This window comes from Amycolatopsis sp. A133, from assembly GCF_031082405.1.
Taxonomy (GTDB): domain Bacteria; phylum Actinomycetota; class Actinomycetes; order Mycobacteriales; family Pseudonocardiaceae; genus Amycolatopsis.
Map to the genome: position 1 here is coordinate 1 of NZ_JAVHJU010000045.1, position 57,671 is coordinate 57,671.

Consider the following 57,671-nt stretch of genomic DNA (forward strand, 5'->3'; position numbering starts at 1 on the left):
TCTCATGGCCGCGAACGTACCCGGGGACGCGCTCGTGAGTGGTAAGGCGGGTTCTAACCCGCCTTACCACTCACGACCAGCCGCGGCAGAGTGTCAGAAGCTGCGCAGGCTGGCCATCAGGCTGCGCAGCTCCACCGTCAGGTAGTTGCTGTGCGACAGCAGCGACATCAGCTGGCTCAGCGTGGTCCAGAGGTACCGGTCGTCGGGCTCGGGGGCGAAGTCGTCCTCGGCCTCGATCACCAGGTAGCGGTTCTGCGCGTGGTAGAACCGGCCGCCTTCCTCCGAGTGCACGACGTCCAGCCGCACGCGTCCGGTGGGGGCGGCCAGCGCGTAGTCGAGGTAAGGCGGGCGGTGCTCCGCCGGCGCGTCGGCGTAGTTGCCCGGCTGGCAGTGCACGGTCGCGGTCAGCTCCGCGATGTTGAGCGTGCCCGCGTCGCTGCGGGCCTGCACCAGCGCGTGCAACGTGCCGCCGATCCGCTTGACCAGCAACGCGAGCAAGCCGGACTGCCGGGGCGCCACCAGCGGCTGCGTCCACGCGGTGACCTCGCGGTTGCTGGCCTCCACCGACACCGCGACGACGTCGAAGTACTTGCCGTCGCGGTGGTCGATGACGTCGTGGCCGAGGCGCCAGCCGTCCTCGACGACCTCCTTGAGCGGCACCCGGCGCTGCACCAGCTCCTGGCGGGCGCGCACCTCGGTGAGCCAGCTGAGGATGTGCCCCGGGTCGTGGACGGCCCGGCCGCGGCCCGACAGCGAACGGTGGACCGCTTCGACGAACGAGCCGTCGCCGGTGGTCCGGTCGTCCACCCGCGCCAAGGCGGGCGGAACGCAGGAAAGGACGGTCCGGGAGTCCATGTTCACCATGTGGTCCAGCCGCAGCAGGCGCCGGATCTGGTCGAGGGTGAGCCAGCAGAAGTCTTCGTCCAGCGGCACGTCGTCGTCGGTCTCGACGACGATGTTGCGGTTGCGCTTGTGCAGGAACCACGAACCCTGCTCGGACTGCAGGCCGTCGAACAGCACCCGGCCGCGGGAGCCGGCCCGGAAGTACTCCATGTACTTCGTCGCCGCGCCGCCGTGGACCTTCATGTAGTTGCTGCGCGTGGCCTGCACCGTCGGCGAGATCTGGAGGCCGTTGATGTTCCCCGGCTCCATCTTCGCCTGCATCAGGCAGTGCGGGACCCCGTCGAACCGTTTGACGAGGATGCCGAGCACCCCGATCTCCGGCTGCACGATGATCGGCTGGGTCCACTCGCTCACCCAGGGCCGGTCGGTGCGGACGCGCAGGCCTTCGACCGAGAAGAACCGGCCGCTGGTGTGCACGAGGTTGCCCGTGTCCGGCTCGAACTCCCAGCCGGCGAGGTCCAGGAAGGGGATCCGCTCCACCCGGAAGCTGTTCGCGCGGGCACGCGCGTTGAACCAGGAGTGGAAGTCCGCCATGGACATGACCGCGTCGTCGGCCACGGCGTCGGAACGCCCGTCCCGTGCCGTGTCCTCGTGTATCGCGCTGTGGACCACGTCACTCCCTTCCTCGGCTGCGGCGAGCCTAAGTCGGGCGGGACGCGGCGGGCATCCCCCGACCTGATAGGAACCGGGTGGTCAGCGGAACGCGGGCATGACCTCGGCGGCGAAGAACTTCAGCAGCTTCTTCATCTCCTCGATCGGCATCTGCCGGGTCGAGCCGAAGTCGCACAACAGGTTGCCGTACCCCATGTCCTGAATGGACCGGATCTGCGAGATGACCCGCTCGGGGTCGCCGATCACTTCCAGCTCGTTCCAGGCGAAGTCTTCTTCGGCCGAGAGGTCCTTGAGGCGTTCCAAGTGGTACTCGTAGCCCTTCGCGGCCCCGCCGGTCTTCAGGTCGATCGGCGCGTTGCCCGCCAGGAAGACCCGGGTGCGGTCGAACGCCGCCTCGAACCGCGCCTGCTCCTCGCGCGCCCGCTCGTTGGACTCGGCGACGTACACCACGCGGCTGGCGACGAGTTCAGTGTCCCCGGCGTCGACCCCGTGGGCGGCGGCGGTTTCGTGCCAGGTCCGCGCGGCCTCGGCGATCCGCGCGAAGGGGGCGGCCGGGTCGGCCAGGATCGGCAGGCCGCGGGCGGCGTACTTCCGCACGGTCTCGGGGCTGATGGCGGCGACGTGCAGCGGCGGGTGCGGCCGCTGCACCGGCTTGGGCCACAGCGTCAGCGGGTGGGTCGTCTGCTGGTACCGGCCCTTGTACTCGAAGTCCTCCGTGGTCAGCAGGCCGAGCAGCACGTCGAGGCACTCGTCGAACCGGTCGCGGGACTCGGCGAGGTCGAGCCCGAAGTTCTCGAACTCGATGCTCTGGTAACCGCGGCCGATGCCGAGCTCGAGCCGTCCGCCCGAGAGCAGGTCCACCATCGCGGCCTCCTCGGCCACGTGGATCGGGTTGCGCAGCGGCAGCACCACGATCCCGGTGCCGAGCCGGAGCCGTTCGGTGCGGGCCGCCAGGTGGGCGAGCATGGTGAGCGTGTTCGGCACGGTGCCGAAGTCGTGGAAGTGGTGCTCGGCCATCCACACGCCGTCGAAGCCGAGCTCCTCCAGGAGCTCGACGAGCTCGACGTGGTAGCTGTAGACCTCCGGCGCGCTCATCCCGGCGAACTGGTGGAAGAGGTGGAAGGTGGAGAACTTCATCGGGCGGTGGGCCACGGGCGTGCTCCCTTCGTCGCGGTGTCCTACTTCCCGTGCAGGAGATCGATGACCGGGGCGAGCGCTTCGAGGTTGTGCTCCAGCACGGTGAAGTAGCTGATCCCGTAACGCTCCCGGTGGGTTTCGAGCTGTTCGGCGATCTGCGCGGCCGTACCGATGAGCACGGTCGGCAGTTCGGCGAGCTGCTCCACCGTGCGCTCGGGCATCCGCCGGTGCACCGCTTCCAGCCCGGCCCGGCGATCGTCGGTGACGTCGACGCAGTGGGCGAAGACGTTCAGCTCGACCTGCGCCACCCGGGGACCGAGCGCGGCCTTGGCGAACTCGACCCGCTCGGTGAGCTCGGCGGCGTCGGCCAGCAGCATCTTGTGCGAGGCGGCGGCGCCGATGAACGCGATGATGTCCGCGTGCGCGGCGGCCAGGGTGAGCAGGCCGTTCCCGCGGCCGCCCAGCAGCAGCGGCGGACCGGACGGCTGCGCGGGCCGCGGCTGGTGACCGGGATCGGCGTAGCTCTCCTTGAGCTGCTCGATCGTCCGTTCCAGGTGACGCAGCCGCTGCCGGGGCGTCGGGAAGGGGATCCCGGCGGCGTCGAACTCCGCCTTCACGTACCCGGCGCCGAGGCCGAGTTCGAACCGGCCGTCGGTGCACTGGTCGGTGCCGGTCACTTCCCGGGCGAGCAGCACGGGGTTGTAGAAACCGGTGTTGAGGACGAAGGTCTTGAGCCGGACGCGTTCGGTGTTCTCCGCGGCCAGCACCAGCGCCGGAAACGGGGCCGGCATGCCCAGGTGATCACCCACCCCGATGACGTCGTAGCCGAGTTCCTCGGCTTTGCGGCATTTCCCGACCCAAGCGCGGCGCGGGGCGGGGGTGATCAGGTCGACCCCGAACCTGAACGGCTTGATCCCAGTGGCCATAACAGCAAAGTACCAATCATCTGATCATTTGTCCGGCGCTTTCCGGCCCGTCGATCGCTATCAGGACGGGGGATACCGGGCCGGCGGCGGCTGTCCTAGCGTGGGCGCCGAGCAATGCCGGAAACGCCGTGTCGCGAAGGAGATCCTGTGGCCCCACTGCGCATCGGGATCATGGGGTGCGCGAGCATCGCCGTCCGGAAGCTGCTTCCGGCGATGGCGGCCCTTTCCGCCACGGAAATCGCGGCGATCGCCAGCCGGAACGCCGGTAAAGCCACGGAAATCGCCCGCGGCTACGGCTGCCGCGCGGTCGAAGGTTATTCGGCGCTGCTGGACCTCGACGACGTCGAAGCCGTCTACATCCCGCTCCCGAACGCTTCGCACGCGGAGTGGATCGATCGCGCACTGGCCGCCGGCAAGCACGTGCTCGCCGAGAAACCCTTGACCACCAGCGTTTCCCGGACCCGCGAGCTGATCGCCACGGCGCGCTCGGCCGGGCTGGTGCTGGTGGAGAACGTCATGTTCCTCCACCACAGCCAGCACGCGGCGGTCCGCGACCTGGTCGCCGACGGCGCGATCGGCGAGCTGCGGGCGTTCCACGCCGCGTTCGCCGTCCCGCCACGCCCGCCCGGCGACATCCGCCACAGCGCCGAACTCGGCGGCGGCGCCCTCATGGACACCGGCGTCTACCCGGTGCGCGCGGCGATGTCCTTCCTGGGCCGGGAGGTGGACGTCGTTTCGGCGGTGCTGACCCGGCGCCACGGCCACCCCGTCGACTCCGCCGGGCACGCGCTGCTGTGCACCGGCGACGGCGTGAGCGCGTCCGCGACCTTCGGGATCGACCACGCCTACCGGTCCGGCTACGAGCTGTGGGGCAGCGAAGGCCGGATCGTCCTCGATCACGCCTTCACCCCGCCCGCCGGCCACATCCCGGTCATCCGGCTGGAACGGCGGTCCGGCGTCGGCGAAATCCCGCTGCCGCCCGACGACCAGGTCGCGAACACCCTCGCCGCGTTCGCCGCGACCGTCCGCTCGGGACGGCTCCCGGACAACGACGACGTGGCGCGGCAGGCGGTGCTCGTCGACGACATCCGCACCAAAGCGAGGCTTTACGTCGATCACGCCACCGAACCGGTGGGCTGATGCCAGGAGGAACCCGATCGTGACGTCGACCGTGCAAAAAGCGCCGTCCCAGCTGCTGGCCGCCCGGCTGCAGATCCCCCCGATCCCCTACAGCCACGCCGCCGGGTCCTGGGTGTACGCCTCCGACGGCACGCGTTACCTCGACGGGGCCAGCGGGATCGTCAACGTGAACATCGGCCACGCCCACCCCACGGTGGTCGAGGCGCTGCGCGACCAGGTCGGGATCTGCACCTACGCCAGCCCGGGCACGTTCGCGCCCGACCTCATGGAGCAGCTGGCCGCGGCCACGGCGCGGGCGGTGCACCGGCCGGACGACCGGGTCATGTTCACCCCCACCGGCACGCACGCGACGGAATCCGCCATCGCGCTGGCCCGGCTGGTGCAGCGGGCCCGCGGGGAGATGGGGCGGCACAAGATCCTGACGTCGTCGCTGGGTTACCACGGCAACAGCGCGTTCGTGCTCGCCTTGTCCGGCCACCGTTCGCGGCGGCCGCACGAGGACGACAGCTTCGGTCTCGCCCCCGCGTTCAACCCGCCCTACCCCGGCCAGCACCTCGACTGCCCCTACCCCGTCTGCCGCGTCGAGTGCGTGCGGGCGGTGCGCGACGCGATCGTCGCGGCCGGTCCGGACACCGTCGCGGCGGTGCTGATGGAACCGGTCAACGGCACGACCGGCGGCGGGTACGTGCCGCCGGCCGGATATCTGCGCGCGTTGCGCGAGGTCTGCGACGAGTTCGGCGTCCTCGTCATCCACGACGAGGTCCTCACCGGACTGGGCCGCTGTGGGCTCCCGCTGGCCTCGCACCACACGCCGGGCTCGGCGGCGGACATCGTCACGCTGTCGAAGGGCCTCGGCGCGGGGTACGTCCCGCTGGCCGCCACGATGATTTCGCCGAACCTGGCCGAGGACATCATGACGAGCGGCAAGTGGCTGCCGCTGATGGGCACGATGTCGGCGACGCCGTTGCAGGGCCGGGCCGGGCTGGCCGTGCTGTCGGTGCTGGAGGAGCTCGGCGCCCTCGACCGCGACGAGGTCCGGGGCGCGGCCCTCGGCCGGCTGGTGGCCGACGCGGTGCGTGGCCAGCCGCTGGTGACCGACGTCCGCGGCCTGGGCTACTTCTACGGCATCGAGCTGGCCCCGGGCACGATCGGCGACGTCATGCGGCTCACCCGGAGCCAGGGCCTGCTGCTGTACCCGTACGTCGGTTTCCGCCCCGACCGCACCGGCGAAGGCCTGCTGGTGGCGCCGCCGCTGAACGCGACCGACGCCGATCTGGACTTCCTCGGCGAGACGCTGCGCACGGCCCTGACCCAGCTGAACTGACCGGCGCTCCACGAGAAAGGCCCGGGACCGCGGTCCCGGGCCTTTCTGCTGCAACACGATTCAGGAAGCGGCGGCCGCCTCGGTCAGCCGCACCCGGGCGTCCCGCAACGCCAGGCACTCGTCGTACCGCGGCAGCAGGCCCTGCGCACCGGCTTCCCGCAACGTCGGTGCGGCCGCGTCGCGCTCCGAGAGAATCGGCTCCCCCGGCAGGTTGAGCGGCAGGCCGATTTCCGGATCGAGCGGCTGCACGGTGAGCACCTCGGCCGGCCGGTAGAGGTCGGACAGCAGGTACTGGACGCACGTGTCGTCTTCCAGGGCCACGAAGGCGTGGCCGAGGCCCTCTTCCACGTAGACCGCGGTCCCGCCGTACTGGTTGAGCACGATCATGTCCCACTGCCCGAACGTCGGCGAGCCGATCCGCACGTCGACGACGAAGTCGAGCAGTGAACCCCGCAGGCACGTCACGAACTTGGCCAGGCCGGGCGGGGTCGCCGCCCCGTGCACGCCGCGGACGACGTTGCGGCACGACGTCGAGACGTTGGTCTGCAGGAACCGCGGCCGGTAGCCGAGCGCCTCGGTCAGCACGTCTTCGCGGTAGACCTCGAAGAAGTCGCCGCGCTCGTCGCCGAAGGACCGGGACGAGACGAGGTGCGCGCCGTCGATGCCGAGCGGCCGTACGGTCATGCTGCGGGTGCTGACGCTGCCCATGTCCGCTTAGGACGCTTCCCGGACGAGCTGCTCGATGCGCAGCGCCACCTCGTGCGGCGACGGCTGGGCCGCGATTTCCCGGGCGAGCTCGCCCGCGGCCGCGGCGAACGACGGGTCGGCGACCAGCTCGCCGCACGTCTTCGCGATGACCTCGCTCGTGGCCTCCTCCGGGGACAGCACGACGGCGGCGCCGGTTTCGGCGAGGCGGCGGGCCATGTCGCCGGCCCGGTACAGGTTGGGGTCGGGGAGCAGCACCTGCGGCACGCCGAAGCTCAGCCCCGTCATCATGGTGCTGCCGCCGGTCTGGTGCACCAGGACGTCGCAGGTGGGCGCGACGACGTCGAGCGGGATCCAGCCCGCGCGCACGTTCTTCAGCCGCTCGCGCAGTTCCGGTGCGGCGTCCTCGGTGACGGCGACGACGACTTCTGCGTCCAGGGTCGCGACCTGCTCGACGACGCCCTGCAGGAAGTCGTACTGGTTGTAGTTCGCGACACCCGTGCCGATGGTGACGCCGATCCGGGTGCCCGCGCCCTTCCGGTACATCCACGGTTCGAGCACGGACTGCGAGTTGCCCGGGATCCACCGCATCAGCTGGCCGCCCTTGAGGTCTTCGGGCAGCAGGCTCGGCGGCGCGATCTCGATCGTCATGACGGGCTCGGGCAGGCCGTCCAGGCCCAGCTCCGTCAGCTGCTCACGCAGCTGGTCCTCCGCGCCTCGGTCCATCAGCCGCGGGCTGTGGATGTCCCAGGCGTGGCGCACGTAGGGCACCCCGAGGTGGGCGGCCAGCAGCGGGCCGGCGTAGGAGGTGACCCCGCTGACGATGACGTCCGGGCGCCAGTCCTTGCTGAACGCGAGCAGGGCGTCGAGGGTCACGTATTCCATGTGCGCGTACCAGCGGCCCGCCATGATCTCGCGTTCCTCGGGGTCTTCCGGCACGTGCGTGAGGCCGCTGTCGGCGATGACCTGCCGCGGGGTGACGCCCGGCGCCGTGGTCCGCACCGCGGACAGCCCGACGCCGGCGATCGTGCCGACCATCTCGTCGACCGACGCGGTGGTCATCACCTGGTGCCCGGCGTTGCGCAGGGCGTTCGCCAGCGGAACGTGGCTGAACACCGTCGACGGGGCAACCCCGGCAAGATTAAGAACCTTCACAAGATCGTCCTCCCAGGGGTGGCTCGTGGTCGGCTCCAGCTTGCCGATGACACCGCCGCAGGCCATCACCAACGCGGGTAGTCTCGGCCGGTTGCCCGCGGCGGCCTACCACGTTGGGGGATGCCCCGTTCTCGCAGCGCTTCTAGCGTGACTTAAGCGTTAGGTCCGCGACCGCACTGACTGCAGGGGATCGATACGACATGGTCGACTCAGCCCGATCGGACCTGCTGGCGCAGGTCCGCGACTACCACGACGCCCAGTCCACCGGGCCGGCGCCGTTCATCCCGGGGCAGACGCCGATCCTGTCGTCCGGGGCGGTGCTCGACGCCGCCGACCGCGAAGCCCTGGTGGCCGCCGCGCTCGACCTGCGCATCGCCTCCGGCACGATCGCGACGAAGTTCGAGTCGTCGTTCGCCAGGAAGCTCAAGCGGCGCAAGGCGGTGCTGACGAACTCCGGCTCGTCGGCGAACCTGCTGGCGCTGAGCACGCTGACCTCGCCGACGCTCGGCGACGAGCAGCTCAAGCCGGGCGACGAGGTGATCACGGTCGCCGCCGGCTTCCCGACCACGGTGAACCCGATCCTGCAGAACGGCATGATCCCGGTGTTCGTCGACATCGAACTCGGCACGTACAACACGACGGCCGAGCGGGTCGAAGCGGCGATCTCCCCGCGCACGCGCGCCATCATGATCGCGCACACGCTCGGAAATCCTTTTCCGGTCGCGGAAATCGCCGAACTCGCCGAGCGCCACGGCTGTCACCTCATCGAGGACAACTGCGACGCCGTCGGCTCCACCTACCAGGGCCGGCTCACCGGCACGTTCGGCCGGTTCTCCACGGTGTCGTTCTACCCGGCGCACCACCTGACCATGGGCGAGGGCGGCATGCTGCTGTCCTCGGACATCAAGCTGGCCAAGCTGGCGAAGTCGTTCCGCGACTGGGGCCGCGACTGCTGGTGCGAGCCCGGCGAGGACGACCGCTGCCTGAAGCGGTTCGACCTGCACCTCGGGACGCTGCCGGAGGCCTACGACCACAAGTACGTCTTCTCCGAGGTCGGCTACAACCTCAAGAGCACCGACATCCACGCCGCGCTCGGGCTCAGCCAGCTGGCGAAGCTGCCGGACTTCATCGAAGCCCGCAAGCGCAATTGGCGCCAGCTGCGCGAGGGTCTCGACGGCCTGCCCGGGCTGCTCCTGCCCGAGGCCACACCGGGCAGCGACCCGAGCTGGTTCGGGTTCATCATCACGGTGAAACCCGACGCGGGCTTCGACGTCCCGGAGGTCGTCGAGTACCTCGAGGCGCGCAACATCCGCACCCGGCGGCTGTTCGCCGGCAACCTCACCCGGCACCCCGCCTACATCGGCAAGCCGCAGCGCATCGCCGGCCCGTTGACCAACAGCGACATCGTCACCGAGCGGACGTTCTGGATCGGCGTCTACCCGGGGATCACCACCGAGATGGTCGAGTACGTCATCGGCACCCTCAAGGAATTCGTCGCCACGCACTGAACGAGTGCTGTCTACAGTGGACTGTTTCACCAAGAGACCGTGCGCTGCCGATTTCAACACGAAAGGAAGGGCCCATGACCACCACTGCCGAGACTTCGGCCGAACCGGTCGACCTGTTCTCACCGGAAGTGGTCGCCGACCCGTGGGGGGCGCACGCGAGGGTCCGGGAGGCGCCGACGCTGCAGATCGGCGGCTTCATGGGTGGGCCGCCGATGTACCTGGCCGCCCGCTACGAGGACGTGCGCCAGGTCCTCATGGACCAGCGGTTCCAGTGCAACCCGCTCGCCGACTCGCCCGCCGAGGACATCCGGAACGGCGTGTTCCGGCACCTGGACATGCCGGAGGAGCTGATCCCCTGGCTGAAGAACCTCATCAACGCCTCCGACGGCGAGGAGCACGCCCGGCTGCGCAAGCTGGTCTCCTACGCGCTGACCGCGCACCGGGTCGGCAAGTTCCGCCCCCGGGTCGAGGCACTGACCGCGGAGCTGCTCGACAAGCTGGAAGCGGCGGGCGGTGACGGCACGCCGATCGACCTCGTCGAGGCGTTCTGCTACCCGCTGCCGGTCACCGTGATCTGCGAGCTGGTCGGCGTCGACCACGAAGACCGTCCGCAGTGGCGCGCGTGGAGTGACGCGATGGCCACCCTGGACGGCAAGCGCCTGCCGGAAGAGGTCCGCAAGACCCTCGCCGCCGCGCGCGGGATGATCGAGCGGCGGCGCGCCGAGCCGAAGGACGACATGGTCACCGCGCTCGTCGAGGCGCAGGCCAAGAACCCGGGCATCGCCACCGACGACGAACTGGTCGGCGTCCTGTTCAGCCTGGTCACCGCCGGGCACCAGACGACGACCTACCTGATCGGCAACTCGGTGCTGGCCCTGCACGAGCACCCGGACCAGCTCGCGCGGCTGAAGGCCGACCCGACGCTGTGGCCGCAGGCCGTGCGCGAGCTCCAACGCCTCGGCCCGATCCAGTTCGGCCAGCCGCGGTTCGCGACCGAGGACATCGAGGTCGGCGGCACGGTCATCCCGCGCGGGATGCCCGTCGTGCCGCTGATCATGGCCGCCAACAGCGACCCGCGGAAGTTCCCCGAGCCGGAGAAGCTGCAGATCGACCGGCTCGCCGTCGGCAGCGAGAGCCACCTCGGCTTCGGCAAGGGCATCCACCGCTGCCTCGGCCAGCACGTCGCCTACCTGGAGGCGGAAGTGGCGCTGCGCGGGCTGTACACGCGGTTCCCGGACATGGCCCTCGCGGTGCCGCGCGAAGAGATCCCGTGGATCCTGCGGCCCGGCTTCACCCGGACCAAGGACCTCCCGGTGCGGCTCGTCCGGCCGGCGTCCTGACGTCACTTCGTCGGAGGAGATTCCCTTGACCGAGACCGTCGCCTTCCCGCAAGACCGCACGTGCCCGTACCAGCCGGCCCCGGGCTACGAGCCGCTGGCCGATCGGCGCCCGATCGCCGAAGTCGCCCTTTACGACGGCCGCAAGGCCTGGGCGGTCACCGGGCACGAACTGGCCCGCAAGCTCCTGTGCGACCCGCGCATCTCCAGTGACCGCACCAATCCCGCGTGGCCCATGGTCAGCGCGGCCGCGGCCGTCGAGTTCACCGACGAGCAGCAGAAGGTCATCAAGCTGCTCACCGCGCTGGTGGGCGTCGACGGCCCGGCCCACCGGGCGCGGCGGAAGCTGGTGCAGGCGGGGTTCACGGTCAAGCGGATCGACTCCCTGCGGCCGAGGATCCAGGCGATCGTCGACCGGCAGATCGACGAGATGATCGCCGAAGGCGCGCCCGCGGACCTGCTCAAGAAGTTCGCTTCGCCGGTGCCGCTGATGGCGTTGTGCGATCTGCTGGGCATCCCGCACGAGGACCAGGACTACTTCGAGAAGAAGGCCCACCAGATCCTCTTCGGGCCGGACGCCGGCGGGGCCTACGACGAGCTGATGGCCTACCTGACCAAGCTGATCGACAAGGCCCAGCAGAACCCGGGCGAGGAGGGTTTTCTCCAAGCCCTCCTTGCGGAGCGCGATCCCTCGAGCGACGTGGACCACGAGGAAATCCTCCAGATGTTCCTCATCGTGCTGGTGACCGGGCACGACACCACGTCGAGCTCGATCGGGCTGGGTGCGTTCACGCTGCTGCAGCACCCGGAGCGGCTGGCCGAGCTGCGGGCGGACCCGTCCCTGATGCCGGCCGCGGTGGACGAGCTGACCCGGTTCGTGGTCGTCCCCGACGGCCTGCAGCGGGTGGCCGCGGCCGACATCGAGGTCGACGCGAACACCACCATCCGCGAGGGCGACGGCGTGTTCTTCCTCTTCTCGCTCATCAACCGCGACGAGGAGGCCTACGACAACGGCGACACGCTGGACTGGCACCGCCCGACGTTCCGCGACCACCTCACGTACGGGTTCGGCACCCACCAGTGCGCGGGCATGAACCACGCGCGGGCGATCATGGAAATCGCGTTCCAGCGGCTGATCGACCGGCTGCCGGGCCTGCGCCTGGCCGTCCCGGCCGACGAAGTCCGGGTCAAGCCGGGTGACGCTTTCCAGGGATTGGCCGAGCTGCCCGTCGCTTGGTGAGTGTCCGTGCGCTTCGGCCGGCCGGTTCCCCCCGGCCGGCCGAAGCTTTTCGTTTTGCCGCAACGACTGGAGGGCACGTCGGTGGACCTGAGCATGACCGAGCGGGAACAGCAGGAGTTCCTCGCCGACAAGCACATCGGTGTTTTGGCCTTGACGCGGCGCAGCGGCCCACCGCTGGCGGTACCGATGTGGTACGGCTATTCACCCGGCGGCGACGTGCTCCTGTGGACCGACGGCGAGGACACCTTGAAGGGCCGTCTCATCAAGAAGAACGGCGAATTCACCTTGGTGGTCCAGAACGAGGACCCGCCGTACCGGTACGTCTCGGTGTCGGGCCCGGTCACCGCGTGGGAAGAAGCGACGGTCGAGGCCGCGTATTCGGTCGCCTCGCGGTACTTGCCCCAGAAGCAGGCGCGGGAGTTCGTCGAGGCGTTCAACCCGGGGCACGTGATCATCCGGATGACCCCGGACCGCTGGCGCAGCGTCGACTACGGGAAGACGTCCAACGTTCTCACCGACAACGAAGGGACGCGGCTGCAGGAACACGTGCAGACGGCCCGCCGCGGACGTGGCCGCGATTGAGCGGCCTCACAGACCGGCGACCATCCCGGTGAACAGCCAGTCGAGCCCGCGGTCGAAGTCCCGGTCGCGCTGCTCCTCCATCGACCGCTCGCCGTCGCGCTCCAGCAGGCCGCCCTGCTCCAGCGTCGCCGACATCGCCGCCATGCTGCCCGTCACCTCGGCGGCGAACTCCTCCGCCGTCCGGCCCGTCTCGGCGAGGTGCTCCAGCCACCGGCTTTCCGTGGCCGTGAAGCCGTAGACGTACTGGAAGACGACGTTCAGCGCGGCCGACCGGTCGCGCAGCGGCAGGGGCGAGCGGGCCATCACCGCCTGGGCGCACTCGGTGAACCGCAGGCTGCTCGGGCCGATGTTCAGGTACTCGCCGTAGCAGCGGATCGCCCAGGGGTGGGCGATCATCGTGCGGCGCCACGCGCGGGCGAGGGCGCGCAGGTCGTCGCGCCAGTCGTTCTCCTCGGCGATCGACGGGAGCTCGATCTCGGCCGCCACCGCGTCCAGGGCCAGCTCCAGCAGGTCGTCCTTGTTCGCGACGTACCAGTACACCGACATCGGGGTGACGTGCAGCTCCTCGGCCAGCAGCCGCATCGAGAACTTCGTGTCGCCCTCGGCGTCGAGCACGCGGACCGCACTGGCGACGATCTTCTCGCGGTCGAGTTCGGATTCCCCCGCCCGGTGCTTGCGGGCCGGCCGCGGAGCCAGCCACACGCTCTCGCGCGGCTGCGACGCCCGTTTGCCCATCGTGGCCGTCCCTTCTCACCGGCGGAGGAGTTCAACGGTAAAGGGGCAGGGTGCGCGGCGCCACGCACCCTGCCTGATCGTGGGGCCGCCTCAGGCGGCCGCGAGGGCCTCCGACCGGGCCGCGCGGCGCAGCAGCCAGCCGGCGAGCAGGCCGCCGAGGAAGACGGCCAGCGCGCCGATCAGCTGGCTCGCCCGCACCCCGCCGGCGAAGGCCTCGTGCACCTGCGTCCGCAGCTCGGGCGTCGGTGCGGCCAGCAGCGCCTGGTGCAGCGAGCCGGCCGCACCGGCGCTGAGGCCGACCGGCAGCAACGCGGCGAACCGGGAGTTGAGCACGGCGCCGAGGATGGCGACGCCGAGCCCGCTCCCGAATTCGTTCACGGTGCCCTGGACCCCGGCTCCCGACCCCGCTTTCGCCGGCGGGATCGAGCTCATGATGGCGTTGGCCATGGCGGGCATGGCCAACGCGATGCCGAGGCCCATCAGCAGCAGGCCGGCCAGCATCCATTCGTAGCCGCGGCCGGGCGTGCCCAGCAGCGCCACCGCGGCGAGGCCGCCCGCGATCAGCGTCATCCCGATGGTGATGGTCAAGGCCGTGCCGAGTTTTTCGAGCAGCTTCGCACCGAGACCGGCGACGTTCAGCCCGACGACCACCAGCGCCAGCGGGGCCGTCCGCAGCCCGGCGTCCAGCGGGCCGTAGCCGAGCACGAGCTGCAGCTGCTGCGTCAGCAGGAAGACCGAGCCACCCATCCCGAAGGCCACCAGCAGGCCGCCCGAGATGGCGCCGACGAACCGGCGGTTGCGGAAGAAAGCCATGTCCAGCATGGGGTTCGGCACGTGCAGTTCCCACCGGACGAAGGCGGCCAGCGCGGCCACACCCACCCCGGCCGCGAGCAGTACACCGGTGGAGAACCAGCCGTGCTCGGGACCGGAAATGATCGCGTAGACGACCCCGGCCATGCCGATCGTCGAAAGCACCGCCCCGACCAGGTCGGGGCGCTCACCGTCGGGGTTCTTCGACTCCGGCACCAATTTCGCCACGGCGAGGCAGCCGAGCAGCGCCACCGGGATGTTGATCAGGAAGATCGAACCCCACCAGAAGTGGGCGAGCAGCACTCCCCCGATCAGCGGGCCGCTGGCGTAGCCGAACGAGCTGACCGCGCTCCACAACCCGATCGCCTTCGGCAGTTCCTTGCCGTCGAAGACCTGCATGACAACGGCCAGCGTGGTGGTCATCAGCAGCGCACCGCCGATGCCCATGCCCGCCCTGGCCGCGATCAGCTGGCCCGAGGACTGGCTGAACGCCGCAGCCAGCGAACCGGTACCGAACAGCAGCAGCCCGATCAGCAGCGCGCGTTTGCGGCCGTACCGGTCGCTGAGGCTGCCCGCGGTGAGCAGCAGCCCGGACTGGACCAGCGCGTACGCGTTGATCATCCACTGGATGTCGGCCGTCGTGGCGCCCAGTTCCTCGGTGAGCTTGGGGATCGCGAGGTTCAGGATGGTGTTGTCCAGCAGGACGACCAATTGGGCCATGCAGATGACGGCCAGAATCAGCCAGCGCCGGGGATTCCGGGTTTCCGTGACCGCCACCGTGGCGTGCATTTCGCGCAAGAGGGCTCCCCCGGTAGCGAATGCTTACGACAAGTTCTTATACAACATATAAGGCTCGTCGTCCGGCGCGCAAGGGGCCGGGTCCCAAGCGCCCCAATGTGGCGTTCGGTGCGTCCAGCGCACCCAATGTGGCGTTCGGTGCGTTGGACGCAACCAACGCCACATTGGGGCGCTCGGGGACCTCGGAAAGCCTGGTGAGGGTGGTGCGCAAGGGGTTCAGTGGTGGGTTACGCGGCGCAGGACCGCGAGCTGTTCCTCGTGCTCCCGCCGGCTGATCGCAGCATCCACACACCGCGTCGAGCCGTGGAACGTGCCCGGGAACAAGTGCAGCTCCACGTTCACCCCCGCCGCCTGCAGCGCCACCGCGTACGCGATCCCCTCATCCCGCAACGGGTCGAACTGCTTCACCGAAACGTACGCCGGCGGCAGCCCGCTCAGCTCGGTCGCGCGGGCCGGGGCGGCGTAACACGAAACCGCCTCCGTCGCCCGGATCCCCGGCCCCAGGTAGGCGTCCCAGCTGAGCTCCGCCTGCGGCCGGTTCCACAACGGCGTGTCGACGAACTCGCGCATGCTCGGCGTGATGAGCCGGTCGTCCAGGACCGGCGCGTTCAGGAACTGGTAGGCGATGGGCGGTCCGCCGCGGTCGCGGGCCAGCAACGACAGGCCGGCGCTGAGGCAGCCGCCCGAGCTGATGCCGTACGTGACGATCCGCCTCGGGTCCACGCCCAGCTCGCCCGCGTGGCCGGCGAGCCACCGCAAGCCCGTGTAGACGTCCTCGAGCGGGCCCGGGTAGGGCGTCTCCGGGGCGAGGCGGTAGTCCACCGAGACCACCACGATCCCCAGCTCGCGGGCCAGCTCGACACACGGCACCCGGGCGACGTCGAGGTCGCCGACCACAAAACCGCCGCCGTGGACGAAGTAGAGCGCCGACGGCGCCAGCGGCCGGGCCGGGCGGTAGACGCGCAGCGCCACCTCGTGCCCGCCGGCCGGGACGCGGACGTCGTCGATCCGCAGGCCCGCGGTGTCCGGCACCGGCAGTCGGTCCTTGAGCTCGGTGACCGCCGCCCTGGCCACGGCGAGGTCACCGAGGTCGGTGACCGGCAGGTCCGGGACGACGGTGGCGAGCTCGGGGTCGAACGCATAGACCATGGTGCCTCCAAAGAGAAGGCCGCACGGCTCGGGCGGGTGCCCGTGCGGTGCGGCCCGGTGGGGGAACAGCGGCGGTTACGCCATGAGGTCCGTTTCGGTGATCCCGGGCCCCTGGCCGGCCCGGATGAACCACTCGGTGCCGAACATGGTCCGGAACGTGGCTTCCGGCAGGTCGGTGAACAGCGTGGACTGCGGGGTGATCTGGCTGGCGTGGGCGAGCAGCGCCTTGCGCTTGTACTCGGTGTACGCCGAGACGTCGACCCGGCAGGTGAGCTCCGCCTCCGGGGTGCCGAAGTCCGGGCCCGCGGGCAGCTCGACGCCGGCCTGCTCGGCGAGCACGCGCTGGTTCGCCTTGATGTGCTCGCGGTTGATCGTGGACTGGAACACCTTCGACGTGCCCGCGAGTTCCGCCGCGCGCGTACCGACGCGGTGGACCTGGATGTGGTCGGGGTCGCCGTAGGTGCCCTTCTCGTCGTACACCGTCAGCACGTCCGCGTTCTCCTCGCGCAGGATCGCGGCGAGCTTCTGCGCCGCCTCCTCGACGTCCGCGGTGCGGAACGTGCCGGCCCCGTCGGCCGCGGCCGACATCCCGGAGTCGGTGTAGCCGAGGAACTCGAGCCGGTCGACGCCGAGCACGTCGGCGGCCGCCCTGGCTTCGACCGCCCGGCGCTCCGCCAGCGTCTCGCCCTCGGCGAGGAGACCGTCCGGGTGGTAACCGAGTTCGCCGCGGGTGGCGAGCACGAGCACGACGCGGTGGCCGTCCTCGTGGGCCTTGCGCAGGACGCCGCCGCAGGTCGTGGTGTCGTCGTTGGGGTGTGCGTGGAAGGAAACCAGAGTGCCCATGGCGCCGAACCTACGCACGCGAGGCGCGCGCGGGATCCCGCAGGTGAGCAGTCACGTGCGCGGTCACGGCCCTTCCCCGGCCGCGACCAGGCCGGCGAGCGCCACCGCACCCCGCAACGACGACAGCCCGCCCAGCGCCGCCGGTTCCACCGGCAACGGGGCCTGGCCCTGGCGCGCCAGGTCGGCGAGGTACCCGGACACCGAAGGGACGATCTCGGGGATGCCCGCCGCGAACCCGCCGCCGATCAGCACCCGATCCGGGTGGACGAGCTCCTGCACGCCGGTCACCGCGGCGGCCAGCGCCCGGGTCGTCCCTTCGAGCGCGTCGAGGGCCCACGGCTGTCCGTCGCGCAACGCCCGCTGCAGGGCGTAGAAGCTCACGTCCGCTCCCCGCAGCAACCCCGCCCGGCGGAGGGTCGCCGGCCCCGAGGCGAGGGCCTGCAGGCAGCCGCGGCGGCCGCAGACGCACCGCACCCCGCCCATCTCGACGATCACGTGCCCGATCTCGAACGAACCCCGGCCGAGGCCGGGGCACGGCACGCCGCCCAGCACCAGGCCACCGCCGATGCCGGTGCCGATCCCGATGTAGAGCAGGTTTTCGCAGCCCGACGCCCGTGCTTCGGCGAGCGCGCCGAGGTCACCGTCGTCCGCCCAGGCGACCGCCGCTTCCGGGAACAGCTTGCGCAACGTCGTTTTCAGGTCCACCCCGGTCCACTCCGGGCGGCTGGGCCAGGTCGCGACCCGGCCGTCCCGGCCGACCGTGCCGGGCATCGCGACCCCGACCGCATCCAGCGGGACGCCGAGCCGCTCGCGCAGCAGGGCCACGTGGTCGGCCAGCTGCGCGAGGTCCTCCTCCGCGCTGTGCCGGGCTCCCCAGCTGAACGCGGTTTCCTCGACGAACACGCCGCCGGTCTCGACGCGGAAGGCGACCTTGGTGCCGCCGACGTCGATGCCGAGGTGGTACACGCCGATCAGCGGCCGGGCACCGACGGGCAGAGCGCGAGCAGGTCGGCCGGCTGCCGCAGCACCACGTCGGGACCGGCGGCGAGCAGCTCGCCGATGTCGTCCGGGGGCGCCCACAGCGCGGCGGCCGAGGCGACGCCGGCGCCGCGCGCGCTGGCCAGGTCGGTCGGGGCGTCACCGATCATGATGGCCCGCTCGGGCTCGACGTCCAGCAGGTCCAGCGCGTGCCGCACGATGTCGGGGGCCGGCTTCGGCCGGGCGACCTCGTCCGAGCCGATGACGTGCTCGAAGAACGGGAGCAGGCCGAGGTCGCCGAGCAGGGACCGGGCCCGCGGCCCGCTCTTGCCGGTGGCGATGGCCAGCCGCAGGCCACGCGCCCGCAGCGTCAGCAGCAGCTCGGTGACCCCGTCGAAGACCTGGACCTCGCCGGCGAGGCGGTAGCTCTCGCGGACGAAGGGTTCCTCCATCTCCAGCGGCAGGTCCATGATCCGCATGATATCGGGAAAGTACCGGCCGAGGTGGCGCCGATATTCCTCGAAGGGCGCGGGCCCGTCACCGACCACTTCGGCGTAGGCGATGGCGAAGGCCTCGCTCATCACCGCGAAGCTGTCGACGACGACCCCGTCGAGGTCGAAGATGACCGCGTGCCGCACCGGTGCCGAGGGATCGACCCCGGTGTCCGGCCGGTCGACGATCGGGAATGTCATGGACCGCTCCTTCATCACTGGTACGCCGGAACCGCACCCCGGCCGCGGGCCGAGCCCGCGGAGGCGTAGAAGTTCTCGATCATCTGGACGATCGGGCGCGCTTCGGCGACGGCCCGCCCGCGGTTGCCGGGATCGGCCAGCATCGCGGCGAGGTCGCCCACCTGGCGCGTGTATTCGACGCCGATCCGCTCGGACGGCACCGGCAGCTGCGTCGTGGTGCCCTCGCAGGTCACGGTCAGCACGGGTGCGGGCTCCCGGTTGGGGCTGAAACCGAAGGTGCACCGCAGGTCCGCGGTGCCGGCACTGCCCTCGACGTGGATCACCGAGACGTCCCGCGCCTGGTGGGAAGCCCAGCTCGCCCGCAGGGAGACCGAGACGCCGTCTTCGCGGACCAGGAAGCCGCGTGCGGTGTCCTCGACGTCGGCGCTCTCGGCACCGAGCTGGTCCTGCCGCCACGTCGCGCGCCAGGCGCCGGCGTTGACGAAGTCGTCCGACGTCACGCCGATCACCTGCGTGAAGGCGGCCGGGCCGATGAGGAACGCCAGCGTGTCGAGCAGGTGCCAGCCGAGGTCGTAGAGCGCTCCCCCGCCGGCCTTTTCGCGCTGGGTGAACCAGCCACCCGCGCGCGGCACGCCCCGGGCCCGGATCCAGCCCATGGCGACGTGCCGGATGTCGCCCAGCTGCGGCAGGACCTGCCGCAGCGCCTCGACGTCACCGCGGTACCGCGCGGCGCTGCCGGCCAGCAGCATCCCGCCGCTGCGTTCGGCCGCCGCGAGGACGTCGATCTCGGCCGAGGTCAGGCACACCGGCTTCTCCAGGAAGACGGAGATCCCGGTGGCGAGCAGCGCGCCCGCCACCTCGGTGTGCAGGTAGTTGGGCACCGCGACGACGGCGAGGTCGACTTCGCGCGCGGTGAGCGCGGAGACCGCGGCGTACGTCGGGATGCCGGTCGCCTTCGTGAACGCCTGCCGCGCCGCCGGATCGGCGTCCACGGCGGCGACCACCTGGAAGTCCGCGTGCTCGCGCAGGAGGGGCAGCCACAGCTCCCGGCCCGCCCAGCCGAGCCCGACCACCGCGGCCCGGACGTTCATGCCCGGGCCACGGCGTCGGCGATGATCTCGGCGGTCGCGTGCAGCTCCGGCTCGCCGGCCAGCAGGACCCGGTGGTGCAGCCAGACGCAGTCCTGGCTGATCGCGTCGGTGTGGGGGCAGCGCTGCGCGATCGCGTCCACGCTCTCTTCCGGGGCGCCGAGCTCCCAGAAGGCGTCGGTGCGGTAGACCGCGCGGAAGGCGGCGAACGCGGGCAGGCCGGCCTCGACGAGCCGGTCGACCAGGGCGTTGCGCTTCTCCTCGGCGAGCCCGGGGATGCGGAACATGGCCATGTAGTGGGAGTTGCGGTCGGCGCGCACGTCGCCGCCCTGCGGCACGACGCCGTCGATCTCGCCCAGCAGCCGGGACAGCAGGGCCCAGCGCTCGTCGCGCACGGCGATCTGCTCGTCGAGGCGGGCCAGCTGCGCCCGCAGCACGGACGCGGAGAACTCGTTGAGCCGCATGTTGGAGCCGGCGATCTTGTGGAAGTACCGGCGGTCGTCGCGGGGACGGCCGCAGCTGTGCCGGAGGAACGCCGTCTCGTACTTCTCGGTCTCGCCTTCGGGGAAGACGACCGCGCCGCCCTCGCCCGCCGTCATCAGCTTGCCGTTCTGGAAGCTGAAGGTGGCGATGCTGTCCAGTTCGCCGACGCGTTTGCCCTGCCAGCGCGCGCCGTGCGCGTGCGCGGCGTCCTGCAGCAGCGGCACCCCGGTGTCGGCGGAGATCTTCGCCAGCGCGTCCATGTCGGCCATCAGCCCGGCCATGTGCACGGGCATGATCACCTTGGTGCGCGGGGTGACGGCGGCCGCGACCGCCTCCGGGTCGATGTTGTAGGTGGCCGGGTCGACGTCGACCGGGACGGTGACCGCGCCGAGCCGCTGGGCCGCCTGGGACGAGGAGATGAAGGTGAAGGCGGGCACGATGACCTCGGTGCCCGGGCCGACGCCCATGACCTGCAGGGCGAGTTCCAGCGCGTGCGTCCCGTTCGTGACCGCCAGCGCGTGCGCGGCGCCGTGGTGCTCGGCGAACTCGCGCTCGAAGGAGTTCACCTCGTCCCCGCCCATGCGCCACCACTGACCCTGTTCGAGCGCGCGGACCAGGCCGTTCCGCTCGGCGTCGTCGTACTGCGGCCACGCGGGGAATTCCGGTGCCTTTCGCGCGTTCATGGTTCTCCGAATCTCCGCTGGGGTTCGAATTGAGAAATAGCCCGTGCCGTGTCCGGAATGCCTCCGATATCAGCGTCCTCACCAGGCTAGATCGACCATCGGCGGCCTCACATCCCCCGGCTTGGTAGTGGCCGGTTCGTCAACCGAGGCCGAAGAAATCCCGGTAGGAGTCCAATTGCCCGTCGAGCATGTGGATTCCGTAATGGACGCGGTGGCCGAGGGCCGCCGCTTCGCGGAGGAGCCGGGTTTCGCGGGGTTTCATGACGATGTCGGCGACCACGGTGCGCGGGGCCAGCCGGTCCGGCCGGAACGGCAGCGGGTCGCCGGGACGCAGGCCGAGCGGGGTCGCGTTGACGACGATGTCGGCCCCGTCGGTGTCCGGCTCGGCCGAAACCGACGTCCGGCCCGGCCAGTGGGCGTTCAGCCGGGCTCGAAGGGCGGCCAGTTTGGCGGTGTCCGGGTCGCACACCGCCAGCCGGTCGGCGCCGGCCGCCAGCAGGGCCGCCGCGATGGCGCTGCCCGCGCCGCCCGCGCCGACGAGGGCCACCCGCCGGGCCTTCGGGTCGTGCCCGGCCTCGACCAGCCCGGCGACGAAGCCGGTGCCGTCGAAGTTCTCGGCGTACCACCGGCCGTCGGCTTCCCGCCGCAGCGCGTTGGCGCTCCCGGTGATTTCGACCATCGGGCTGCGCCGGTCGGCGAGCCCGGCCACGGCCGCCTTGTGCGGCACGGTGACGAAGATGCCGTCGACGTTGCCGGCGCACTTCAGGCCGTCGACGATCCGCTCGAGGTGCCGCGGCTCGGCGTGCACCGGGACGAGCACCGCGTCGACGCCCAGCTCGGCGAAGAGCGGGTTCATCAGCCCCGGCGACTGCACCTGGACGACCGGATCGCCCAGCACGACGTACAGCCGGGTGGTACCGCTGATGCTCATCTCGGCCCCTCCTCCAGCGTTAGCGCAGCAGCTTTGCGATCGCGAACGCCAGTTCGACCGACTGCTCGGCGTTGAACCGCGGGTCGCAGGCGGTCAGGTACCGCTCGGGCAGGTCGGCTTCGGTGATCTCCGCGGTACCGCCGAGGCATTCCGTCACGTCGTCGCCGGTCACCTCGACGTGGATGCCGCCGGGGTGGGTGCCGAGCCGGCGGTGGACCTCGAAGAAGCCCGCGAGCTCGTTGACGACGTGGCCGAAGTGCCGGGTCTTGTACCCGTTGGCCGACGTGCGGGTGTTGCCGTGCATCGGGTCGCACTGCCAGATCACCTCGTGCCCGGAGGCGGTGACCTTCTCCACGATCGGCGGGAGGAGCTCGCGGACCTGGGCGTGCCCCATCCGGCTGACCAGCGTCAGCCGGCCCGGGGTGCGGTGCGGGTCGAGCCGCCGGACGTATTCGACGACCTCTTCCGGGGTGCAGCTCGGCCCGAGCTTCAGGCCGATCGGGTTGGACAGCAGCTCCGCGAACGCGATGTGGGCGCCGTCGAGCTGCCGGGTGCGTTCCCCGATCCACAGGAAGTGCGCCAGCCCGCTGGACAGCCGGGGTTCCGGGCCGCCGGAGTCCGCCCACAGGACGGCCCGTTCGTAGTCGAGCAGCAGCAGTTCGTGGCTGACGTAGAACTCGGTCGGGCCGGGTGCCCGGCCGCCGCCGTCGAACCGCGGTTCTCCCGGCGCATTGCGGCGGGCCCCGGCGAGCGCCACCAGGGGTTCGTCGATGCCCTCGGCGCAGAGCTTGCGGACCAGGTCCATGGCGCTGGCGGAGTGGGCGTAGGCCATCAGCATCCGGTGGGGGTCGGGGGTCCGGGCGGCGGCCGTGCGCTCCGGGGAGTTCACGATGTCGCCGCGGTAGACCGGCAGTCCCAGCGCGTCGACGGTGTTGGACCTCGGCTTGGCGAACTGCCCGGCCATCCGGGCGATCTTGACCACCGGCAGGCCGCCCGCGTCGGCCAGCACACCCGCCATCCGCGCCAGCACCCCCAGGTTCGCCCGCAGGTGCGGTTCGGTGTTGCCGGCGAACGTCTCCGCGCAGTCCCCGCCCTGCAGCAGGAACGCCTCGCCGCGGGCGACCGCCGCCAGCCGGGCGCTCAGCCGCGCCGTCTCCTCCGGCGCCACGATCGGCTCGGCGTTGTGCAGCAGCTCGATCACCGCGCCCGCCCGTTCGGCGTCCGGCCAGCACGGCTGCTGCGCGGCCGGCCGGGCCAGCGCCGCGCTCAGCCGTCCGGCCAGCACCCGGTCGACCGCGCGGCCGGGGCCCGCGCCGTCCGGCTCGGCGAGCAGGTGCGGCAGGCGCTTCATGCCGTCGCCGCTTCCGTCGCGCCGACCAGGTTGCCCAGGCTGTCGCGGGGCATCCGGTCCAGGACGTCGGTGACCACGCCCGGCGGCACGTCGCTCACCAGCTCCGCGCCCCGCGGCCCGGCCAGCACGAAGGCGAGCCCGCTGATCGCCTTCTTGTCCCGGTACATCTGCCGGACGAGCACGGCCGCATCGACGTCGTCGGGCAGGGCGGCGGGCAGGCCGTAGTGCCGGACGACGGCCAGGTGTTCGTCCACTCCGGACTGGTCGATGCGGCCCAGCGCCCCGGCCAGCCGGCCCGCGAAGACCGTGCCGATGGCGACGGCCTCGCCGTGGCGCAGAGCGAACCCGGTCGTGATCTCCAGCGCGTGCCCCAGCGTGTGGCCGTAGTTGAGCAGGTGCCGCAGCCCGGTGTCCCGCTCGTCCTGCGCCACGATGCCCGCTTTGAGGGTGACGCTGGCCGCGATCTGCTCCGGCAGCGACCGCCCCCGCAGGTCGGGTGCGCCGATGAAGTGGCAGCGGGCGATCTCGCCGAGGCCGTTCAGCACCTCCCGCCGCGGCAGGGTCGTCAGGTAGTCCGTGTCGCACAGCACCGCGCTGGGCTGCCAGTACGCGCCGACCAGGTTCTTGCCCGACGGCAGGTTCACCGCGGTCTTCCCGCCGACACTGGCGTCCACCTGCGCGAGCAGGGTCGTGGGCAGGTGGACCACGGCGACGCCGCGGTGGTACAGCGCGGCCGCCAGCCCGACGACGTCGGTGGTCGTGCCGCCGCCGCAGGAAACGACGACGTCGGACCGCGTCAGCCCGAACCGCGCGAACTCACCACACAGCTCCTCCACTGTGGACAGCCGCTTGTCCTGCTCGCCGTCGCGGGCCGGCAGCAGCAGGGTCTCGACCCCGGTGTCGGGCACCCAGTCCGCCGGCCGGGCCGACACGACCACGGCCCGCCGGGCGCCGATCCGGTCGACGACGCCGGGCAGCGCCGTCCGCACCCCGGGACCGACGACCACGTCGTAGGAACGCTCGTTCAGGCGTACCGGAATCGTCGTGGTCACGGCGACGGCTCCCGCGGCTGCGGCAGCGTCACGTACGGCAGGTCGGCGATCCTCGACACCGGCTCGCTGCCGTGGTGGAGGTACTCGCCGCCGTAGAAGAAGCCGAGGTACGGGAGGTAGTGGTGCTCGTACGCGGTCCGGCACAGGCCGGCGAACCTCGCCAGCAGACCGGTCTTTTCCGCCATGGTCTTCCCCTTCCGGTTTCACCCGGGCTCGCCGGACAGCACGCGGGCCACCAGCGTCCGGTGCTCGTCGTCGTCGGTGATCGTGCGCACCTGCTCGCGGCCGTCCCGGACCGTCAGGTACCGGCGCTGCCGCAGGAACACCTGACCGTTTTCGAGGGCGCGGCCGCACAGCGTTTCCTGGGTGTCGGTGCGGCCGGTGTCCCCCACGAGGGCCCGGAAGTTGTCCTCCAGTTCCTTCCAGTCGCTCCACTCGCGCGGTTTCGTCGTGAACGTGTAGACGTCGCTCCAGCGGGTGACCGCACCCCGGCGTTGCAGCGCATACCCGGCTTCCCGGTCCACCAGCCGGAACTGGCTGCCGTACTGGGTCTGCACCGCGGGCGAAACCGGCAGCGGCTCGACGTAGGTGGGGCCGGGGTAGCCGACGTCCACGAGCCACTCGCCGCCGTCCAGGGTGACCAGGTTGAACATGTGCTCGACGTCGGTCCCGAAGGTCTCGCGGCCTTCGGTGGTGCTGCCGGCGAGCGGCGTGACGTCGTAGCCCAGTTCGGTCAGGAGCCGGTGGAACAGCCGGTTGAGGTGGTAGCAGGCGCCGCCTTTCCCGTCGGCGATGCTGGTGGCGAAGACGTCGTCCTCGTCGAGGTCGACGACGTTCACCGCGTCACGGAGTTCGTAGGCGAGGCTGTTGTACGGGATCGCCATGAGGTGGCGCTTCTGCAGTTTCCGCAGCGTCTCGAGGTCCACGCCGGTTTCCCCGCCGCAGCCGATCCGCTGGAGGTAGGTCTCCAGGTCGAACATCGGTCATCACCTTCTTTCAGAAGAGCTCGGTCAGGTGCGCGGCGAGCAGGGCCGGCGTCGGGTGGTCGAAGACGACGCTGGGCGCGATCTTCCGGTCGGTGCGGGCGCGCAGCCGGTTGCGCAGTTCGATCGCGGTGAGGGAGTCGAAGCCGATCTCGAACAGCCCCTGGTCCTCGTCGATCTGGTCGGCGCGGTAGCCCAGCACCCCGGCCACCTGGGCGCGCACCAGGTCGAGCAGGACCTTCGCCCGCTCGTCCGGGCCGAGCCCGGCCAGCCGGCCGGCCCAGTCCTCGTCCACAGTGGACGCCACACGGGCCTGGTGCCGTGCCGCGCGAACCAGGCCACGCAGCAGGTGCGGCACTTCGGTGCCGCTGGCCGCGTCGGCGCGCAGGCCCCGCAGGTCGAGCTGGGCGGGCACCAGCTGGGCCTCCCCGGTGCCGATGGCGGCGTCGAAGAGTTCCAGGCCCTCCGCGGGTTTCATCGCCACGAGACCGCCGCGGCGGGTCATCCGGGCGCGGCCGGCCTCGTCGGTGCCGGCCGCCATGCCGCCGTCGGTCTGGTCCCACAGGCCCCACGCCAGCGATTGGCCCGGCAGGCCCGCCGCGCGCCGGTGGGCCATCAGGCCGTCCAGGTACGCGTTCGCCGCGGCGTAGCTGCCGCTGCCGGCGCCCATGAACACCGCGGAAACCGAGGAATAGACGACGAACGCGTCGAGCTCCAGCCCGCGGGTCAGCTCGTCGAGGTGCCGGGCCGCGGTGACTTTGGGCGCGAACACCTCGGCCAGCCGCTCCGGCGTCACCGTCCCGATCACGCCGGCGTCCGCCACGCCGGCCGTGTGCACGACGGCGGTCGGGCGGTGCTGTTCGAGCAGCGAAGCCACCTGGCCGCGGTCGGCGACGTCGCAGGCGGCGACCGTGACGTCCGCCCCGAGCGCGGTGAGGTCGGTGACCAGGTCCTTCGCACCCTCGGCGTCCAGGCCGCGGCGGCTGGCCAGCAGCAGCTGCCGCACGCCGTGCCGTTCGACCAGGTGCCGGGCCACCAGGCCGCCGAGCGACCCGGTGCCGCCGGTGACCAGGACCGTTCCCCGGGTCTTGAACCCGGCGGACGGCTCCGGCCGGGCGGCGCGGGCCAGGCGCGGGATGGACAGCGTCGTTCCGCGAACGGCGACCTGCGGCTCCCCGGCCGCGAGCACCGCACCCAGCACCGGCTCCACCCCGGCATCGACATCGGTGTCGGTGTCGGCGTCGGTGTCGGCATCGGTGTCCAGTAGGACGATCCGGTCCGGGTTCTCCGCCTGGGCGGCCCGGACCAGGCCCCACACCGCGGCCGCGGCCGGGTCGCGCACCACACCGTCGCCGGCGGGCACGGCACCCCGGGTCACGATCGCGAGCTTCGTCGCCTCCAGCCCGCCACCGGCCAGCCAGCACTGGACCACGTCCAGCACGCGGACGGTGAGCGCCAGCACCGGGTCCTCGTCGGCCGCGTCGGCGACGGCTTCCATGACGGCCACGGCCGGGGCGGCCGTCCCGCCGGAGAGCACGTCGTCGGCCAGCGTGGCCACCTCTTCCGCGGTGGCCACCGGCACCCACGACGGCACCGGCGTCGCCCTGTCCACCCGGGACAGCGGCGTCCAGTCCACGCGGTACAGCGAACCCGAGCCGGCCGCCGTGGCGAGCTGTTCGTTCGACACCGGGCGGCCGACCAGGGAATCCAGCGTGACGACCAGGCCGCCGGTCTCGTCCACGGCCTCCAGCGACAGGCTGTCCCGCTCGGGCTTGGCGACGCGCACCCGCAGCACCGAGGCCCCGGCGGCGTGCAGCCGCAGCCCGTTCCACGCGAACGGCAGCCGCACCTCGTCGCCGTAGGACTCGGTGTCCGCCGCGGCGCTGACCATCGTCGAGTGCAGGGCCGCGTCGAGCAGCGCGGGGTGGATGCCGAACCGGCCGGCTTCTTCGCGGTGGTCTTCGGGCAGGGCGATTTCGGCGAACGTCTCGTCGTCGCGCCGCCACACCGCGCGCACGGCCCGGAACGCCGGTCCGTACCCGTAGCCGACGGCGTCGAGCACGTCGTAGGCACCGCTGATGTCGACGGGCCGCGCGCCGGGCGGCGGCCAGGCGGCGAAGTCGAACGCGGCGGTTCCCCGCGGCCGATCCCCGGGGACGACCACGCCGGTCGCGTGCCGGGTCCACGTGTCCGCGTCTTCGCGCAGGGAGTAGACGTCCACCGTGCGCGAGCCGTCTTCGCCCGGCCCACCGAGCGCTACCTGCACCCGGACCCCGCCGCGGCGGGGCACCACGAGCGGCGCTTCGATCACCAGCTCGTCGAGCACCGGGCAGGCGGCTTCGTCGCCGGCCCGCACGGCCAGCTCGACCAGCCCGGTGCCGGGGACGATCACCACGTCCCGGACCGCGTGGTCGGCCAGCCACGGGTGCGACCGCAGGGACAGCCGCGAGGTGAAGACGAGACCGTCGGACGACGGCAGCTGCACGACCGCGCCGAGCAGCGGGTGGTCGGCGCCGGCGAGGCCCAGCGAGACGGCGTCGGTGGCGGCCGCGTCGCGGGCGCGGAGCCAGTAGTGCTGGTGGTCGAAGGCGTACGCCGGGAGGTCCACCCGCGCGGGCGGGACCAGCGTGGCCCAGTCCACCGGGACGCCGCGGACGAACAGCTCAGCCATCGAGGTCAGCAGCCGAGGCAGCCCACCTTCGTCGCGGCGGAGGGATCCCGTCACGAGCGCGGGAGTGTCGTCGGTGAGCTCCGTGATCGGCTGCACCAGCACCGGGTGGGCGCTGACCTCGACGAACACGCCGTGGCCCTGCTCGAGCAGCGCGGCCGCCGCCGGGCCGAACCCGACCCGGTTGCGCAGGTTCCGGTACCAGTACCCGCCGTCGACGACGCCGGCTTCGGTGATCCACTCACCGGTCACCGTGGAGAAGAACGGCACCAGGGGCGCCCGCGCGTCGATCCCGGCCAGCGCTTCGGCGAGGGTTTCCTCGATGTCCTCCACGTGCCGCGAGTGGGACGCGTAGTCCACCGCGATCCGCCGGACGCGGACCCCTTCGCCGGACAGGGTTTCCAGGACTTCGTCGAGCGCCTCGGCGTCGCCGGCGATCACCGTCGAGGTGGGGCCGTTGACCGCCGCCACCTCGACCCGGCCGGTCCACGGCGCCAGCCGTGCGGCCACGTTCTCTTCGCTCAGCGCCACGGAGGCCATGCCGCCGCGGCCGGACAGCTTCGCGGCGATCGCCTGGCTGCGCAACGCGACCACCTTCGCCGCGTCTTCGAGCGACAACGCACCCGACACGCAGGCCGCGGCGATCTCACCCTGGGAATGACCCAGCACCGCGTCGGGCACCACGCCGGCCGAGGACCACACCGCCGCGAGCCCGACCATCATCGCGAAACTCGCGGGCTGGAGCACGTCCACCCGGTACAGCAGCCCGGGGCCTTCACCGCGCAGCACGTCGTGCAGCGACCAGTCGGCCCACGGCTCCAGCGCGGCCGCGCACTCGTTGATGCGCTCGGCGAACACCGGCGACGACTCCAGCAGGTCCCGGCCCATGCCCGCCCACTGCGTCCCCTGGCCCGGAAACACCCACACGAGCTTGCCCGGCAGGCCGGACGCGGGCACCCGGCCGGTGACCAGGCCCGGCGCGTCCTCGCCCCGGCTCAGCGCCGCCAGACCGGCCTGCGCCTCCGGCCGCGAGCCCGCCACCACAACCGCGCGCTCGCCGAACACGGCCCGGCCGGCCAGGGCACCGGCCACGTCGGCGAGCGGCTCGGCGGACTCGTCGAGGAAGGCGGCCAGCCGGCGCGCCTGCCCCGCCAGCGAACCGCCACTGCGGGCCGACACCACGAGCGGCACCACGGCCGGTCGTGAGTGGAAAGGAGGGTTAGAACCCGCTTTTTCACTCACGACAAGCTGCGGCAGACCCGCATCCGGTGCTTCCTCGATGATCAGGTGCGCGTTCGTCCCGCTGATCCCGAAGGACGACACCCCGGCCCGGCGCGGCCGGTCTTCCCGCGGCCACTCCCGCGCCTCGGTCAGCACCTCGACCGCACCGGCCGACCAGTCGACCTGGGAGGTGGGCCGGTCCACGTGCAGGGTGGGCGGCATGACGCCGTGGCGCAGCGCCTGCACCATCTTGATCACCCCGGCGACCCCGGCCGCGGACTGCGTGTGCCCGAAGTTCGACTTCACCGAACCCAGCCGGAGCGGCTTTTCCGGGTTGCGGTCCTTGCCGTAGGTGGCCAGCAGGGCCTGGGCCTCGATGGGATCGCCCAGTGCGGTCCCGGTGCCGTGCCCCTCCACGATGTCCACATCGGACGGTTCGAGCCCGGCGCCGGCCAGGGCCCGGCGGATCACCCGCTGCTGCGACGGCCCGTTGGGGGCGGTCAAGCCGTTGGAAGCGCCGTCGGAGTTCACCGCGCTGCCGCGCAGCACGGCCAGGACCCGGTGCCCGCGCTCGCGCGCCACCGACAGCCGCTCCAGCACGACGATCCCGACGCCCTCGGCCCAGCCCGTGCCGTCCGCGCCGTCCGCGTAGGCCTTGCACCGCCCGTCCCCGGCGAGGCCGCGCTGCTTCGCGAACTCGACGAAGGTGCCGGGCGTGCCCATCACCGTGACGCCGCCGGCCAGTGCCATCGAGCACTCGCCCTGCCGCAGCGCCTGCCCGGCCAGGTGCATGGCCACCAGCGACGACGAACACGCCGTGTCGATCGTGACCGCCGGTCCCTCGAACCCGAAGACGTAGGAGACGCGGCCCGACACCACGCTGGAGGCGCCCGCGGTGCTCGCGTACCCCTCCAGTTCGGCGGCGTCCGCGCCCATCCCGTAGCCCTGGTTGGACACGCCGGCGAACACGCCGACGTCGGCGCCCTTCAGCGAAGCCGGGTCGAGACCGGCCCCTTCGAGGGCTTCCCACGACGTCTCGAGCAGCAACCGCTGCTGCGGGTCCATGGCCAGTGCTTCGCGCGGCGAAATCCCGAAGAAGCCCGCGTCGAACAGTCCGGCGCCTTCGAGGAAACCGCCCTGGGTGGTGTACGTCGTGCCGGCGGAGTCGGGGTCGTCGTCGAACAGGTTTTCCAGGTCCCAGCCCCGGTCCTCGGGGAAGGGAGACAGCCCTTCGCGGCCCTCGCGCACCAGGCGCCACAGGCCTTCGGGATCCGCGACGCCGCCGGGCAGCCGGCACGCCATGCCGACGATGGCGATCGGCTCGCCGAGATCCGCGGCGGCCGCGGTGGCGGCCGGGGTGCTCGCCACCGTGTCCCCGAGTTCGTCACGCAGGTAGCGGGCCAGCGCGACCGGCGCCGGGTAGTCGAAGACCAGCGTGGCGGGCAGCTTCAGCCCGGTCGCCTCGCGCAGCCGGTTCCGCAGTTCCACCGAGGTCAGGGAGTCGAACCCGGCGTCCTTGAACGCCGCGTCGGGGCGCACGGCTTCCGGACCGGCGTGCCCGAGCACCAGCGCGACCTGGGTGCGGACCACGTCGAGCAGCAGCGCCTCCTGCTCGGCCGGAGCCAGCCCGGCGAGCCGGCCGGCCAGCCCCTTGTCCACAGTGGACGCCGGCCGGGCCTGCTGCCTGCCGGGGCGGACCAGGCCGCGCAGCAGGTGCGGCACGTCCCCGCCGGCCCGGGTCTTGCGCAGGTCCAGCTTGACCGGGACGACGAGCGCGTGCGGCGCGGTCACCCCGGCGTCGAACAGGTCCATGCCCTCGGCGGGCGAGATGGCCAGGACGCCGCCGCGGCTCGCCCGCGCCTGGTCGGCGCCGCCGAGGTGCGCGGTCATGCCGTCGGTCTGCTCCCACAAACCCCAGGCCAGCGACGTGCCGGGCAGGCCCGCGGCCCGGCGGTTCGCCACCACGGCGTCCAGGTAGGCGTTGGCGGCGGCGTAGTTGCCCTGGCCGGCGGAGCCGAAGACCCCGGAGGCGGACGAGAACACGACGAAGGCGCCGAGGTCCAGCTCGCGGGTCAGCTCGTCGAGGTGGCGCACCGCGTCGACCTTGGGCGCGAAGACCTTGGCCAGCCGCTCCCGCGTCAACGCCTCGAAGACGCCGTCGTCCAGCACGCCCGCCGTGTGCACCACGGCGGCCGGGCGGTGTTCGGCGAGCAGCGCAGCCACCTGGTCGCGGTCGGCCAGGTCGGCCGCCACCACGGTGACGTCGGCGCCCTGCCCGCCGAGTTCGGCGGCCAGTTCGGCCAGGCCGTCGGCGGCCGGGCCCCGCCTGCTGACGAGCACCAGCCGCCGGACGCCGTGCCGGGCCACCAGGTGCCGGGCGGTCAGCACGCCCAGCGATCCGGCGCCCGAGATCAGGACCGTCCCGTCCGGGCCGAACGCGGCCGGGGTGTCCGCGGCCTCCGCGCGGGCCAGCCGCGGGGCCGTCAGGACCGTGCCCCGGACCGCGACCTGCGGTTCACCACTGGCCAGCACCGCATCCAGCGGCACTTCGCCGTCGGTGTCGAGCAGGACGATCCGGCCGGGGTTCTCCGCCTGCGCGGCCCGGATCAGGCCCCACACGGCCGCACCGGCCGGATCGGTCACGACGCCGTCGGCGGGGACCGCACCGCGGGTCACCACCACCAGACGGGCGTCGTCCGCCGCGCCGGAAAGCCACGTCTGCACGGCTTCCAGCACGCGGCCGGTCAGGGCCAGGGGCTCCTCGCCGTCGGCTTCGAGCACCTCGGCCTGCCCCGCGGGCGCGTCCTCGGGCCGGGCGATCTCGGTCCACTCCACGCGGAACAACGCGTCTCGGTTCGCCGTCGCGCCGAGCTGCTCGGCCGCCACCGGCCGGGAGACCAGCGAGTCCGCCGTCACGACGAGACCGCCGGCCTCGTCCGCGGCCTCGACCGACAGGGCGTCCGGGCCGCTCGGGGCGAGCCGGACCCGCAGCGCGGTCGCGCCGGCGGCGTGCAGCACCAGGCCGTTCCACACGAACGGCAGCACCGGCCGCCCGGGCTCTTCCGTCGTGGCGGCCCCGAGCATGCCCGCGTGCAGGGCGGCGTCCAGCAGGCCGGGGTGGATGCCGAACCGGGCCGCGTCCGCGCGCTCGTCTTCGGGCAGGACGACCTCGGCGAACACCTCGGCACCGCGCCGCCACACCGCCTGCAGGCCCCGGAAGGACGGCCCGTAGGTGTACCCGCGCTCGACGAGCTCGTCGTAGAAGTCCGCGACCTCGACGCGCTCGACCCCGGGCGGCGGCCAAGCGGTGAAGTCGAACGGTGCGTGCGCCGGCGACGTCGCCGCCAGGAAGCCGGTGGCGTGCCGGGTCCAGACCTCGGCGCCGTCGTCCTCGCGCAGGGAATACACCTCGACCGTGCGCGAACCGGTCTCCCCCGGCGCGCCCACGACGACCTGGATCCGGACCCCGCCGTGGTCGGGAACGACCAGCGGGGCCTCGATGACGAGTTCCTCGAGGACCGGGCAGCCGGCCTCGTCCCCGGCCCGGACCGCCAGCTCGACGAGCCCGGTGCCCGCGACGAGCACCACCCCGCCGATGACGTGGTCGGCCAGCCAGGGGTGCGACTTCAGCGACAGCCGGGCGGTGAAGACCAGGCCGTCCGGCTGCGGCAGCCGCACCACCGCGCCCAGCAGCGGGTGGTCGGCCGCGACCTGCCCGAGCGAGGCCGCGTCCGTGGCCTGCGCGGCGGGCTGCAGCCAGTAGTGCTGCTGGTCGAAGGCGTACTTCGGCAGGTCGACGAAGCCGGTCACCGGCGGCAGCAGGGCGGACCAGTCGACCTTTGCGCCGCGGACGAACAGCTCGGCGACCGCGGTGAGCAGCGCCGCCTCTTCCGGACGGTCGTCCCGCAGGGCGGCGACGCACGTGGCACCGTCGGCCGTCTCCTCGACGAGACCGGTCAGCGCCGCCCCCGGTCCCAGCTCGACGAACCGGGTGCCGCCGAACTCGACCGCGGCCGCGATGCCCGCGGCGAACCGCACCGGCCGTCGCACGTGCTCGGCCCAGTACTGCGGCTCGGCCAGTTCGCCCGGCTCGGCGAGCCGGCCGGTCACGTTGGACACCACCGGGATCTCCGGTTCGCGCCAGGTCACCTCGGCCAGCTCGGCGGCGAACTCGTCCAGCATCGGCTCCATCCGGGCGGAGTGGAACGCGTGGGAAACCTTGAGCTGCTTGGTCTTGTGCCCACGCTCGCGCAGGTGGGCGGCGGCCGCGAGGACCGCGTCTTCGTCGCCGGACAGGACGACCGCCGAGGGGCCGTTGACGGCGGCGAGTTCCACACCGTCGCCGAGCAGTCCGGCGACCTCCGCCTCGGAGGCGGCGACGGCGGCCATCGCCCCGCCCGGGGCCAGCGCCTGCATCAGCCGTCCCCGCGCCGCGACGATCCGCGCCGCGTCCGGCAGCGAGAACACCCCGGCGGCGTACGCGGCCGTGATCTCGCCGATCGAGTGCCCGATCACCACATCCGGCCGGACGCCCCAGGACTCCGTGAGCCGGAACAGCGCGCTCTCCACCGCGAACAACCCGGCCTGGGTGAACATCGTCTGGTCCAGCAGCCCGGTGCTCGCGGGCACCTCGCCCAGCACGACGTCCCGCACGCTGTGCCCGGCCCGGCCGTCCAGGCACGTGTCCAGCTGCGCGCAGGCCTCGTCGAACGCCGTCGCGAACACCGGGTACCGGTCGTAGAGCTCGCGGCCCATGCCGAGCCGCTGCGAACCCTGGCCCGGGAAGACGTAGACGACCTTGCCCGGCCGGCCCGAACCGGTCACCACGCCGGGCGCGGCTTCCCCGCGCGCCAGAGCGCGCAGCCCGGTCACCGCTTCCTCGTCCGAGCCAGCGACGACGACCGCGCGGTCACCCAGCAGCGCCCGGCTCGACAACAGCGCACTCGCCAGCCGCGCCCGGGACGCGTCCCCGGACTCGAGGACCTCCGCGAGCCGGCCCGCCTGGGCCGCCAGCGACGCCGGGCTGCCCGCCGACACGACCAGCGGCACCACAGCCGGTCGTGAGTGGAAAGGAGGGTTAGAACCCGCTTCTTCACTCACGACGGGCTGCGGCAGACCCGCGTCCGGTGCTTCCTCCAGGATCAGGTGCGCGTTCGTGCCGCTGATCCCGAACGCGGACACCCCGGCCCGGCGCGGCCGGTCTTCGCGCGGCCACTCGCGCGCCTCGGTCAGCAGCTCGACGGCCCCGGCCGACCAGTCGACCTCGGGGGTCGGCTCGGCCACGTGCAGGGTCGGCGGCATGGCGCCGTGCCGCAGGGCCTGGATCATCTTGATCACGCCCGCGACCCCGGCGGCCGCCTGCGTGTGCCCGAAGTTCGACTTGACCGAGCCCAGCCACAACGGCCGCTCGCGGCCCTGGCCGTAGGTCGCCAGCAGCGCCTGCGCTTCGATCGGGTCGCCCAGCGCGGTGCCCGTGCCGTGCGCCTCCACGATGTCCACATCGGACGCGACCAGCCCGGCGCCGGCCAGCGCCTTGCGGATCACCCGCTGCTGCGAAGGCCCGTTCGGGGCGGTCAGGCCGTTGGACGCACCGTCCTGGTTCACCGCGCTGCCGCGCACCACGGCCAGGATCCGGTGCCCGCGCTCCTGCGCGACCGAAAGCCGTTCGAGGACGAGCACCCCGGCGCCCTCGGCCCAGCCGGTGCCGTCCGCGGTCGAGGAGAAGGCCTTGGACCGGCCGTCGGCGGCCAGCACCCGCTGCCGCGAGAACGCGACGAAGGTGCCGGGCGTCGGCATCACCGTCGCGCCGCCGGCGAGCGCCATCGAGCACTCGCCCGCCCGCAGCGCCTGGGCGGCGAGGTGGATGGCCACCAGCGACGACGAGCACGCCGTGTCGATGGTGACCGCCGGGCCTTCGAGCCCGAAGACGTAGGACACCCGGCCCGAGGCCACGCTCGACGCCGCCCCGATGCCCGCGAAGGCCTCCAGGTCCGGCGTGATCGCCCCGGCCCCGTAGCCCTGGGTGAACACGCCGGAGAACACCCCGACGTCGCTGCCCTTCAGCGAAAGCGGGTCGACCCCGGCGTCTTCCAGTGCCTCCCACGACGTCTCCAGCAGCACCCGCTGCTGCGGGTCCATGACCAGGGCCTCCCGCGGCGAGATGCCGAACAGGCCCGCGTCGAACAGCCCGGCCCCGCGCAGGAACCCGCCCTGGCTGGTGTACGACGTCCCCGGGTGGTCGGGGTCCGGGTCGAACAGGCCGTCCAGTTCCCAGCCCCGGTCGTCGGGGAAGTCGGAGAGGGCGTCGACGCCGCCGGCCACCAGCCGCCACAGGTCTTCGGGCGAGGACACCCCACCCGGGAACCGGCAGGCCATCCCGACGACGGCGAGCGGCTCGTCGGCGTGCCGGGCACCCTGCTTGCGCAGGCTGTGCAGCTCGGCCGTGACGCGCTTGAGGTACTTGAGGAGTTTTTCGTCCGTGGCCATTCTGGGGTCCTCACAAAGGTTTTGCCGGAAAGTCGGGCTCGGGCCGAGGTCAGGTGAGACCCAGCTCCCCGTCGATGAAGTCGAGGACTTCGTCGGCGGATGCGGACTCGAGCCGGTCCGCCAGCGTGGCGTCGTCCGCCTGGTCGAGAACTCCGTTGCACCGGGCCACCAAGCCCTGCAGCCGGAGGGTGAGACCGGTCTTCGCCGATTCGTCGAGGCGCAGCCCGCCGAGCAGCGCCTCGACGTCTTCGAGCCGGGCGTTCACCAGTGACAGCGCGTCGTCGCCGGCCCCGAGCTCGTCGCGCAGGTGCCGGGCGAGGACCAGCGGTGTGGGGTAGTCGAAGGCGAGCGTCGCGGGCAGCTTCAGCCCGGTGCTCTCCCGCAGCCGGTTGCGCAGGTCCACCGAGGTGAGCGAGTCGAAGCCGGCGTCCTTGAACGCCGTGTCCGCGCGGACCGCGTCCGGCCCGGCGTGCCCGAGCACCGCCGCGACCTGGCTGCGCACCAGGTCGACGAGCAGCGCCTCCTGCTCGGGCGCGGCCAGCCCGGCCAGCCGGCCCACCAGCTGGTTGTCTGCGGTGGACGACGTCTGCGCCTGCCGCCGCCCGGTCCGGACCAGCCCGCGCAGCAGGTGCGGCACCGCACCGCCGGCCCGCACCTCCCGCAGGTCGAGCTTGACCGGCACCAGCAGCGCGTGCGGCGCACCCACGGCGGCGTCGAACAGGGCCATGCCCTCCTCGGCCGTGATCGGCCGCACCCCGCCCCGGCTCATCCGCGCCTGGTCGGCGCCGCCGAGGTGCGCGGTCAGGCCCGTGGCCTGTGCCCACAGGCCCCACGCCAGCGACAGCCCGGGCAGGCCCGCCGCCCGGCGGCTCGCCATCGCCGCGTCCAGGAACGCGTTCGCCGCCGCGTAGTTGCCCTGCCCGGGCGAACCGAAGACACCGGACCCGGACGAGAAGACGACAAAGGCGTCGAGGTCCCGGCCGCGGGTGAGCTCGTCGAGGTGGCGGACGGCGTCGACCTTGGGCGCGAACACCTTGGCCAGCCGGTCGGAGGTCAGCGTCCCGATGACGCCGTCGTCCAGCACGCCCGCCGTGTGCACCACGCTGGTCGGGCGGTGCTCGTCGAGGAGGGCGGCCACCTGGTCGCGGTCGGCCACGTCGCAGGCGACGACGGAGACGTCCGCGCCTTCGCCGGTGAGATCGGTGACGAGGTCCTTCGCGCCGTCGGCGTCCAGGCCGCGGCGGCTGGCCAGCACCAGCTTCCGGACGCCGTGATGGGTGACCAGGTGCCGCGCCACGATCTCCCCGAGCACGCCCGCTCCGGAGACGAGCACCGTCCCTTGTGGACCGAAGACCGGGGCCGGGGCCGCGTCGGCGCGGGCCAGGCGCGGGACGTACAGGGCCGTGCCGCGCACGGCGACCTGCGGCTCACCGGCGGCCAGCACCGCGCCCAGCGGGACTTCGCCGTCGGTGTCCAGCAGGACGATCCGGTCCGGGTTCTCCGCCTGCGCGGACCGGACCAGGCCCCAGACCGCCGCCGCGGCCGGGTCGCTCACCGGGAGGTCCCCGGCGGGCACCGCGCCGCGGGTCACGACGACCAGGCGTTCCGCCTCGGGCTCGGTCAGCCACGTCTGGAGCTTCTCCAGGACCCGGGAGGTCGCCGTCAGCGGGGAGTCGCCATTGGGGACCTCCAGCACCTCGGCAGTGCCGTCGGTCTCCTGGCCCGCGGGGAGTTCGATCCAGTTCACCTGGAACAGCGAGTCGTTCGTGGCGGTGCCCGGCTGTCCGACGGACACCGGCCGCAGCACCACTTCCTTCGCCGTGACGACGAGGTTGCCGGCGCCGTCGGCCGCTTCCAGGAGCCCGCCGGGCTCCAGCCGGACCCGCAGCGTCGACGCCCCCGCGGCGTGCAGCGTCACGCCTCGCCATTCCATGGGTTGGGTCAGGTCGTCTTCACCGGGCACAGCCGCGGCCAAGAGCGCGGGGTGGATGCCGAACGCACCCGGGTCTGTGTCCTCGGGCAGGGAAACTTCGGCGAAGAGCTCGTCCCGCGCACCCGCGAAGTCGAATCCGCTGGTTTCGCACGGGGTCGCCGAGAGCGTGCCGGTGGCGTGCCGGGTCCACTCGTCGGTGGCGTCTTCGGGCTGGGCGTGCACTTCCAGGGTCCGTGCGCCGTCGTCCGGCCCGCTCACCGTGACCTGGATCCGGATCGCGCCGCGTTCCGGCACGACCACGGGCGTTTCGATGACGAGTTCGTCCAGGACCGGGGTCCCGGCCTCGTCGCCGGCCCGGATGGCCAGCTCGACCAGTGCCGCGCCGGGCACGACGACCACGTCTTCCACGATGTGGCCGGCCAGCCACGGCTGGGACTTCAGCGACCACTCGGTGGTGAAGACCAGGCCACCGGTCTGCGGCAGCCGGACCACCGGGCCGATGGCGTCGGTCGCCGGGTCGAGGTACCGCAGCCAGTAGTGCTGGTGGTCGAAAGCGTAAGTCGGCAGGTCGGCCCGCGCCGGCGGCACCACCGTGGTCCAGTCCACGTCGACGCCGCGGACGAACAGCTCGGCCATCGACGTCAGCAGCCGCCGCAGGCCGCCGTCTTCGCGGCGCAGCGTCCCGGTCACCACCGCCTCGGTGACCTCGCTGATCGGCTGCATCAGCACCGGGTGGGCGCTGATCTCGACGAACACCCGGTGACCCAGGCCGATCAGCTCGGCCACCGCCGGGCCGAAGCCGACCTGGTTGCGCAGGTTGCGGTACCAGTAATCGCCGTCCACGACCCCGGCGTCACGGATCCAGTCACCGATGAGGGTCGAGTAGAACGGCACCGCCGGCGCCTGCGCCTCGATCCCGGCCAGTGCTTCGGCCAAGGGCTCCTGGATGTCCTCGACGTGCCGGGTGTGCGAGGCGTAGTCCACCGCGACCCGCCGGACGCGGATCTCTTGTCCCGTCAACGCTTCGAGGGCCTGGTCGAGGGCTTCGGCGTCCCCGGCGATCACCACGGACGACGGGCTGTTGACGGCGGCCACCTCGACCCGGTCCGCCCAGGGCTGCAACCGCGTGACGGCGTCTTCTTCGCTCAACGCGACCGACGCCATCCCGCCGCGGCCGGCGAGCTTCGCGGCGATGGCCTGGCTGCGCAACGCGACCACCTTCGCCGCGTCTTCCAGCGACAACGCACCCGACACGCACGCCGCGGCGATCTCGCCCTGCGAATGGCCGAGCACCGCATCGGGCACCACCCCGGCCGAAGACCACACCGCAGCCAAGCCCACCATCATCGCGAAACTCGCGGGCTGCACCACATCGACCCGATCCAGGTCACCCTCGCCCCGCAGGACGTCGACCAGCGACCAGTCGATCCACGGCTCCAGCGCGGCCGCGCACTCGGCGATCCGCGCGGCGAACACCGGAGACTCTTCGAGAAGTTCCCGGCCCATGCCCACCCACTGCGCGCCCTGGCCCGGGAAAACCCACACGACCTTGCCCGGCGAACCCGCTCGACCGGTGACCACCGCGGCCGCGTCTTCCCCGCGAGCCAACGCTTCCAGACCCGTCACGGCCTCGTCGCGCGTGCCCGCCACCACGACCGCCCGGTCCTCGAACCGGGAGCGGCCGGAGAGCAGCGCCCCGGCGACGTCGGAGAGGGCCGCGTCAGACTCGCCGAGGAACGTGGCCAGCCGCCCGGCCTGACCCGCCAGGGCCCCGCGGGCCGACACCACGACCGGCACCACACCGGCCGAGGGCGCTTCGGCGACGGCCGTCTCTTCCTCGGGCGCTTCCTCGAGAATCAGGTGTGCGTTGGTCCCGCTGATGCCGAACGACGACACCCCGGCCCGGCGCGGACGCCCTTCGCGCGGCCACTCCCGGGCCTCCGTCAGCAGCGAAACCGCCCCGGCCGACCAGTCGACCTCGGTGGACGGCTGGTCGATGTGCAGCGTCGGGGGCAGCACGCCGTGGCGCAGCGCCTGCACCATCTTGATCACACTGGCCACGCCCGCGGCCGCCTGCGTGTGCCCGATGTTCGACTTGATCGAACCGAGCCACAACGGCTTTTCCGGGTCTCGGCCCTTTCCGTAAGTGGCCAGCAGGGCCTGCGCCTCGATCGGGTCGCCCAGCGTCGTGCCCGTGCCGTGCCCTTCGACAGCGTCCACATCGGACGGTGACAGGCCGGCTTCGGCCAGCGCGGCCCGGATCACCCGCTGCTGCGACGGGCCGTTCGGCGCGGTCAGCCCATTCGAAGCACCGTCCTGGTTCACCGCGATGCCGCGCAGCACGGCCAGCACCCGGTGCCCGCGCTCACGGGCGACCGACAGCCGTTCCAGCGCCACGACGCCGACGCCCTCGGCCAGTCCCATACCGTCGGCGCTGTCCGCGAACGCCTTGCAGCGCCCGTCCATGGCGAGCCCGCGCTGCCGGGAAAACGAAACGAAGGAACCGGGCTGGGCCATCACCATCGCGCCGCCGGCCAGGGCCAGCGAGACCTCGCCCCGCCGCAGGGCCTGCGCGGCGAGGTGCATCGCCACCAGCGACGACGAGCACCCGGTGTCGACGGTGACCGCCGGGCCCTCGAAGCCGAGGACGTAGGACACGCGGCCGGACGCGATGCACGGGGCCGCACCGGTGCCGACAAAACCTTCCAGCTCCGGCGCGACCACCCCGCCGCCGGCGCCGTAGCCCATGCTCGCGACACCGGTGAACACGCCGACGTCGCTGCCCTTCAGGGAAAGCGGGTCGGTACCGGTCCGCTCGATGGCCTCCCAGGACGTCTCCAGCAGCAGCCGCTGCTGCGGGTCCATCGCGACGGCCTCGCGCGGCGAGATCCCGAAGAAGCCCGCGTCGAAGAGTCCCGCGTCGTGCAGGAACCCGCCCTGGTTCGTGTACGTCGTCCCGGGGCGGTCGGGGTCCGGGTCGACGAGCCCGTCGACGTCCCAGCCCCGGTCGCCGGGGAACTCGGAGACGGCGTCGGTGCCGCCGGCCACCAGGTCCCACAGGTCCTCGGGCGAGGCCACCCCGCCCGGGTACCGGCACGCCATGGCGACGATGGCGATCGGCTCCCGCGCCTGTTCCTCGGCCTCGCGCAGCCGCGTGCGGGCGTCGCGGGCGTCGGCGATGGCCCGCTTGAGGTAGTCGCGGAGTTGTCCCTCGTCAGCCACTGAACTCAACTCCCAGGAATCTCACGTGTGCTTGCTTGTCGGGGGTCCGGGTGGCGGCGCCCCGGATGTCACAGCGGTTTCAGTCGAGCCCGTCGACGAGGGCGAACAGCTCCTCGTCACTGGCCGTGTCGAGATCGCCGGACGGGTCCGGCCGGGCTTCGGCCGCTTCGGCGGCCTTCAGCAGTTCACGCAGCCGCGCGGTGATCCGGTCGCCGTCCGGGCCGCCGGCGGCCGCGATGGCCGCCTCCAGCCCGGCGAGGCCGGCCAGCACCGCGTCGGCGGGGGACGCCTCGTCGACGGCGAGCTCCTCGCGCAGGTGCCGGGCCAGTGCGAGCGGGTTCGGGTGGTCGAAGACCAGCGTCGCGGGCAGTTTCAGCCCGGTCGCCTCGCGCAGCCGGTTGCGCAGTTCCACCGACGTCAGCGAGTCGAACCCGGCGTCCTTGAACGCCGCGTCCGCGCGGACGCCGGAGCTGTCGGCGTGCCCGAGCACGACGGCGACCTGGCCGCGGACGAGGTCGAGCAGCAGCGTTTCCTGCTCGGCCACGGTGAGCCCGGCCAGCCGGCGGGTCAGGCCGCCGTTGCCGCCGTCCGCCGTCCGCGCCGTCTGCCTGCCCGCCCGGACCAGTCCGCGCAGCAGGTGCGGCACGGTGCCACCGGCGGCCGCGTCGGCCCGCACCTCGCGCAGGTCGAGCTCGATCGGCACCAGCAGCGCCTGCCCGGCCGCGAGCGCGGCGTCGAACAGGGCCATGCCCTCGGCGGACCCGAGCGCGCGGACACCGCCGCGGCCCTCCCGCCGGCTCATCCGGGCCAGGGTGAGGTCGTCGATGGTGCCCGCCATGCCGGTGAGCTGCTCCCACGGGCCCCAGGCCAGCGAGAGCCCGGGCAGGCCCGCCGCGCGGCGGGCGGCCATCAGGCCGTCGAGGAAGGCGTTGGCCGCCGCGTACCCGCCGCTGCCCGCGCCCATGAAGATCGAGGAGGCGGACGAGTAGACGATGAACGCGTCGAGGTCGAGGTCGCGGGTCAGCTCGTCGAGGTGCTGGGCGGCCGTGACCTTGGGGGCGAACACCTTGGCCAGCCGCTCCCGGGTCAGTGCCCCGGTGACACCGGCGTCGAACACGCCCGCCGTGTGCACGACGGCGGTCAGCGAGTGCTCCTTGAACAGCGCCGCCACCTGGTCCCGGTCGGAGACGTCGCAGGCCGCGACCGTCACCTCGGCACCGTGCCCGGTCAGTTCGGCGACGAGGTCTTCGACGCCCTCGGCGTCCCGGCCGCGCCGGCTGGCCAGCACCAGGCTCCGGACGCCGTGCCGGGTGACGAGGTCGCGGGCGGCGAGCGCGCCGAGCGTCCCGGCGCCGGAGACCAGGACCGTTCCGTCCGGGCGGAACGCGATGGGCGGCTCCGTCGGCTCGGTGACGCGGGCGAGCCGCGGTACCGAGAAGGTCGTGCCGCGCAGGGCGAGCTGCGGTTCACCGGTCGCCAGCACCGCACCCAGCGGCACCTCGCCGTCGGTGTCCAGCAGGACGAACCGGTCCGGGTTCTCCGACTGCGCGGCGCGGACCAGGCCCCACACCGCCGCACCGGCCGGGTCGCTCACCCCACCGTCACCGGCGGGCACCGCACCCCGGGTCACCACGACCAGCCGGGCTTCGTCGGCCGCGCCGGAAAGCCACGCCTGCATGGCTTCCAGCACCCGGCCGGCCAGTTCGAGGGGTTGGGAGCCGGAGGCTTCGAGCACCTCGGCCCGCTCCGACGGCACCGCACTGTCCACAATGGGTAGTTCGGTCCAGTCCACCCGGTACAGCGAGCTGGTGCGGGTGGTGTCCAGCTGGTCGAGGGCCACCTCGCGCAGGATCAGCGAGTCCATCGTCAGGACGGGGGCGCCGGTCTCGTCGGCGGCTTCGACGGTCAGCGCGTCCGGTCCGCCCGGCGCGACCCGGACCCGCAGTCCCGCGGCTCCCACGGCGTGCAGGGCCAGGCGGTTCCACGAGAACGGCATCACCGACTTCCCGGGCTGTCCCGACGCGGCCGCGGCGATCGTCCCGGTCTGCAGGGCCGCGTCCAGCAACGCGGGGTGGAGGCCGAACCGGGCGGCGGCGGCGCGCTGGTCGTCGGGCAGGGCGACCTCGGCGAACACCTCGTCACCGCGCTGCCACACCGCCCGGACGCCCTGGAACACCGGCCCGTACGCGTACCCGCGCTCGCCGAGATCGGCGTAGAAGTCCCCGATCTCGACCCGCTGCCCGCCCGGGGGCGGCCACGCGGTGAAGTCGAAGCCGGCGCTCCCGGCCGGCGTCGCCGAGACCACGCCGGTCGCGTTCCGCGTCCATTCGTCCTCGCGCCGGGAGAAGACCTCCACCGTGCGCGAGCCGTTCTGGTCCGGGCCGCTCACCGTGACCTGGACGTTCACCCCGCCCTGTTCGGGCACGACCAGCGGCGCTTCCGTCACGAGTTCGTCCAGCACCGGGCAGCCGGCCTCGTCACCGGCCCGCACGGCGAGCTCGACCAGCCCGGTGCCGGGGAAGAGCACCACGCCGCCGATGGCGTGGTCGGCCAGCCACGGGTGCGTCCGCAGCGACAGCCGCGAGGTGAAGAGCAGGCCGTCCGACTGCGGCAGCGGGACGACCGCGCCGAGCAGCGGGTGGTCCGCCTCGACCTGGCCGAGCGAGACGGCGTCCGCCTGCGCGGCCGGCTGGAGCCAGAAGTGCTGGTGGTCGAAGGCGTACGTCGGGAGGTCCACCCGTGCCGGCGGCACCAGCGTGGCCCAGCCGACCCGGACACCGCGGACGAACAGCTCGGCCATCGACGTCAGCAGGCGTCGCAGGCCGCCGTCGTCCCGCCGCAGCGTTCCGGTGACGACGGTGTTCGTGTCGTCGGTGAGCTCGCTGATCGGCTGGACCAGCACCGGGTGGGCACTGACCTCGACGAACACGCCATGACCCTGCTCGATCAGCGCGGCCACGGCCGGGCCGAACCCGACCTGGTTGCGCAGGTTGCGGTACCAGTAGCCGCCGTCCAGGACGCCGGCGTCGCGCACCCATTCGCCGGTGACGGTCGAGTAGAACGGCACCTCCGGCGCCTGCGCGGTGATCCCGGCGAGGTTCTCGGCGAGGGTGTCGCGGATGTCCTCGACGTGCCGGGTGTGGGAGGCGTAGTCGACCGCGACCTGCCGGACGCGGACGCCGTCCCCGGCCAGCACCTCCAGCGCTTCGTTGAGGGCCTGGGCGTCGCCCGCGATCACCACCGAGGACGGGCCGTTGACCGCGGCCACCTCGATGCGGTCGTCCCACAACGCCAGCCGCGCGTTCGCCGCGTCTTCGCTCAACGCGACCGACGCCATCCCGCCGCGGCCGGACAGCTGCGCGGCGATCGCCTGGCTGCGCAAGGCAACCACCTTCGCGGCGTCGTCGAGGGTGAGCGCGCCGGACACGCAGGCCGCGGCGATCTCGCCCTGCGAGTGGCCCACGACGGCGTCCGGGCGGACACCGACGGATTCCCAGACCGCGGCCAGCCCCACCATCACCGCAAAACAGGCGGGCTGCAGCACGTCGACGCGGTCCAAGTCGCCCTCGCCACGCAGGACATCCAGCAGCGACCAGCCGGTCCACTGGTCCAGCGCGGCCGCGCACTCCTTGATCCGCTCGGCGAACACCGGCGACGAATCGAGCAGCTCCCGGCCCATGCCCGCCCACTGCGTTCCCTGCCCCGGGAACACCCAGACGACCTTGCCCGGCTTGCCCGCGCTCCCGGTCACGACGCCGGGCGCGGCCGCACCGCGAGCCAGGGCACCGAGCCCCGTGACGGCTTCCTCGTCCGAACCGGCCACGACGACCGCGCGCTCCTCGAGCACCGCTCGCCCGGACACCAGTGCCCCGGCGAGGTTCGCCAGAGGCGCGCCCACCCGGGCCAGCCGGCCGGCCTGTCCGGCCAGGGAACCGGTGCTGCGCGCGGACACCACCAGCGGCACGACAGCCGGTCGTGAGTGGGAAAGCGGGTTAGAACCCGCTTTTTCACTCACGACAAGCTGCGGCAGACCCGCATCGGGTGCTTCCTCGATGATCAGGTGCACGTTCGTCCCGCTGACGCCGAAGGACGACACGCCGGCCCGGCGCGGACGGTCCCCGCGCGGCCATTCGCGGCCCTCGGTCAGCAGTTCCACCGCGCCCTCGGACCAGTCCACCTGAGAGCTGGGCTCGTCCACGTGCAGGGTCGGCGGCATGACGTCGTGGCGCAGCGCCTGCACCACCTTGATCACGCTCGCCACGCCCGCGGCCGCCTGCGTGTGGCCGATGTTCGACTTCAGCGAGCCGAGCCACAACGGCGTCTCCCGCTCCTGCCCGTAGGTGGCCAGCAACGCCTGCGCCTCGATGGGGTCACCCAGGCTCGTCCCGGTCCCGTGCGCCTCGACGAGGTCCACATCGGACGGTCCGATCCCGGCGTTGGCCAGCGCGGCACGGATCACGCGCTGCTGCGAAGGGCCGTTGGGGGCGGTCAGGCCGTTGGAGGCGCCGTCCTGGTTGACCGCGCTGCCGCGGAGCACGGCGAGGATCCGGTGGCCGCGTTCGCGCGCCACCGACAGCCGTTCCAGCACGACCACGCTGATGCCCTCGGCCAGCACCATGCCGTCGGCGCCGGAGGCGAACGCCTTGCACCGGCCGTCCGTGGCCAGTCCGCGCTGCCGGGAGAACACCACGAAGGAGTCGGGCCCGGACATCACCATCGCGCCGCCGGCCAGTGCCATCGAGCAGTCGCCCTGGCGCAGAGCCTGCGCGGCGAGGTGCATCGCCACCAGCGACGACGAGCACGCCGTGTCGATCGTGACCGCCGGTCCTTCGAACCCGAAGACGTACGACACGCGGCCCGAAGCCACGCTCGACGCCAGCCCGGTGCCCGCGAAGCTCTGCATTTCCGGCCCGGCCAGGCCGCCGCCGTAGCCCGAGCCGCCCACGCCGGTGAACACGCCGACGTCGGTGCCCTGCAACGAGGTCGGGTCGAGGCCGACGCCTTCCAGGGCCTCCCAGGACGCTTCCAGCAACAGCCGCTGCTGCGGGTCCATGGCCAGGGCCTCGCGCGGCGAAATCCCGAAGAAGCCGGGGTCGAACAGCGCCGCGTCGTGGAGGAAGCCGCCCCGGTCGGTGTACGACGTGCCGGGGTGGTCGGGGTCCGGGTCGAACAGGGTGTCCAAGTCCCAGCCGCGGTCGGTGGGGAAGCCCGACACGGCGTCGCCGCCCTCGGCCACCAGCCGCCAGAGGTCGTCGGGGCCGGTGACCCCACCGGGCAGCCGGCACGCCATGCCGACGATCGCGATCGGCTCGCTGGAGGCGTTGACCCGCTTCTTCAGCGTGCCGACCTCTTCGAGGGACTTCCGCAGCGCCTCGACGACCTTTTCATACGACGCACTCACCACTTGCTCCCCATCACTCGTCGCCGAAAGCCAGTTGCACGAGGTCGTCGACGCCCAGTTCGGCGATCGACCGCTCCTCGGTCGCGACGGACGCGAGCGCGTGCCGCAACCGGTCGCTGTCCCCGTTCTGCCCGTTGTGCCCGTTCCCGTTGCTCTCCGGGACCAGCCGGGCGCCCAGGAAACGCGCCACCGCCAAGGGATTCGGGTAGTCGAAGACCAGCGTCGCGGGCAGCTTGAGCCCGGTCGCCTCGCGCAGCCGGTTGCGCAGCTCCACCGACGTCAGCGAGTCGAACCCGGTGTCCTTGAACGCCGTGTCCGGCCGCACCGCCTCCGGCCCGTCGTAGCCGAGGACGACCGCGACCTGCTCGCGCACCAGGTCGACCAGCACCGCCTCCCGCTCGGCCGCGGGGAGCCCGGCGAGCCGCCCGGCCAGCCCACGGTCCACAGTGGACGCCGTCCGCGCCTGGTTCCGGCTCGGCCGGACCAGGCCGCGGAACAGGACCGGAACGGCACTCGCCCGCATGGCCGCCAGGTCGAGCTTGATCGGCACGAGCAGGGATTCGTCCAGCCGCAGCCCGAGGTCGAACAGCTCGAGGCCTTCGGCCCGGGTCAGTTCCAGGACGCCGTTGCGGCTCGCCCGGGCGTGGTCGACGTCGCTGAGGTGCGCGGCCATGCCGCTGCTGCGCTCCCAGAGACCCCACGCCAGCGACAGCCCCGGCAGGCCCGCGGCCCGGCGGTTCGCCATCGCCGCGTCCAGGAAGGCGTTCGCTGCCGCGTACGGGCCCTGTCCACCACCGCCCATCACTCCCGCGACGGACGAGAACACGACAAACGCGCCGAGGTCCCGGTCGCGGGTGAGCTCGTCGAGGTGCGTCGCGGCCGTGACCTTGGCCGCGTACACGTTCGCCAGCTGATCGGGCGTCAGCGCCTCGATGACGCCGTCCTCGAAAACGCCGGCGGTGTGCACCACCCCGGTCAAGTCCGGGAGGTCCGCGAGCAGAGCGGCCACCTGGTCGCGATCCGAGACGTCACAGGCCACGAAGGACACGTCCGCGCCGGCCAGTTCACCGATCAGGTCCCGGGCGCCGTCGGCGGCCGGGCCCTGCCGGCTCGCCAGCACCAGCTTCCGCACACCGTGCCGGGTGACCAGGTGCCGGGCCACCAGCGCGCCCAGCGATCCCGCGCCCGAGATCAGGACCGTGCCGTCCGGGTCGAACGCGGCGGGCGCGTCCGCGATCCGGGTGGCGCGGGCCAGCCGGGGCACGAGGAAGGTCGTGCCGCGCACCGCGAGCTGCGGCTCGCCGCCGGCCAGCACCGATCCCAGGACGGGCTCCACGTCGGTTTCGGTGTCCAGCAGGACGATCCGGTCCGGGTGCTCCGCCTGCGCGGACCGGACCAGGCCCCACACCGCGGCCGCGGCCGGGTCGGTCAGCGTGTGGTCGCCCCCGGCGGGCACCGCCCCGCGGGTCGTCACGACCAGCCGGGACTCCTCGAACGCGGGCGCGGCCAGCCACGCCTGCACGACCTCGAGCACCCGCGAGGTCACGGCCAAGGCGTCCGCACCCGCGGCTCCCAGCACCACCACCGGTGGCGTGTCCGCCTTCTCCGCCAGCGCCGCCACGTCGTCGGCGGTGTCGATCCGCACCCACGGCGGCAGTTCCGCGCGCGGAGCCGCGGGCAGCTCGGTCCAGTCGACGCGGAACATCGCGTCGTGGCCCGCGTCGGCCGCGGCGCCCAGCTGCTCGGCCGAAACCGGCCGGGACACCAGCGATTCCATGGTCAGGACCAGGCCGCCGGTTTCGTCGGCGGCTTCGACGGACAACGCGTCCGCGCCGCTCGGCGAGAGCCGGACCCGCAGGGCCGAAGCCCCCGCGGCGTGCAGGACCAAGCCGTTCCAGGCGAACGCGAGCACCGGCTCTCCGGGCTCACCGCCGACCGTGGCGGCTTGCAGGGCCGCGTCGAGCAACGCCGGGTGGACGCCGAACCGGCCCGCGTCCTTGCGCAGGTCCTCGGGCAGGGCGACCTCGGCGAAGACGTCGCCCTCGCGCCGCCACACCGCCCGCAGCCCCTGGAACGCCGGCCCGTACCCGTAACCGCGTGCGGCCAGGTCGGTGTAGAAGGTGTCGACGTCGATGCGCTCGGCGTCCGCGGGCGGCCAGGCGTGGAAGTCGAACTCCGCGCCTTGGCCGGGCGTCTCCGACAGCACGCCGGTGGCGTGCCGCGTCCAGCTTCCCGCGCCGCCGTCGCGCTGGGAGTACACGGCCACCGTGCGCGAGCCCGTCTCGTCCGGGCCGCTCAGCGCGACCTGGACCCGGACCCCGCCCTGGGCGGGCACGACCAGCGGCGCCTCGATGATCAGCTCGTCGAGGGCGGTGCACCCGGCTTCGTCGCCGGCCCGCACGGCCAGCTCGGCCAGGCCGGAGCCGGGCAGGAGCACCACGCCGCCGACCGCGTGGTCGGCCAGCCACGGGTGCGTCCGCACCGACAGCCGCGAGGTGAACACCAGGCCATCGGACTGCGGCAGCTCGACGACCGCGCCCAGCAGCGGGTGGTCGGCCGCCTCCTGGCCCAGCGAGGCCGCGTCGGTCGCGGACCCGGCGGGCCGGAGCCAGTAGTGCCGGTGGTCGAAGGCGTACTTGGGCAGGTCGACCCGGCCCGTCCGCGGCAGGACCGCGGTCCAGTCGAGCGGGACACCCCGCACGAACAGCTCGGCCATCGACGTCAGCAGGCGGCGGAGGCCGCCGTCGTCGCGCCGCAGTGAACCGGTCACCACCGCGTCGTCGCTGATTTCACTGAGCGGCTGGACCAGCACCGGGTGCGCGCTGACCTCGACGAACACGCCGTGGCCCTGGCGAACGAGCTCCGCCACGGCCGGGCCGAAGCCGACCTGGTTGCGCAGGTTCCGGTACCAGTAGCCGCCGTCGACGACCCCGGCGTCGGTGATCCAGCCGCCGGTGAGAGTCGAGAAGAACGGCACCGCGGGTGCCTGCGCCTCGATCCCGGCCAGGGTCTCGGCGAGGAGGTCCTCGATGGCTTCGACCTGGTTGGTGTGCGAGCCGTAGTCCACGGCCACCCGCCGGACGCGGACTTCCCGGCCGGACAACGCTTCGACGACCTCGTCGAGGGCATCGGCCGCCCCGGCGATCACCACGGAGGTCGGGCTGTTGACCGCGGCCACCTGGACCCGGTCGGCCCACGGCGCCAGCCACGCGGTCGCGTCTTCTTCGCTCAACGCGACCGAGGCCATGCCACCGCGGCCGGCCAGCCGGGTGGCGATCGCCTGGCTGCGCAACGCGACCACCTTCGCCGCGTCCGGCAGCGACAACGCACCCGACACGCACGCCGCCGCGATCTCGCCCTGCGAATGCCCGACCACCGCATCCGGCCGCACCCCCACGGACTGCCACACCGCGGCGAGGCCGACCATCACCGCAAAACTCGCGGGCTGCACGACGTCGACACGATCCAGCAGATCGGACTCCCCGCGCAGCACGTCCAGCAGCGACCAGTCGATCCACGGTTCCAGCGCGGCCGCGCACTCGGCGATCCGCGCGGCGAACACCGGAGACTCTTCGAGGAGTTCCCGGCCCATGCCGGCCCACTGCGAACCCTGGCCCGGGAACACCCACACGACCTTGCCCGGTGCCCCGGCCCGGCCGGTGACCACCGCGGCCGCGTCTTCCCCGCGCGCCAGCGCTTCCAGACCCGTCACGGCCTCTTCGCGGGAGCCCACGACCATGACCGCGCGTTCGGCCAGCGCGGCCCGGTCCGTCACCAGCGCCCTGGCTACGCCGGCCAGGGACACGTCACCCGCCACGAATCCGGCGAGGCGGCCGGCCTGGCCGGCCAGGGACGTCCCGCTCCGCGCGGACACCACGACCGGCACCACCGGAACCTCCGGCGTGGGCACCGGCTCTTCGGCGGGTGCCTCCTCCAGGATGAGGTGCGCGTTGGTCCCGCTGACCCCGAACGCGGACACCCCGGCCCGGCGCGGGCGGCCGTTGCGCGGCCACTCCCGCGCTTCCGTCAGCAGCTCGACCGCGCCGGCGGTCCAGTCGACCTCGGTGGTCGGCCGGTCGACGTGCAGCGTCGGCGGGAGCACCTCGTGCCGCAGCGCCTGCACCATCTTGATCACACCCGCGACACCAGCCGCCGCCTGCGCGTGGCCGATGTTCGACTTGAGCGACCCCAGCCACAACGGCGTCTCGCGATCCTTGCCGTAGGTGGCCAGCAGGGCCTGGGCCTCGATCGGGTCACCCAGGGTCGTCCCGGTCCCGTGCGCCTCGACGACGTCCACTTCGGACGGCGACAGCCCGGCGTTGCCCAGCGCCCGGCGGATCACCCGCTGCTGCGAAGGCCCGTTCGGGGCGGTGAGGCCGTTGGAAGCGCCGTCCTGGTTGACCGCGCTGCCGCGCAGCACGGCCAGGATCCGGTGGCCGCGTTCCCGCGCCACCGAGAGCCGCTCGAGGACGACCACGCCGACCCCTTCGGCCCAGCCGGTGCCGTCGGCGCCGTCGGCGAACGCCTTGCAGCGCCCGTCGACGGCGAGGCCGCGCTGCCGGGAGAACTCGACGAACGCGCCGGGGTTCGCCATCACCGTCGCGCCGCCGGCCAGCGCCATCGAGCACTCGCCCTGCCGCAGCGACTGCGCGGCGAGGTGCATCGCGACCAGCGAGGACGAGCACGCCGAGTCGATCGTCACGGCCGGGCCTTCGAAGCCGAACACGTACGAGACGCGGCCGGACGCCACGCTCGACGACCCGCCCGTCCCCGCGAAGCCTTCCAGCTCCGGGGTGACGACGCTGTCCCCCGGAGCGACGTAGCCCTGGCCGAACATGCCGGTGAACACCCCGACGTCGTTGCCCTTCAGCGAAAGCGGGTCGACACCGGCGTCTTCCATCGCCTCCCAGGACGTCTCCAGCAGCAACCGCTGCTGCGGGTCCATGGCGACGGCCTCGCGCGGCGAGATCCCGAAGAAGCCCGCGTCGAAGAGGCCGGCCTCGTGCAGGAACCCGCCGTGCCGGGTGTAGGTCTTGCCCGGGCGGGCCGGGTCCGGGTCGTAGATGCTCTCCAGGTCCCAGCCGCGGTCGGTGGGGAACTCCGAGACGGCGTCCCGGCCCTCGGCCACCAGCCGCCACAGGTCCTCGGGCCCGGCGACCCCGCCCGGCAGCCGGCACGCCATCCCGACGATGGCGATCGGCTCGTCCAGGTCGGCCTTCACGGCGGCCGTGGCGACCGGCGTCTCCGCCGCGCCGCCGAGTTCCTCGCGCAGGTGCCGAGCGAGGGCCTGGGGGTTCGGGTAGTCGAAGATCAGCGTCGCGGGCAGTTTCAGCCCGGTGGCGGTCCGCATCCGGTTGCGCAGCTCGACCGCGGTCAGCGAGTCGAAGCCGGCGTCCTTGAACGCCGTGTCCACGCGGACGGCGCTCGCGTCGGCGTGCCCGAGCACGGCCGCGACCTGGGCCCGGACCAGGTCCAGCAGCAGGGTCAGCTGATCGGCCGGGGCGAGCCCGGCCAGCCGGCCGGCCAGCCCGTTGTCCACAGTGGACGCCGTACGGGCCTGCTGGCGGCTCGCGCGGACCAGGCCGCGCAGCATGTGCGGCACGACCCCGCTCGCGCGGAGGTCCAGCTTCGCGGGCACCAGCAGCGACTCACTCGAGCCGAGGGCGGCGTCGAACAGGTCCATGCCCTCGGCCTGCGTCATGACCTGCAGGCCACCGCGACGGCTCATCCGGGCGCGGGTGGCCTCGTCGGTGTTGGCCGCCATGCCGGTGCTCTGGTCCCACAGGCCCCACGCCAGCGACAGGCCCGGCAGGCCCGCGGCCCGGCGGTTCGCCATCAAGCCGTCCAGGAAGGCGTTCGCCGCGGCGTAGCTGCCGCTGCCCGCGCCCATGAACACCGCGGAAACCGAGGAGTAGACGACAAACGCGTCCAGGTCCCGCTCACGGGTCAGCTCGTCCAGGTGCCGGACCGCGTCGACCTTGGGCGCGAACACCGTGGCCAGCCGGTCGCGGTTCAGCGTCCCGATCACGCCCGCGTCGATCACGCCGGCCGTGTGCACGATGGCGGTGGGCTGGTGTTCGTCGAGCAGAGCGGCCACTTGAGCGCGGTCGGAGACGTCACAAGCCACCACGGACACGTCCGCCGCCAGCTCGGCGATCAGGTCCGCCACGCCGTCGGCGTCCCGGCCACGCCGGGAGGCCAGCACCAGCTTCCGCACGCCGTGGCGTTCGACGAGACGCCGGGCCACCAGGCCGCCGAGCGCGCCGGCGCCCGAGATCAGGACCGTCCCGTCCGGGCGGAACACGGCGTCGTCCGCGCTCTGCTCCGCACGGGCGATCCGGGGCACGAAGAACTTCCCGCCGCGCACCGCGATCTCGGGCTCGTCACTGGTCAGGGCCGGGATCTCGCCGTCGGTGTCGATCAGGAAGATGCGGCCGGGGTTCTCCGCCTGCGCGGCTCGGACCAGGCCCCACACGGCCGCACCGGCGGGGTCGGTCACCTCGCGCACGGCGCCGCGGGTCACCACGACCAGCCGCGCTTCGTCGGCCGCGGTGACGAGCCAGGTCTGCACAGCCTCCAGGACCCGGCTGGTCAGTTCCAGGGGCTCTTCACCGAAGGCTTCGATGACCTCGATGTCGTCCGGCACCGCACCGTCGGCAATGGACACTTCGGTCCAGTCGACCCGGTACAGCGATCCGGCGCGGGTCTTCCCGGCCGCGAGCTCCCGGCCCACCACCGGACCGGCGGTGACGACCAGGCCACCCGTTTCGTCGGCCGCTTCGAAGGAGACGCCGGGCACGAGCCGCACCCGCAGGGCCGAAGCGCCCGCGGCGTGCAGGACCAGGCCGCGCCACTCCGCCGGCTGCTCGTCGTCCGCGAGGACCGGACGCAAAGCCGCGTCCAGCAGTACGGGATGGATGCCGAACGCGCCGGCGTCCAGCTCCTCGGGCAGGGCGACCTCGGCGAAGATCTCGGTCTTGTCGCCACTGCCGCGCCGCCAGAGGCCGTCGACCTGCTGAGCTCCGGCGGGCGGCCAGGCGGTGAAGTCGAAGGCCTCGCGCGCCGGAGCCGTCGCCGACAGGTGCCCGGTGGCGTTCCGGGTCCAGTCTTCGTCGCCTTCGCGCTGCGAATACACATCGACCGTGCGCTCGCCGCTCACCGTGACCTGCACCCGCAAGCCACCGTTTTCGGGCAGGACCAGCGGAGATTCGACGGTCAGGTCGTCGAGGACCGGGCAGCCGGCTTCGTCACCGGCCCGCACGGCCAGCTCCACCAAGGCGGCGGTCGGGACGCCGTCGGCCAGCCACGGGTGCGACCGCACCGACAGGCGCGAGGTGAGCACCAGGCCGTCGGACTGCGGCAGCGGGAGAACCGCCCCCAGCAGGGGGTGGTCGGCGCCGGCCAGGCCGAGCGCGGGCGCGTCGGCCGCGGCGGGCGGGCTGAGCCAGAAGTGCTGGTGGTCGAAGGCGTAGGTCGGCAGCTCGACGCGCGCGGGCGGCGCCATGGTGGCCCAGCCGACCGGGACACCGCGGACGAACAGCTCGGCCATCGAGGTCAGGAGCCGCCGCACCCCACCGTCGTCGCGCCGCAGTGTCCCGGTGACGACGGTGTCCGTGTCGTCGGTGAGCTCGCTGATCGGCTGCACCAGCACCGGGTGGGCGCTGACCTCGACGAACACGCCGTGGCCCTGGCCGAGCAGGTCGGCCACGGCCGGGCCGAACCCGACCTGGTTGCGCAGGTTCCGGTACCAGTACCCGCCGTCGACGACGCCGGCTTCGGTGATCCACTCGCCGGTGACCGTCGAGTAGAACGGCACGACCGGCGCCTGCGCGTCGATCCCGGCCAGCGTCTCGGCGAGGGTGTCGCGGATGTCCTCGACGTGCCGGGTGTGGGACGCGTAGTCCACCGCGACCCGCCGTCCGCCGAGGGCCTCGACGGCCTCGGTGAGTGCTTCGGCGTCGCCCGCGATCACCACCGAGGACGGGCCGTTGACGGCGGCGATCTCGACGCGGCCGTCCCACGGCGCGAGCCGGGCGGCCACCTCGTCGTGGCTCAGCTGGACCGACGCCATGCCCCCGCGGCCGGACAGCTGCGCCGCGATCGCCTGGCTGCGCAACGCAACCACCTTCGCGGCGTCCTCGAGCGACAGCGCACCCGACACGCAGGCCGCGGCGATCTCACCCTGGGAGTGGCCCAGGACGGCGTCCGGCACAACACCCACCGACGCCCAGACGGCGGCGAGACCGACCATCACGGCGAAACTCGCGGGCTGAAGCACGTCGACCCGATCCAGATCGCCCTCGCCACGGAGCACGTCGAGCAGCGACCAGTCGACCCACGGCTCCAGCGCCGCCGCACACTCCGCGATCCGCTCGGCGAACACCGGCGACGCTTCCAGCAGCTCCCGGCCCATGCCGGCCCACTGCGTCCCCTGGCCGGGGAACACCCAGACGGTCTTGCCCGGCATCCCCGCGGTGCCGGTCACCAGGCCGGTCGCGGTCTCGCCGCGGGCCAGCGCCGCCAGCCCGGTCCGGGCTTCCCCGGCCGAGCCCGCCACGACGACGGCCCGGTCGGTCAGCGTCGCTCGGGTCGACAGCAGGGCACCCGCCACGCAGGTCAGCGAGACGTCCCCGTCGAGGAACGCCGCCAGCCGTCCGGCCTGTCCCGCCAGGGAACCGGCGCTGCGCGCGGACACCACCACGGGCACCACGCCGTCGGGCACGTCCGCCTCGGGGGTGTCGTCGGCGGGCGCTTCTTCGAGGATCAGGTGCGCGTTGGTGCCGCTGATGCCGAACGACGACACGCCGGCCCGGCGCGGGTGCCCGTTGCGGGCCCACTCGCGGCCCTCGGTCAACAGCTCGACCGCGCCCGCGGACCAGTCCACCTGCTTGGTGGGCTCCTGCACGTGAAGGGTCGGCGGCAGGGCGTCGTGCCGCAGCGCCTGGACCATCTTGATGACGGCGGCGACACCCGCGGCGGCCTGCGTGTGGCCGATGTTCGACTTCAGCGACCCGAGCCACAACGGCGTCTCGCGGTCCTTCCCGTAGGTGGCCAGCAGGGCCTGGGCCTCGATGGGGTCGCCCAGCGCGGTCCCGGTGCCGTGCGCCTCCACGACGTCCACTTCGGACGGTGACAGCCCGGCACCGGCCAGTGCGCTGCGGATCACCCGCTGCTGCGACGGCCCGTTCGGGGCGGTCAGGCCGTTCGACGCGCCGTCCTGGTTGACCGCGCTGCCGCGGAGCACGGCGAGGACCCGGTGCCCGCGTTCGCGGGCCACCGAAAGCCGTTCGAGGACGACGATGCCGACACCTTCGGACAGGACGGTGCCGTCCGCGCCGTCCGCGAACGCCTTGACCCGGCCGTCCTCGGCCATGCCGCGCTGCCGCGACATGCCGATCACGCCGATCGGCGAGCCCATCACGGCGACGCCGCCGGCCAGGGCCATCGAGCACTCGCCCTGCCGCAGCGCCTGCGCCGCGAGGTGGATCGCGACCAGCGACGACGAACACGCCGTGTCGACCGTGACCGCCGGACCCTCGAACCCGAAGGTGTAGGACACGCGGCCCGAGGCCACACTGCCCGCGGTGGCCGTGGTGACGAAGCCTTCGAGTTCGGCGGGCATGTTGCTCAGGGACTCGAGGTAGTCGTGGATGGAGACGCCGGAGAAGACGCCGACGGCGTCGCCGCGGGTCTTGGTCGGGTCGATGCCCGCCCGTTCCAGCGCTTCCCAGGAGGCTTCCAGCAGCAGCCGCTGCTGCGGGTCCATGGCCAGCGCTTCGCGCGGCGAGATCCCGAAGAAGCCCGGGTCGAACAGCGCGGCCTCGTGCAGGAAGCCGCCCTGCCGGATGTACGCCGTGCCCGGGCGTTCCGGGTCCGAGTCGAAGAGGCCTTCCAGGTCCCAGCCGCGGTCCTCGGGGAAGGCCGACATGCCGTCGCGGCCCTCGGCGACCATCCGCCAGAGGTCGTCGGGGCTCATCACACCACCCGGCAGGCGGCAGGCCATGCCGACGATGGCGATCGGCTCGCCCGCGTCGGCGGGGGCCGTCGTCACCGCGGCCGGGCTGCCCGCGACCGTCTCGCCCAGTTCCTCGCGCAGGTGCCGGGCGAGCGCCACCGGTGTCGGGTAGTCGAAGACCAGCGTGGCGGGCAGTTTGACGCCGGTCGCCGCGCTCAGCCGGTTCCGCAGCTCGACCGCGGTCAGGGAGTCGAAGCCGATGTCGTTGAACCCGCGGGTGCCCTGCGCCAGTTCGGGGGCGGCGAAGCCGAGCACCGCGGCCGCCTCGGCCTGGATGATGCCGAGCAGGACGCCGTCCTGCTCCTCCGTGCCGAGCCCGGCGAGCTTGTGGACCAGGCCGCCGCCGGTCGCGGCGGCCGTCCGCGCCACGCGCCGGCTCGCGCGGACCAGGCCGCGCAGCAGGTGCGGGACCTCCCCGCCGGCCGTCGCCTGGCTGCGCAGGGTCCGCAGGTCGAGCTTGATCGGCACCAGCAGGGCCTGCTCGGCCTGCAGGCCGATGTCGAAGATGTCCAGTGCCTCGGCGGGGGTCATCGGCAGCACGCCGCCGCGGCTCATCCGGGCCTGGTCGGTCGCGCTGAGGTGGGCGGTCAGGCCGTCGGCCTGCTCCCACAGGCCCCACGCCAGTGACACACCCGGCCGGCCCGCCGCGCGGCGCCCGGCCATCAAGCCGTCCAGGAAGGCGTTGGCCGCCGCGTAGTTGCCCTGCCCGGCGGAACCCATGAGCGCGGCCGCGGACGAGAACACGACGAAGGCGTCGAGGTCGAGGTCGCGGGTCAGCTCGTCGAGGTGGCGGACCGCGTCGACCTTGGGCGCGAACACGCCGGCCAGCCGGTCCCGGTTCAGCGCCCCGATCACGCCGTCGTCCAGCAGACCGGCCAGGTGCACGATGCCGGTCGGGCGGTGCTCGGCGAGCAGCGCGGCCACCTGGTCGCGGTCGGAGACGTCGCAGGCCACCACGGACACCGCCGCGCCTTGCCCGGTCAGCTCCGTGACGAGCTCTTCGGCGGCCACACCGCGGCGGCTGGCGAGCACCAGCCGCCGGACGCCGTGGCGGGCGACCAGGTGCTGGGCGACCAAGCCGCCCAGCGAGCCGGCGCCACCGGTGAGCAGGACTGTCCCTTCCGGACCGAACACCGCGGGCGCGTCCGGCACCTGGCCGGCGGCGCGGGCCAGCCGCGGGACGGAGAACGCGTTGCCGCGCACCGCGATCTGCGGCTCACCACTGGCCAGCACGGCACCCAGCGGAACGTCACCGTCGGTGTCGACCAGGATGATCCGGCCCGGGTTCTCCGCCTGGGCGGCCCGCACCAAACCCCACACCGCGGCACCGGCGGGGTCGGTCACCTCGCGCACGGCGCCACGGGTCACCACGACCAGACGGGCTTCCTCAGCGGCGCCTTCGAGCCACGCCTGCACGGCTTCCAGCACGCGGCTGGTCAGGTCCAGGGGCTCCCCGCCGACGGCTTCGAGCACCTCGACGTGGTCGGTGGCCACCCTTTCGGTCGCGGGGACCTCGATCCAGTCGACCTGGAACAGCGAGTCGCGCTCTTCGCCCGCCGCCGTTTCCAGCTGTTCGGCCG

28 protein-coding genes (1 of these 28 running past the window's edge) are annotated in these 57,671 nt (G+C 72.9%); 6 read left to right on the forward strand and 22 right to left on the reverse strand.

All coding sequences use genetic code 11. From position 1 onward, the window contains the following. Positions 1–93 precede the first annotated feature (93 nt). The 3 genes from Q5425_RS28240 to Q5425_RS28250 form a co-directional block, all read right to left on the reverse strand. Positions 94–1,515, reverse strand: a complete 1,422-nt coding sequence (locus tag Q5425_RS28240) for an NDP-hexose 2,3-dehydratase family protein (RefSeq protein WP_308675357.1) — start codon at positions 1,513–1,515, stop codon at positions 94–96. 81 nt (positions 1,516–1,596) lie between these two features. Continuing rightward, on the reverse strand, positions 1,597–2,667 hold the full coding sequence (locus Q5425_RS28245) for an LLM class flavin-dependent oxidoreductase (RefSeq protein WP_308675358.1): 1,071 nt from the start codon (positions 2,665–2,667) through the stop codon (positions 1,597–1,599). A gap of 26 nt (positions 2,668–2,693) precedes the next feature. After that, a complete protein-coding gene (locus tag Q5425_RS28250; RefSeq protein WP_308675359.1) occupies positions 2,694–3,578 on the reverse strand; it encodes a TIGR03621 family F420-dependent LLM class oxidoreductase in 885 nt (294 codons plus the stop codon). Positions 3,579–3,725: 147 nt separating this feature from the next. Between Q5425_RS28250 and Q5425_RS28255 the strand changes: the two genes are divergently transcribed. Together Q5425_RS28255 and Q5425_RS28260 are read left to right on the forward strand one after the other, a co-directional pair. Then, positions 3,726–4,718, forward strand: a complete 993-nt coding sequence (locus Q5425_RS28255) for a Gfo/Idh/MocA family oxidoreductase (RefSeq protein WP_308675360.1) — start codon at positions 3,726–3,728, stop codon at positions 4,716–4,718. Positions 4,719–4,737: 19 nt separating this feature from the next. Further along, entirely contained in the window at positions 4,738–6,042 is a 1,305-nt protein-coding gene (locus Q5425_RS28260; RefSeq protein WP_308675361.1) for an aspartate aminotransferase family protein, read from the forward strand. Positions 6,043–6,102: 60 nt separating this feature from the next. Here the strand turns inward: Q5425_RS28260 and Q5425_RS28265 are convergent, their stop codons facing one another. Next, on the reverse strand, positions 6,103–6,726 hold the full coding sequence (locus tag Q5425_RS28265; RefSeq protein WP_308675362.1) for a dTDP-4-dehydrorhamnose 3,5-epimerase family protein: 624 nt from the start codon (positions 6,724–6,726) through the stop codon (positions 6,103–6,105). Between the two features lie 30 nt (positions 6,727–6,756). After that, on the reverse strand, positions 6,757–7,968 hold the full coding sequence (locus tag Q5425_RS28270; RefSeq protein ID WP_308675406.1) for a glycosyltransferase: 1,212 nt from the start codon (positions 7,966–7,968) through the stop codon (positions 6,757–6,759). A 134-nt stretch (positions 7,969–8,102) separates the two neighbouring features. Here Q5425_RS28270 and rfbH point away from each other — a divergent pair, with 134 nt between their 5' ends. The 4 genes from rfbH (at position 8,103) to Q5425_RS28290 (ending at position 12,569) form a co-directional block, all read left to right on the forward strand. After that, a complete protein-coding gene (rfbH, locus tag Q5425_RS28275) occupies positions 8,103–9,410 on the forward strand; it encodes a lipopolysaccharide biosynthesis protein RfbH (RefSeq protein ID WP_308675363.1) in 1,308 nt (435 codons plus the stop codon). A 74-nt stretch (positions 9,411–9,484) separates the two neighbouring features. After that, complete coding sequence (locus tag Q5425_RS28280; protein WP_308675364.1) at positions 9,485–10,750, forward strand: cytochrome P450; 1,266 nt, start codon at positions 9,485–9,487, stop codon at positions 10,748–10,750. A gap of 25 nt (positions 10,751–10,775) precedes the next feature. Next, entirely contained in the window at positions 10,776–11,987 is a 1,212-nt protein-coding gene (locus Q5425_RS28285) for a cytochrome P450 (protein WP_308675365.1), read from the forward strand. Between the two features lie 54 nt (positions 11,988–12,041). Next, positions 12,042–12,569, forward strand: a complete 528-nt coding sequence (locus Q5425_RS28290) for a pyridoxamine 5'-phosphate oxidase family protein (protein WP_308675366.1) — start codon at positions 12,042–12,044, stop codon at positions 12,567–12,569. Between the two features lie 6 nt (positions 12,570–12,575). On the opposite strand, the gene Q5425_RS28295 is transcribed toward Q5425_RS28290, so the two are convergent. The 17 genes from Q5425_RS28295 to Q5425_RS28375 all read right to left on the reverse strand — a co-directional run. Then, the gene (locus Q5425_RS28295; protein ID WP_308675367.1) at positions 12,576–13,304 is read right to left on the reverse strand and encodes a TetR/AcrR family transcriptional regulator C-terminal domain-containing protein; all 729 of its coding nucleotides are present in this window, start codon (positions 13,302–13,304) and stop codon (positions 12,576–12,578) included. Positions 13,305–13,394: 90 nt separating this feature from the next. Next, positions 13,395–14,903, reverse strand: coding sequence for an MFS transporter (locus Q5425_RS28300; protein ID WP_308675407.1), 1,509 nt, complete (start codon positions 14,901–14,903; stop codon positions 13,395–13,397). A 225-nt stretch (positions 14,904–15,128) separates the two neighbouring features. Further along, positions 15,129–16,061 (reverse strand): alpha/beta hydrolase, encoded by a 933-nt coding sequence (locus Q5425_RS28305; RefSeq protein ID WP_308675368.1) that lies wholly within the window; start codon positions 16,059–16,061, stop codon positions 15,129–15,131. 75 nt (positions 16,062–16,136) lie between these two features. Further along, entirely contained in the window at positions 16,137–16,904 is a 768-nt protein-coding gene (locus tag Q5425_RS28310; RefSeq protein WP_308675369.1) for a PIG-L family deacetylase, read from the reverse strand. Between the two features lie 63 nt (positions 16,905–16,967). Next, entirely contained in the window at positions 16,968–17,879 is a 912-nt protein-coding gene (gene rifN / locus Q5425_RS28315) for a kanosamine kinase (protein WP_396135261.1), read from the reverse strand. Next, positions 17,876–18,574 carry an HAD-IA family hydrolase gene (locus Q5425_RS28320; protein ID WP_308675370.1) on the reverse strand — a complete coding sequence of 233 codons (699 nt, stop codon included), beginning with the start codon at positions 18,572–18,574 and terminating at the stop codon, positions 17,876–17,878. Before Q5425_RS28320 ends, rifN begins: the two co-directional genes overlap by 4 nt. 14 nt (positions 18,575–18,588) lie before the next feature. After that, complete coding sequence (locus Q5425_RS28325; RefSeq protein ID WP_308675371.1) at positions 18,589–19,665, reverse strand: Gfo/Idh/MocA family oxidoreductase; 1,077 nt, start codon at positions 19,663–19,665, stop codon at positions 18,589–18,591. Next, positions 19,662–20,828, reverse strand: coding sequence for a 3-amino-5-hydroxybenzoate synthase (rifK, locus tag Q5425_RS28330; RefSeq protein WP_308675372.1), 1,167 nt, complete (start codon positions 20,826–20,828; stop codon positions 19,662–19,664). Before rifK ends, Q5425_RS28325 begins: the two co-directional genes overlap by 4 nt. Positions 20,829–20,967: 139 nt before the next feature. Next, on the reverse strand, positions 20,968–21,759 hold the full coding sequence (locus Q5425_RS28335; protein WP_308675373.1) for an NAD(P)-binding domain-containing protein: 792 nt from the start codon (positions 21,757–21,759) through the stop codon (positions 20,968–20,970). 19 nt (positions 21,760–21,778) lie between these two features. Beyond that, positions 21,779–23,110 carry a 3-deoxy-7-phosphoheptulonate synthase class II gene (locus tag Q5425_RS28340; protein ID WP_308675374.1) on the reverse strand — a complete coding sequence of 444 codons (1,332 nt, stop codon included), beginning with the start codon at positions 23,108–23,110 and terminating at the stop codon, positions 21,779–21,781. Continuing rightward, a complete protein-coding gene (locus Q5425_RS28345; protein WP_308675375.1) occupies positions 23,107–24,162 on the reverse strand; it encodes a 3-dehydroquinate synthase family protein in 1,056 nt (351 codons plus the stop codon). The genes Q5425_RS28340 and Q5425_RS28345 overlap by 4 nt, the downstream gene beginning before the upstream one ends. Then, positions 24,159–24,347 carry a hypothetical protein gene (locus Q5425_RS28350; RefSeq protein ID WP_308675376.1) on the reverse strand — a complete coding sequence of 63 codons (189 nt, stop codon included), beginning with the start codon at positions 24,345–24,347 and terminating at the stop codon, positions 24,159–24,161. The genes Q5425_RS28345 and Q5425_RS28350 overlap by 4 nt, the downstream gene beginning before the upstream one ends. A gap of 18 nt (positions 24,348–24,365) precedes the next feature. Continuing rightward, positions 24,366–25,142 carry an arylamine N-acetyltransferase gene (locus tag Q5425_RS28355; RefSeq protein ID WP_308675377.1) on the reverse strand — a complete coding sequence of 259 codons (777 nt, stop codon included), beginning with the start codon at positions 25,140–25,142 and terminating at the stop codon, positions 24,366–24,368. A gap of 16 nt (positions 25,143–25,158) precedes the next feature. Continuing rightward, positions 25,159–35,520, reverse strand: coding sequence for a type I polyketide synthase (locus Q5425_RS28360; protein ID WP_308675378.1), 10,362 nt, complete (start codon positions 35,518–35,520; stop codon positions 25,159–25,161). Between the two features lie 49 nt (positions 35,521–35,569). Then, positions 35,570–40,675, reverse strand: coding sequence for a polyketide synthase (locus Q5425_RS28365; protein WP_308675379.1), 5,106 nt, complete (start codon positions 40,673–40,675; stop codon positions 35,570–35,572). Positions 40,676–40,754: 79 nt separating this feature from the next. After that, positions 40,755–46,079, reverse strand: coding sequence for a type I polyketide synthase (locus tag Q5425_RS28370; protein ID WP_308675380.1), 5,325 nt, complete (start codon positions 46,077–46,079; stop codon positions 40,755–40,757). Positions 46,080–46,089: 10 nt separating this feature from the next. After that, on the reverse strand, positions 46,090–57,671 hold the 3' portion of the coding sequence (locus Q5425_RS28375) for a type I polyketide synthase (protein ID WP_308675381.1). 3,619 nt of this gene lie beyond the right edge of the window; 11,582 of the gene's 15,201 nt are visible here — the last part of the coding sequence; the start codon falls outside the window, past its right edge — the gene reads right to left on this strand; it ends in the stop codon at positions 46,090–46,092.

Bases quoted from the DNA above. Each gene is read 5' to 3' on its own strand.
- Q5425_RS28250 (WP_308675359.1), bottom strand. From the start codon at position 3,578: ATGGCCACTGGGATCAAGCCGTTCAGGTTCGGGGTCGACCTGATCACC.
- Q5425_RS28265 (WP_308675362.1), bottom strand. From the start codon at position 6,726: ATGACCGTACGGCCGCTCGGCATCGACGGCGCGCACCTCGTCTCGTCC.
- Q5425_RS28270 (WP_308675406.1), bottom strand. From the start codon at position 7,968: ATGGCCTGCGGCGGTGTCATCGGCAAGCTGGAGCCGACCACGAGCCAC.
- rfbH (WP_308675363.1), top strand. From the start codon at position 8,103: ATGGTCGACTCAGCCCGATCGGACCTGCTGGCGCAGGTCCGCGACTAC.
- Q5425_RS28280 (WP_308675364.1), top strand. From the start codon at position 9,485: ATGACCACCACTGCCGAGACTTCGGCCGAACCGGTCGACCTGTTCTCA.
- Q5425_RS28295 (WP_308675367.1), bottom strand. From the start codon at position 13,304: ATGGGCAAACGGGCGTCGCAGCCGCGCGAGAGCGTGTGGCTGGCTCCG.
- Q5425_RS28300 (WP_308675407.1), bottom strand. From the start codon at position 14,903: ATGCACGCCACGGTGGCGGTCACGGAAACCCGGAATCCCCGGCGCTGG.
- Q5425_RS28305 (WP_308675368.1), bottom strand. From the start codon at position 16,061: ATGGTCTATGCGTTCGACCCCGAGCTCGCCACCGTCGTCCCGGACCTG.
- Q5425_RS28310 (WP_308675369.1), bottom strand. From the start codon at position 16,904: ATGGGCACTCTGGTTTCCTTCCACGCACACCCCAACGACGACACCACG.
- Q5425_RS28320 (WP_308675370.1), bottom strand. From the start codon at position 18,574: ATGACATTCCCGATCGTCGACCGGCCGGACACCGGGGTCGATCCCTCG.
- Q5425_RS28325 (WP_308675371.1), bottom strand. From the start codon at position 19,665: ATGAACGTCCGGGCCGCGGTGGTCGGGCTCGGCTGGGCGGGCCGGGAG.
- rifK (WP_308675372.1), bottom strand. From the start codon at position 20,828: ATGAACGCGCGAAAGGCACCGGAATTCCCCGCGTGGCCGCAGTACGAC.
- Q5425_RS28335 (WP_308675373.1), bottom strand. From the start codon at position 21,759: ATGAGCATCAGCGGTACCACCCGGCTGTACGTCGTGCTGGGCGATCCG.
- Q5425_RS28340 (WP_308675374.1), bottom strand. From the start codon at position 23,110: ATGAAGCGCCTGCCGCACCTGCTCGCCGAGCCGGACGGCGCGGGCCCC.
- Q5425_RS28350 (WP_308675376.1), bottom strand. From the start codon at position 24,347: ATGGCGGAAAAGACCGGTCTGCTGGCGAGGTTCGCCGGCCTGTGCCGG.
- Q5425_RS28355 (WP_308675377.1), bottom strand. From the start codon at position 25,142: ATGTTCGACCTGGAGACCTACCTCCAGCGGATCGGCTGCGGCGGGGAA.
- Q5425_RS28360 (WP_308675378.1), bottom strand. From the start codon at position 35,520: ATGGCCACGGACGAAAAACTCCTCAAGTACCTCAAGCGCGTCACGGCC.